Genomic DNA, 57671 nt, shown 5'->3' on the forward strand with positions numbered 1-57671 from the left:
CTTGTCGGGTGGGTGGAAGCAGCGGCTGTTCGTGGCGCTCGCGCTGGTCGGCGATCCGGAGATCGTGTTCCTCGACGAGCTGACCACGGGGCTCGATCCGGTCGCCCGGCGTACGACGTGGACGATGCTGAAGAAGCTGAGGGAACGCGGGCTGACCGTCGTACTGGTGACGCACTTCATGGACGAGGCCGAGGCGTTGTGCGACCAGGTGATCGTCGTCGGGAACGGCCGCGTGATCGCCGCCGGCAGCCCGGCCGAACTGGTCGCGGAGACCGCGACGGACTCGCTGGAGAGTGCGTACTTGGCGCTGTCCGGAACGGACCTGTCGTGAAAGGCTTGCTGCAGGTCGTCGCCGTCGAGCTCCGGCTGATCGTCCGCGACCCGTCCTCGGCGTTCTTCGCGCTCGCGTTCCCCGCGGTGCTGCTCTGGGTCAAGATGCGCAGCTCGGACTCGCTGCCCGGCGGCGTCCGCGACATCGACGCGAACGTGCCGATGCTCAGCGTCTTCGTGATCGGCCTGGCCGCGTTCGTCGTCCTGCCGAGCACGATCGCGCAGTACCGCGAACGCGGCATCCTCAAGCGGCTCCGCGCAACGCCGGCCGCGCCCGGGCTGCTGCTCGGCGCGCAGTGGATCGCCCACCTCCTGCTGGCAGCAGCCGGTACGGCGGTACTGATCGCGATCGGCGCCCTCGCCTTCGACCTCGCCGCACCGGCGAACGTCGCGAAGGTCCTGCTGGCGTGGCTGCTCGGCGCGAGCAGCCTCGGCGGGATCGGCCTGCTGATCGGCGCGCTGGTCCCGAACAACCGCAGCGCGACGCTGCTCGGCCTCGGACTGTTCTTCCCGATGGTGTTCGTGTCCGGCGCGATGATCCCGCGCGAGCTGACGTCGGGCGCGCTGCGCACGATCGGCGACTGGACCCCGATGGCGCCGGTGGTCGAGACGATCCGCGCCGCCTGGTCCGGACAACCACTGTCCGCCCTTACCCTGATCGTCATGGCGGCCATCACCGTAACCACGACCGCCCTCGCGGCCCGCGTCTTCCGCGCATGAACACCCCGGTCTGGGAGCGAGCCCTCCCGAGTCTCCCGTACCTCTTCCTGCTCCTGCCCGCGACCTTCGCGCTGCTCGACGACTGGCGACCTTCGGTCTTCCTCGTCAGTCTGCTGACCCTCGCCTGGATGGCAGTCCTCTACCGCACAAGCCACCGCCTCCTGCTCAAGGTCGTCTACCTCGTCGGCATGCTCGCGCTCCTCGCGTTCCTCGTCCACGCCGACTCGCTCTTCTCCGTCACGGGCGTCGGTCTCTTCCTCCAGGTCTTCACCCTCCTCCCCGGCAAGCTCGCGTACGCCGGTGTCGCCGCGACCTCCGCCGTACTGGTCCTCGCCCGGCCGAGGTCGGGCGAGGGCGTCGGTGACCTGATCGTCTCGTTCCTGATCGCCGTACTGATCGCCTCCGCGACCGGGCTGCTCTTCACCGCGATCGCCACCCAGTCCGAGCAACGCCGCCAACTCATCGCCGAGCTCCGCCGTACCACCACCGAACTCGCGGCCCTCGGCGAACAGAACGCGGAGCTGCAAGCGCGGCTCCTCACCAGCGCCCGCGAGGCCGGCGTACTGGGCGAACGCCAGCGGATGGCGCGCGAGATCCACGACACGATCGCCCAGGGCCTGACCGGCATCGTCACCCAGACCGAGGCCGCCGAAGACGACCCGGCAACGAGCCACGCTCGGCTGTCGACCATCGGCGGACTCGCCCGCGAAAGCCTCGCCGAAGCCAGACGGTCGATCCACGCCCTGCGCCCAGGTCCCTTGCAGGACAGCGATTTCGCTGCCGCGTTGGAGAAGCTCGTCGCCGACTGGGCGACAGCCGGGGGAGTGCCGGCCACGCTCACTGTGACGGGCGAACCCGTTGCCCTGCACACCGAAGTCGAGTCGACGCTGATCCGCGTGGCCCAGGAAGCCCTCACCAACATCACCAAGCACGCGAACGCGACGAAGGTGGTCGTCACGGTGTCGTACCTGGACGACGTGGTCGCCCTCGACCTCCACGACAACGGCAAGGGCTTCAGAACTGCAACCATGCAAGGCGGTGGGGCCGGGGAGGGGGCGGCGCCGGTGGGCGGCTTTGGCTTGGTGGTGATGCGGCAGCGGGTCGCTCGATTGGCCGGCACCTTGGTCGTCGAGTCCGGAGCTGACCGCGGTACGGCGATCTCCGCGACCGTCCCTGCCATTCGAGCGGCCACCGAATGATCCGGCTGATCATCGTCGACGACCACCCGATCGTCCGCGACGGACTGCGCGGCATCTTCGCCAGCGACCCCGCGTTCGACGTCGTTGGTGAAGCCGGCGACGGCGCCGAAGCGCTCACGATCGCTGCCCAGCACCGACCGGACGTCGTACTGCTCGATCTCCGCATGCCCGGTCTGAGCGGCGCCGACCTGATCCGCGCCCTCCGCGCCCAGCAGCCGACCGTCCGCATCCTCGTCCTCACCACCTTCGACGACGACACCGAGATCCACGCGGCGATCGACGAGGGCGCGACCGGCTACCTGCTCAAGGACACCCCGCGCGCCGAACTCCGCCGCGCCGTCGAAGCAACAGCTCGCGGAGAGAGCGTGCTCTCGCCGACGGTCGCCCACGCGTTGACCCAGCGCTCCACCACCCCCGAGCATCAGAAGCTCAGCCCCCGCGAGCTGGAAGTTCTGACCCTGGTCGCCCGCGGCACCACCAACCGCGAGATCGCCACCCGCCTGTTCATCACCGAGGCGACGGTCAAGACCCACCTCATCCACCTGTACGCCAAGCTCGAGGCCAAGGACCGGGCCGCTGCGGTGGCGATCGCCTTCCAGCGTGGTCTGCTGTCGCACTGAAGTTCCGGAACCGCGCTCAGGGAACGTTCCCTTGACAGGCAAGCGGAGCGGGGCCACTCTCTCAGAGAGCGCTCTCTCACCCGCCCTGTTCACCGTCTGATTGGTCTCGCCCATGTCCTTCAGCACGCGCTCTCCGGCGCCCTCACGCCGGTCCCCGGCGTTCCTTCGTCGCTCTCTGGCCCTCGCGTCCGCAGGCCTCCTGCTGGCCACCGCGCTCGTCGTCTCTGGTGAGGCCGACGCGGCGGTCGACCAGCAGGACGCAGCCTGCGGTACGGCGAACATCGCCCAGGGCCGCCCGGCCACCGCCTCGTCCACCGAGAACGGCGGCGTCCCGGCCGCGGCCGCCGTCGACGGCAACCCGGGTACCCGCTGGGGGAGCGCGTTCTCCGATCCCCAGTGGCTGCAGATCGACCTCGGGTCCAGCAAGCCGATCTGCCAGGTCGCGCTGACCTGGGAGACGGCGTACGGCAAGGCCTTCCGGATCGAGGCCTCCGACAACGCCGCCAACTGGACGCAGCTCTACGCGACGACGACCAGCACCGGCGGCACCCAGACCCTCGACGTCAACGGCACCGGCCGCTACCTGCGGATCACCGGCACCCAGCGCGCGACCGGGTACGGCTACTCGCTGTGGGAGGTCGCCGTCCGCACCACCGACGGAGGCACCGGTCCTGTGATCCCGCCGACCGATCCGCGCAACCCCGACTTCGGCCCGAACGTCTCGGTCTTCAGCCCCAGCACTCCGCAGGCCGAGATGCAGAACAAGCTGAACCAGATCGCGGCCGAGATGCACACCAACCAGTTCGGCACCCAGCGGTACGCCGCACTGTGGAAGCCCGGCACCTACAACGCCGACGTCAACCTCGGCTTCTACACCCAGGCCGCCGGCCTCGGCCTGTCCCCGGACGACGTCAACCTCAACGGCCACGTCCGCGTCGAGGCCGACTGGCTCCAGCAGGGCGACAACCCGAACAACAAGGGCAACGCGACCCAGAACTTCTGGCGCTCCGCCGAGAACCTGGCCGTCACCACCCCGCCGGGCCAGATCGAGCGGTGGGCGGTGTCGCAGGCGGCGCCGTACCGGCGGATGCACCTGAAGGGCGCACCGGAGATCCAGCTCTGGAACGGCGGTGACGGCTGGGCCAGCGGCGGTCTGTTCGCCGACACCAAGATCGACGGCCGCGTGGTCTCCGGATCGCAGCAGCAGTGGCTGTCGCGCAACTCCGAGTTCGGCAACGGCTGGGCCGGCTCGGTCTGGAACATGGTCTTCGTCGGCGTCAACGGCGCGCCGCCGCAGAACTTCCCGAACCCGTCGCACACGGTGGTCGGCCAGACGCCGCAGATCCGGGAGAAGCCGTTCCTGTACTTCGGTGCTGACGGCAACTACAACGTGTTCGTCCCGGCCCTGCGCAACAACGCCTCCGGCACCAGCTGGTCCAACGGTCCGGCCGCCGGTACGTCGATCAGCCTCGCCGACTTCTACGTCGCCAAGCCCGGCGTCTCCGCCGCGACGATCAACGCCGCGCTCGACCAGGGCAAGCACCTGCTGCTCACGCCCGGCATCTACCACCTCAACGACAGCATCAAGGTCAACCGCGCCAACACCGTCGTACTGGGCCTCGGTCTGGCCACGCTCATCCCGGACACCGGTCAGGCGGCGGTCAGCGTCGCGGACGTCGACGGCGTGAAGCTGGCCGGCTTCCTGGTCGACGCCGGTCCGGTCAACTCGCCGGTCCTGATCCAGGTCGGCCCGGCCGGCTCGAACGCGAACCACGCCGCCAACCCGACCTCGCTGCACGACGTCTACGCCCGGATCGGCGGCGCGCACGTCGGCAGGGCCACGGTCAGCGTGCAGGTGAACAGCAGCAACGTGATCGGCGACCACCTCTGGCTGTGGCGCGGTGACCACGGCGACGGCATCGGCTGGGACGTCAACACGGCGGCCAACGGACTCGTCGTCAACGGCAACAACGTGACGATGTACGGCCTGTTCGTCGAGCACTACCAGCAGTACGAGGTGCTCTGGAACGGCAACAACGGCCGCACGTACTTCTTCCAGAACGAGTTCCCGTACGACGTGCCGAACCAGGCCGGCTGGAGCAGCGGCGGCGGGACCCAGGGCTGGGCGGCGTACAAGGTCGCGAACGGCGTCAGCAACCACGAGGCGTGGGGCGTCGGCAGCTACTCGTTCTTCAACACCAACCCGTCGATCGTCGCCTCCCGATCCTTCGAGGTCCCCGACACTCCCGGCGTCCGGTTCCACGGCCTGGTGTCGGTCTCGCTCGGCGGTGTCGGCACGATCAGCAACGTCATCAACAACACCGGCGGTACGGCGAACGCGGCCACGCAGCAGCGCTACGTGACGAACTACCCGTAACCCCCAGCAGGTGGGCCCCCGGTAGCTGATACTGGGGGCCCACCGACCTAGGGGAGACCGCAGTGAAGACCGGATACGCGCCCGTCAACGGCCTCGAGATGTACTACGAGATCCACGGCGAGGGCGGCACGCCGCTGCTCCTGCTGCACGGTGGGCTGTTCAACATCGACCTGCAGTTCGGCGAGCTGCTCCCGAAGCTCGCCGAGACCCGGCAGGTCATTGCCGCCGACTTCCAGGCCCACGGCCGGACCAACGACATCGACCGGCTGCTGACCTGCCCGAACCTCGCCTCGGACGTGATCGGCCTGCTCGAGCACCTCGGTCTCGAGCAGGTCGACGTGTTCGGCTTCAGCGTCGGCTCCGGGGTCGCGCAGAACCTGGTGATCAACCACCCGCAGCTGATCCGCAAGGCGATCCTGTCGTCGGCGTCGTTCCAGCACGAGGGCAACCGGCCCGAGAGCGCCGCGGTCGGCGAGATGAAGGTCGAGATGATCGCCGGCACGCCGATGGAGTCCGACTACCTGGCCAAGTCGCCGCACCCGGACCTCGAGCACCTGCAGGCCCTGCTCGACAAGCTCGGCACCTTCAACCAGGGCGTGCCGGAGTGGACCGACGAGCAGATCAAGTCGATCAGCGTCCCGACCCTGCTCACCGTCGGCGACAACGACGGCCTCACGCTCCAGCACGCGGTCAAGGTCTACCAGCTGCTCGGCGGCGACGTGAACGCCGACTTCGTCGGCCTGCCGGTCAACCAGCTCGCGGTGATCCCCGGCAGCACCCACTTCCTCGGCCTGGCCCGCACCGAGCTGTTCCGCGAGCTCGTCACCGGCTTCCTCGACGCCCCGGAGCCGGCTAAGCCGTAGCCAGCGCCTTCCGGATCCGCTTGTCGGACACCGGGTACGGCGTACCGATGGTCTGTGCGAACAGGCTGATCCGGAGCTCCTCCAGCATCCAGCGCACGTCGAGGAGCTCCGGGCTCGGATACTTCCCGGCCGGTACGGCGCGCAACCGCGCCTGGTACTCCTCGGTCAGCAGCTGCACGATCGCCATCCCGGACCGGTCCCGCATCGCGTTCGCCGCGACCTTGTCGAGGCGCTGCTCGATCCCGCGCAGGTAGCGGATCAGGTCGGGCAGTCGCTGCGCGCCGGTCTCGGTGATGAACCCGCGATGCACCAGCCCCTCCAGCTGACCCCGTACGTCGGACAACGCGGCCAGTAGCGCGGGGCTCGACGACCGCGAGATCTGCTTGTCGACGGTCCGCGCATGCCCGAGCACCTGCTCGACCTGCTGCAGGATCGTCAGCACGGTGTCGGCCAGGTCGGACCGTACGGCGTCGCGCAGGATCGAGAACGCGGTCAGGTTCCAGGCCGGGCCACCGGCCGCCGTCATCAGCTGGTCGATCGCCGCGGAGATCGCGTCGTCGAGCAGATCACCGACGCTGCGGTGCGGCCCGGCCAGCAGCGTCATCTTCTGCTGGTTGGTCAGGTTCTTCTGTACGACGTCGACCACCGACGGCATCGTCAGCAGGAGCAGCTTGCGCGTCCCGGCCCACATCGCGGCTGCCTGGTCGCGCTCGGTCTCCTGCAGCCGTACGGCGACGGTCTTGCCCTCGTCGACCAGCGCCGGGTAGCCGGCGATGGTGAGTCCGGCGCGGTGCTCGGAGAAGCTGCGCGGCAAGTCACCGATCGTCCAGTCGGTCAGCCCGCCCCGCTCCAGCCCGCTCACGGCCTTCGACGCGACCTTCGAGATCGCGGCCGTCGTCTTCGGCTTCAGCCGTTCCTTCAACCGGGCCAGGTCCTTGCTCTCGGCCACGGTCTTGCCCTGGTCGTCGACCACCCGGAACGTCATCCGCAGGTGCTCGGGCACGCGCGTCCAGTCCCAGTCGGACTCGTCGATCACGACGTCGCGCAGGTTGCGCAGCTCGCGGGCGAGCGCGTCGGTGAGCGGACCGGACGCCGGGTCGAGGTGGGGGAGCACCTGCCGGGCATGGTCTGGAGCCGGCACGATGTTGCGCCTGATGGCCTTGGGCAACGACTTGATCAGTGTCGTGACCAGCTCCTCGCGGAAGCCCGGCACACTCCACTCGAACCCGTCGGCGGTCACCTGGTTGAGCACCAGCAGCGGCAGGTGCACGGTGACGCCGTCCGCGTCGGTGCCGGGCTCGAAGGCGTAGGTCAGGTCGAAGGTCATCCCGTTCTGCGACCAGGTGAGCGGGAACTCCTCTTCGCGCACCTCGGCGCCCTCACGGACCACCAGCGACCGCTCGAAGTCGAGCAGGTCGGCGTCGCGTTGCCGGGCCTTCTTCCACCACGTGTCGAAGTGCCGACCGGTGACGACCTCGGGGCCGAGACGCTCGTCGTAGAAGGCGAACAGCGTCTCGTCGTCGACCCGCAGGTCGCGGCGCCGGGTGCGTTCCTCGAGCTCCTCGACCTCTTCGAGCAGCTTGCGGTTGGCGTGGAAGAACTTGTGGTGGGTGTCCCAGTCGCCCTCGACCAGCGCGTTGCGGATGAACAGCTCGCGCGACACCTCGGGATCGACCGAGCCGTAGTTGATCTTGCGGCGGGCAACGATCGGTACGCCGTACAGGGTGACCTTCTCGTACGCCATCACGGCGCCGGCCTTGCGCTCCCAGTGCGGCTCGGAGTAGCTGCGCTTGATCAGGTGCTGGGCGATGTCCTCGGCCCACTCGGGCTCGATCTTCGCGTTGACGCGGGCCCACAGGCGCGACGTCTCGACGAGCTCGGCGGCCATCACGAACTGCGGCGGCTTCTTGAACAGGCCTGAACCCGGGAAGATCGCGAACTTGGTGCCGCGGGCCCCCAAGTACTGGTGCTGGTTGGCCGGGTCCTTCATGCCCAGGTGCGACAGCAGGCCGGACATCAGCGAGACGTGCACGCTCTGCGGGTCGGCGGGCTCGCCGGAGTTGAGCGTGACGCCGATCTGGGACGCGACCTGGCGCAGCTGGGCGAAGATGTCCTGCCACTCGCGGACGCGCAGGTAGTTGAGGTACTCGCTGCGGCACATCCGGCGGAACTGGTTGCCGGACAGTTCCTTCTGCTGCTTCTTGAGGTAGCCCCAGAGGTTGAGGTACCCGAGGAAGTCGCTGTTCGGGTCGCGGAACCGCGCGTGCGACTGGGTGGCCTGCGCCTCGGCGTCGGTCGGCCGCTCGCGCGGGTCCTGGATCGACAGCGCGGCCGCGATCACCATCACCTCGCGCACACAGGAGTGCTTGTCCGCCTCGACGATCATCCGGGCCAGCCGCGGGTCGAGCGGGATCTGCGCGAGCTGTTTGCCGATCGGGGTGAGCCGGCGATGGCGCTCGCTGGCCTTCGCGGACTCGACCGCGCCGAGCTCGGTGAGCAGTTGCAGGCCGTCGGTGATGCTGCGTTTGTCCGGCTCGTCGATGAACGGGAACGCCGCGATGTCGCCGAGGCCGATCGACGTCATCTGCAGGATCACCGAGGCGAGGTTGGTGCGCAGGATCTCGGGCTCGGTGAACTCCGGCCGGCCCTCGAAGTGCTCCTCGGAGTACAGGCGGATGGCGATACCGTCGCTGGTGCGGCCCGAGCGGCCCTTGCGCTGGTTCGCGCTGGCCTGCGAGATCGCCTCGATCGGCAGGTGCTGGACCTTGGTGCGGTGGCTGTAGCGCGAGATGCGCGCCGTACCGGGGTCGATCACGTACTTGATGCCCGGCACGGTCAGCGAGGTCTCGGCGACGTTGGTCGCGAGCACGATCCGGCGGCTGCTGCTGTGCGGCTGGAAGACGCGGTGCTGCTCGGCGTTCGAGAGTCGCGCGTACAGCGGGAGGACCTCGACCGACGAGCCAGGGCGGCCGCGGTTCTGGGCGAACTTGTCGTTCAGCGCGTCGGCGGTGTCGCGGATCTCGCGCTCGCCGCTGAGGAAGACCAGGATGTCGCCCGGCGCCTCGACCGACAGCTCGTCGACCGCGTCCAGGATCGCCTGGGTCTGGTCGCGGTCGATCGTGCTCGGGTCCTCGGGGTCGTTGACCGGGCGGTACCGGACCTCGACCGGGTAGGTGCGGCCGGAGACCTCGACGATCGGTGCGGGCTTGCCGCTGGCATCGGCGAAGTGCTCGGCGAACCGCTCGGGGTCGATGGTCGCCGAGGTGATGATCACCTTGAGGTCGGGGCGGCGGGGGAGCAGTTGGCGCAGGTAGCCGAGGATGAAGTCGATGTTGAGGCTGCGCTCGTGCGCCTCGTCGATGATGAGCGTGTCGTACCGGCTCAGGTCGCGGTCACGCTGCAGCTCGTTGAGCAAGATGCCGTCGGTCATCAGTTTGACCAGGGAGCGCTCGCTCACCTTGTCGGTGAAGCGCACGGCGTACCCGATGGTGTCGCCCAGCTCGGTCCCGAGCTCTTCTGCGATCCGCTCCGCGACGGTTCTGGCCGCAAGCCGTCGCGGCTGGGTGTGGCCGATGAGTCCCTGGACGCCGCGACCCAGCTCGAGGCAGATCTTCGGAATCTGCGTGGTCTTGCCGGACCCGGTCTCACCCGCGATCACGACGACCTGATGATCCCGGATCGCCGCGCCGATCTCGTCCTTCAGCTGACTGACCGGCAGCTCTTCGGGATACGTGATCTCCGGTACGGCGGCCCGCCGCTGCTCCACCCGCCGCTCAGCCTGCTCGAACGCCCCGAGCATTCCTTGCAGCGCCTGAGCGCGCTTGGCCGGCTCGCGCGTCGTCCGCACCCGCTCCAGCCGACGCCCCAGCTGCTCCCGGTCGTAGACCGTCAGCTGTTCAAGCCGAGGCAGCAGCTCAGCAACGCTCGGCCCACCCTCGTCAACCTCTGAAGTATCTGTGGTGGGTCGATCAGACGCCGGTTTACCCCCACGACGGCGCGGGCGCCGTCGGCGAGCGGGGTCCTGGACGGGACCGGTGGCAGGAGAAGGACTGGAGGACTCGGTCCGGGCATCAGGCATGGCGTGCACCAGTTTAGATGCCCCACTCCAATCACTCACCCCGATTACCCATCGATCAGGAATCGAGAAGCACCGGGCGGCCCCGCGAACCTAGCGTTGCCCTCATGAACCTGACAATCCACTGGACCTTCCTCCCGCACACCGACGCCGACGCCTCGCTGGCCTTCTACCGCGACGTCCTCGGCTTCGAAGTCCGCAAGGACGTCGGCGCGAACCGCATGCGCTGGATCACCGTCGGCCCCGCCAACCAGCCGCAGACCTCCGTCGTACTGAACCCGCCGGAGGCCGCCGACCTCACCGACGACGAGCGCAAGCTTCTCGACCAGCTGATCGAGAAGGGCAACTACATGCTGGTCTTCGCCACCGACGACCTCGACAAGACCTACGAGCAGCTCCGCGCCGCCGGCGCCAACGTCGTCCAGGAGCTCGAAGACCACCCGTACGGCGTCCGCGACTGCGCCTTCCGCGACCCGGCCGGCAACATCGTCCGCATCCAGCAGGCCGACTGACAGCCCAAGCCGGCTCCCGCCCACGCCGCGGCGGCCTGCTCACTCAGCGCGACTCCGAAGTCGCCGAGCTGTTGTCCAGCCCGCCCCACCTCCGCTCTACTGAGCAGCGGGGGAAGGGGCGGACATGGCCACAGACGATGCAGCCGGCAAGGACGCGGCGACCGGCAGCAGTCCAGCAGGCGGGCAGGACGGAACGAGCGCGGGGGACCGGTTCGAGCGCACGTTGGTCCGCGCCGCCGCCGTGGTGCTCGGCGTCGGCCTGCTTGCGGCGGTGCTCTACGCCGTTCCGAACAGCGCGGGCCGCGCGACCACGATCATCGGTGCCGCACTCGCAACCGCCGGTGCGGCCGCCGCGTTCGGCGGCGTTCTCGGATTTCTCTTCGGGATCCCGAAGACGCTGCAGTCCCAGCAGCTCGACGGCCAACGGGTCCGCTACCTGGCGAACACCAACCTGGAGGAGATCTCCGACTGGCTCACGAAGATCATCGTCGGTGTCGGTCTGATCCAGATCGCGACCCTGCCATCGGCGCTCCGGCGCCTCGGTGCGTGGCTGGGCCCGCTCTTCGGCGGTGAGCCTCACAGTCCCGCCTTCGCGATCGTGTACGCCGCCTACTGTGCGGTGAGCGCGTTCCTGCTGCTCTACCTGTGGACCCGCTCGCGCCTGCGCGGCGTACTGCAGGCAGCTGACGCCGACCTGACCCAGAAGATCAAGGGCGTGCTGACCCAGCGCGAGGACGCCAACGCGTACGCGCTCTCCCTGGTGGAACGCCAGCTGACCGGCCAGAACCCGCCCTCTCAGCAGGAGCTCGACGAGGCGATCGCCGGTGCGACCCCGGAGTGGCTGGTGCAGATCTTCCGCCGCGCCGAGGATCAGCGCGGCAAGAGCTGGCGCGACGACCCGGCGACGATGGAGCGCACGATCCCCGTCTTCCGCGCGCTCATCGCGCACGACAAGGACGGGCGCTTCTTCCGCCACTTCGCCGCCCTCGGCTACGCGCTGAAGGACGCGGACCCACCTCAGTACGCCGAGGCGGAGCGGGCGCTCACCCGGGCGATCGCGATCCGCGGTACGCAGCCGCTGACCGGCGGGACCGTGCTGATGGAATGGAACCGCGCGGTCTGCCGAATCATGCTCGATCCCGGGTACGTCGCCGGTCGGAAATCCGACGGGGAGTCCTTCGAGCGGATCTCCGCGGATCTCCTGCTGGCCGCCCAGCACCTGCCCCAGGACTTCTTTCCGAGTGCGCCGGCCGGCGGGCAGGACGTGGGGTCGGAGACCGTCGGCCGTTGGATTCAGCTGAACGACGTGCAGCTGACCGTCTCCCGCTAGTCGCGCGGGCTGGTGACCTTCACCGCGAGTACCGGGACTGGCGACTCCAGCAGGACTCGTTGGGCGGTGCTGCCGAGGATCAGTTTGCCGACCGGGCTGCGGCGCCTCAGGCCCAGGACGATCAGCGCGACGTCGTCCGCGGCGGCGGCCTTCAGGAGTTCGGCGGCGACGTCGCCGGTGCCGACGGCCTGCTGGATGGTGACCTCGACGCCGGCCTCGCGGAGCTTGGCCTCGGCGGCGGCGAGCTCCTCGGCGTTGGCGTAGCGGTTGTCGATGTAGGCGTCGCCGCGGCTGGTGTTCAGCAGCAGGACGCCGGCCCCGCGCAGCTCGGCTTCGGCGGCGGCCGCGGTCAGCGCGGCCTCTCCTTCGGGGGTGGGCACGTAGCCGACGAGGATCTTCACGAGGTCACTCTCCCATCACTCGGTCCCACTGGTGCCCACCCCTCAACCAGGAGTCTCGAATCAGTCGTCCTCGCCGAAGGTCAGACGGTCTCGGGTGGGTTGCGTGCCGCGGATGCGGGCGACCAGGCGCGGCAGGTACGGAACGAACAGCGCGAGCACGGTCAGGATGATGATGATCAGGCTGAGCGGCCGGGTGAAGAACACGCTGCCGTCGCCGTTGGAGATCACCAGGGCCCGCCGGAACTGCTCCTCCATCGTCGGGCCGAGGATGACACCGAGGATCACCGGCGCGATCGGGAAGTCGAGCTTGCGCATGAAGAAGCCGACCACGCCGATCAGCAGCGCCATCAGCACCTCGTAGCCCGAGCCGGACAGCGAGTAGACGCCGAGGCAGGCGAAGACCAGGATCCCGGCGTACAGCAACGGCCGGGGGACCTTCAGGACCTGGACCCAGATCTGGATCAGCGGCAGGTTCATGATCAGCAGGATCAGGTTGCCGATGTAGAGCGACGCGATCAGCGTCCAGACCAGCGTGCCCTGGTCCTCGAACAGCTGCGGCCCGGGCTGCACGTTGAAGATCTGGAACGCCGCGAGCATCACCGCGGCGGTCGCCGAGGTCGGCAGGCCGAGCGTCAGCAGCGGCACCAGTACGCCGGAGAACGACGCGTTGTTGGCCGCCTCGGGCCCGGCGACGCCCTCGATCGCGCCGTCGCCGAACTCGTCGGGGTGCTTGCGCCCGGCCTTCTTCGCCCGGCGCTTCTCGATCGTGTACGACAGGAATGTCGGCACCTCGGCGCCGCCGGAGGGGATCGCGCCGAACGGGAAGCCCAGCGCCGTACCGCGCAACCACGGCGCCCACGAGCGCTTCCAGTCGGACTTGTTCAGGTAGCCGGTCCGCAGCCGGCCCTTCTCGAGCACCGCCGGGCGGTCCGGCGTACTGCGCAACTTCGACGCGACGTGCAGCGTCTCGCCGATCGCGAACAGTCCGACGATCACGATCACCACGTCGACGCCGTCGAGCAGCCGGAGCGTGCCGAACGTGTACCGCTGCGCGCCGGACAGACTGTCGAGCCCGATCAGCCCGATGAACAACCCGACCGTCAGCGACAGCAGCCCGCGGACGAGCGAGTGCCCGACCAGCGCGGTCACCGCGACCATCGCCAGCAGCGTGATCGCGAAGTAGTCGGTCGCCTGGAACTGGCTGGCCAGGTTGCCGATCGGTTTGGCCACGAACGTCAGCAGCACGGTCGAGATCGTGCCGGCCACGAACGACCCGATCGCGGCGGTCGCCAGCGCGGCTCGCGCGCGCCCCTTGAGCGCCATCTTGTGGCCCTCGATCGCGGTCGCGACCGACGCGGACTCGCCGGGAGTGTTGATCAGGATCGACGTGGTCGAGCCGCCGTACATCGCGCCGTAGTAGATCCCGGCGAACATGATGAACGCGCCGATCGGGTCGGAGAAGTTGAACGTGATCGGCAGCAGCAGCGCGATGGTCAGCGCCGGGCCGATGCCGGGCAGGATGCCGACGAGCATGCCGAGCGTCACGCCGAGCACGGCCCAGAGCAGGTTCATCGGGTCGAGCACGGTGCCGAAGCCGTGCATCAGGTCGCCGAAGACGGCAAGTGAGATCACAGGCCGAGCACCCCTTCCGGCAGCGAGATGTCGAGGAACTGCGTGAACGCGATGTAGACGAGCACGGCCAGTACGACGGCCACGACGATGTCGCGCACGAGCTGGCGACTGCCGAGCACGCGGGCCGCGCCCCAGAACAGCAGCGCGGTCGAGAGCATGTAGCCCAGCGGTACGACGAGGAACGCGTACAGCACGAGCAACGCCGACAACGCGACCGGCTCGAACCAGCTCCGATCAGCGATACCGCCACCGGCTTCGGTGTCGGCCGGGGCTTTCGTCGTACGGGGAGAGCGCAGACCTTCGATCAGGTAGCCGATGCTCAGCAGCAGCCAGGCCGCGGTGACGAGCAACGGGAAGAACCGCGGACCCTGCGGATCAAGGCCTTTCGGGCTGCGAATGTCGAAGACGCCCACCAGGAACGTCGCGCTCAGCACCACCAGGACAACAGCGGCGATGATCCGGACCAACCGGGAGGCCTCGACCTCGACATCAGAAGCCCGCACCTCTTCCACTTGCTCACTCACGAGGGATCCCTTCCTTCGACGACGAAAACTGTCGGTTCCGACTGGTTGGGTGTTCGATGTGTCTCGGTTTCGGATGGACCCAGCCCCCGCGCAGGAGGCTGCATTGCTGGAGCAGTGCGGTCAGGCCCGGTATGTGTGGAATCTGGCGCTCGAGCAGTGGTCGATGTGGACCCGCGACCGGGGTGCGACGCCTGGCTACGTCGAGCAGGCACGGCAGTTGACCGAGGCGCGGGCGGATGTCGGTTGGCTGCGGGCCGGGTCGCAGACGGTGCAGCAGCAGGCCCTCCGAGACTTCGACCAGGCCGTCCGAAACTTTTACGCAGCCACCCACCGGCGGCCGACTTGGCGCAAAGCCGGGGTGCACGAGGGGTTCCGAATCGTCGGCGGCCAAGCATCCCGGGTGGTGCAGATCAATCGGAAGTGGGCCAAGGTCAATGTGCCCAAGGTCGGCTGGGTGCGGTTCCGGCTGTCCCGTGTGGTGCCGAGTGCGAAGTCCTACCGGATCACTCGCGACAGGGCAGGTCGCTGGCACCTCGCGTTCGCCGTCGTCCCCGACCCGATCCCCGCACCTGGTACGGACGAAGCCGTCGGGGTCGACCTCGGGGTCACCGTGTCGGCAGCCTTGTCGACTGGAGAACTGTTGTCCTGTCCCGGTCTGTCGGCCACCGAACTGGCACGGCTCAAGCAACTGCAGCGCGGCCTTGCCCGCTGCCGACGTGGATCGAAGCGGCGCCTGCGGAAGAAGACTGCGATCGCGAAGGTGCATGCGCGGGCCCGTGACCGACGCAAGGACTGGGTGGAGAAGACCAGCACCGATCTCTCCCGCCGCTTCGATGTCATTCGGGTGGAGGACCTGCGCATCGCTCAGTTGACCAGACGCCCGACGCCGATTGCTGACCCTCTTCAACCAGGCGCCTACCTCCCGAACGGTCGCCGCGCGAAGGCCGGACTGAACCGAGGAGTTCTGTCCAACGCCTGGGGACTGCTCGTGCGACGCCTGGAGCAGAAGGCTGCGGGCAGGTTCGAGAAGATCAACCCGGCGTACACGTCCCAGACCTGCAGCGTTTGTGGGCACCGCGCACCTGAAAGCCGCGAGAGTCAAGCGGTGTTCCGGTGCGTCGCCTGTGGACATCGGGCGCATGCGGATGTGAACGCGGCCATCAACATCGCGGCCGGACGGGCCGTCAGCGCACGCCGAGAGATGCCCGGAAGGGCCTCGCCGAAGCGTGAACCTCAACTCGCTACCTCCACGTAGTTGTTGAAATCCCCGTCCACTGGACAGGGAGGACGTCAAACGATGCCCAGCTCCTTCAGCAGTCCCTCGACCCGGGTGGTTTCGTCGGCGATGAACTTCTTCGCCTCGTCGCCGGTCTGGAAGAAGTCGGTCCAGCCCTGCTTCTTGCGGATCTCGTCCCACTCGGGCGAGCTGTTGACCTTGGTGACGAACTCGATCAGCCGTTGGCGGTCGGCCTCCGGGATGTCCGGCGGGGCGACGATCGCGCGCCAGTTCAGGACCTCGGTGTCGTAGCCCTCGGACTTCAGCGTCGGCAGCTGCTTGCCGTCGACCGTCATCGGCTCGGTGCCGGTGGTCGCGAGCACACGCATCTTGCCGGCGGTGATCTGTTCCTCGAACTCGCTCAGCCCGGAGATGCCGACCGTGACGTCGCCGGACAGGATCGCGGCGGTCGCCTCGCCGCCGCCGGAGTAGCTGATGTACTTCACCTTCGACGGGTCCGCGCCGGCGGTCTTCACCAGGACCCCCGCGGCGATGTGGTCGGTGCCGCCGATCGTGCCGCCGCCCCAGCTGACCGACGCCGGGTCGGCCTGGTACTTCTCGACCAGGTCCTTCAGCGACTTCAGCGGCGAGTCGGCCTTCACCACGAACACCTCCTGCTCGGCGGTGATCGTGGCGATCGGCGTCGTGTCGGAGATGGTGATCTTCGACTGGTTCAGGGTCAGCGCGCCGACCATCACCAGCCCGGTGATCATCAGCGTGTGCGGGTCCTTGCGGTTCTTGGTGACCAGCTTGGAGATGCCGACGGCACCGCCGGCGCCGGTCACGTTCACCACCGAGGTGGACCGGCCGGGCAGGAAGTCGTCTTCCTGTACGACGTGCTGGAACTGGCGGGCGGTCAGGTCCCAGCCGCCGCCAGGGGCGGCCGGCACCATGATCTCGACGTTGCGGGACGGGAAGTCACCCGCCACGCTGCCGCCTTCCAGGGCTGCGCAGCCGGTCGTCGCGAGGAAACTCAGCGACAACCCACCGGCGACGAAGGCCCTGCGGGTTACGGGGCGCGACATGGGGGTACCTCCTCAGGCACGCGGGGGGAGGGTGGCCTGGATCACTGGCGACCGTAGCAGCATTCCACCAGGAGGTACAGAGATTCCGTTCTGCGGACCAGCGGGTTATCTTCGACAGCAGAAGTAACCAGCGAAAGGGACGGCATGACGGCGTACGGCGAACCGAACCCGCAAGCACCAGCCGGCGAGCGCGGCCGCGTGGCCGACGCCGGGGTCGGCGGGGAGCGGGAGCTGGCCGGCGTACGGAGTGTGCACCGGGCCCTGGACCTGCTGGAACGGTTCGACGACGAGCACCCGACCTGGACGCTGGCCGAGCTGACGACGGCGAGCAAGTTGCCCAAGACAACGGTGTTGCGGCTGGTGACGACGCTGGAGCAGCGCGGCCTGGTGGCCGCGATCGGCCCGGGGCGGTACGCGATCGGGCCGGGCTTCCTGCGCTGGTCGCGGTTGAGCAGTGCGTCGATGGAGATCCCGCCGGCCGTCCGGTCCGCGATGGGCAAGCTGGCCGCCGACACAGGGGAGACGGCCAACCTGTACATCCGGGTCGGGCGGACCCGCGTCTGCCTCGCGCAGGCGCAGGGGACATTGAGCGTTCGGCACTCGATCGCAGTCGGTTCGGCGCTGCCGCTGTGGGGCGGCGCCGCGTCGAAGGTGCTGTTGAGTGATCCGCCGGTCCTCGCGGCTGATCCGTCGGTGATCGACGACGTCGCCGGTGAGTCGCCGTACGGGAGTGACTTCCCGAAGAAGCTCCGCGCGGTCGCCGCGGCAACCGGCGAACGCGGGTTCGCGATCACCCACGGAGAGCGCGAGCTCGGCGCCTCCGGGGTCTCTGCTCCCGTTGTCCGCTCCGACGGCCGAGTGGTCGCGGCGGTTGGCATCGGCGGCCCGACGACCCGGTTCAACGAGGAACGCCTTCCGGCGTACGTTCAGGCCGTACGGCGGTGTGCAAGAACCATCAGCTCCACCGGCTGGAGCGGTTTCAGTGCTTCCTGACAGCTCGGCTGCCGACCTGTTGGACGGCGTACGGGTGCTGGATCTGACGAACGTGTTGGCCGGGCCGTTCGCCGGGTACCAGCTGGGCCTGATGGGCGCCGACGTGGTGAAGATCGAGGTCCCGGGCAGCGGCGATCTCGCGCGCAACCTCGGCGGCGATCCCGAGCTGAGCGCCCGTGGCCTCGGGATCTCGTTCCTCGCGCAGAACAGCGGGAAGCGCTCTCTCACGCTGGATCTCAAGGCGCCCGCCGGACGCGAGGTCTTCGAGCGGCTGGTCCGCGAGGCCGACGTACTGCTGGAGAACTTCCGCCCCGGCGTCCTCGAACGGCTCGGCTTCGGCTGGGACGTGCTGCACGGGCTGAACGACGGGCTCGTCTACTGCGCGGTCTCCGGCTTCGGGCAGACCGGGCCGATGCGCGGGCGTCCGGCGTACGACCAGATCATCCAGGGGCTGTCAGGGATGATGAGCGTCACCGGTACGCCGGAGAGTGCGCCGACGCGGACCGGGTTCCCGATCGCGGACACGCTCGGCGGGTACGCGGCGGCGTTCGCGATCTCGGCCGCGCTGGTGAAGCGCTCCCGCACTGGGACCGGCAGCTTCCTCGACGTGTCGATGCTGGAGACCGCCGTCGCCGCGATGGGCTGGGTCGTCTCCGACTACCTCGTCGCCGGCCGCGAACCACGGGCCATGGGCAACGAAAACGCGACCTCCGCGCCCTCCGGGACCTTCGCGACCGCCGATGGTGCGCTCAACATCGCCGCCAACAAGCAGGAGCAGTACGTCGAACTGTGCACGGTCCTCGGGCGGCCGGAGCTGATCACCGACTCCCGTTTCGCAACCCGCGAGGCGCGCAAGCAGCACCGCACCGAGCTGACTGATGAGCTCGAGATCACCCTCAGAGAGCGCTCCGCCGCCGAGTGGGACTCGCTGCTGGAAACCACCGGCGTACCGGTCGCGCGCGTCTTGACCGTTCCGCAAGCGCTCGCCCTGGACCAGGTCGCCCAACGTGATCTGCTCCATGAGGTCTCCATGCCGAACGACGGAGAGCGCTCACTGCGCGTTCTCGGGAGCAGCGTGCATGTCGACGGACAGCCGGTCGGCCCGACCGGGCGGCCGCCGCAGTTGGGTGAGCACGTGGACGACGTACTGACCGAGATCGGCTACACCGCGGAGGAGATCGCGGACCTGCGAGCACAAGGAGTCGTATGAGTGAGTCGGTAGGGGACTGGTGGTCGACCGCGATCACCGACATCCAGCCGGGTGTCATCCGCTTGCGCGGGTACGCCGTCGAGGAGCTGATCGGCGCGGTCAGCTACCCGCAGATGGTCTGGCTAATGACCCGCGGCGAACTCCCGACGGACGCCGAGGCCAAGCTCCTCGAACTCACCCTCGTCGCCGCCGTCGACCACGGTCCGCAGGCCCCGTCGATCGCCGCGACCCGGATGGCAACGTCCTGTGGCCTCGAACTCAACAACGCGATGGCCACCGGCGTGAACCTGCTCGGCGACATCCACGGCGGCGCCGGCCAGCAATGCCTCGAAGTCCTCCTCCAACTCCGCAACTCCGGCAAGCCCCCCGAGGACGCCGCTCGCGAGTTGGTTGCCGACTACAAGGACCGCAAGACCTTCATTCCCGGCTTCGGCCACCGCTGGCACCCGCGCGACCCCCGCCGCGACCCACTCATCACCGCGCTCCAGCAGGCTGTGGACGCCGGCACAGTCACCGGCGAGTACCTGACCCTCGTCCTGGCCCTGGAGCAAGTCCTTGCCGAAGGCACCAAACCCGTCCCGATGAACGTCGACGGCGCCACCGCCGCCATCTACGCCGAACTAGGCTTCGCCCCCGAGCTCGCCCGCGGCCTGTTCGTCCTCTCCCGATCAGTCGGCCTCCTGGCTCACGCGTGGGAACAACAGCAAGAACCCACCCGCATCAAAGGCCCACTCCCCAAGGGCATCAACCCGACGTACACGGGGCCGGCCCCTCGCCCGATCCCCACTGATCGACAGAGCTGACCGCCCACCCGCTCCACGCTCGCCTGCTGCTGCGCTGACCCGGCCGGCTACCGCTAGCCCAGGTCGCGCTTGAGGACCTTGCCGGTGGCCGTGCGGGGGAGCTCGTCGACCACGACGATCTCGCGGGGTGCCTTGTAGCGCGCGAGACTCGCTCGCACGTGGTCGATGAGTTCGTCGGGCGTCACCTCACCTGCGAGTACGACGTACGCGACCAGCCGTTGACCGAAGTCCTCGTCCGGTACGCCGATCACCGCGGCGTCGCGGACCGACGGGTGGGTGAGCAGGCAGTCCTCGACCTCGCCCGGGTACACGTTCTCGCCGCCGGAGACGATCATGTCGTCCTCGCGGCCGTCGACGAACAGCCGGCCGCGGTCGTCGAGGTGCCCGAGGTCGCCGGTGCTCATCCGGCCGTCGACGACGGTCTTGCTGCTGCCGTCGGAGTACCCGCCGAACACCAGCCCGCCGCCGGCGAAGATCCGGCCGGTCTCGCCGGTGCGCACCGGACGGTCGTCGGGCCCGAGGATCCGGACCGAGCTGCCCAGGCACGGGCGCCCGACCGTGCCTGGCGCGGCGAGCAGATCGGCGGACGACGCGATCGTCGCGATGCCGATCTCGCTCGACCCGTACGCATCGCACAGCACCGGCCCGAACTGCGCGATGAAGCGCTCGGCCAGCGAGGGTGGGAGTGCGGACGCACCGGAGATCACCGCGCGCAGCGACGTCACGTCGTACTGGGCCAGCTCGTCGGGAGGGAGTTCGAGCAGGCGTTGCAGCATCACCGGTACGGCGACGATCGAGCCTGCGCGCGTCGACTCGATCGAGGCGAGCGTCGCGGCGGCGTCGTACCGGCGGGTGAGGACGAGCGGTGAGCCGAGGAAGAGCGCGAGCATCGAGTTCAGCAGGCCGAGTCCGTGGAACAGCGGCGGGCAGATCAGCATCGGCTCGCCGGCGCGCAGTCCGAAGCGCTGCAGGGCCGACGCGGTCAAGCCCGCCAGGCCGAGTGCCGTCGGTGCGCGGGGTGCGGCCTTCGGCGTACCGGTTGTTCCTGAGGTGAGGATCGTGATGTGCCCAGGGCGATCAGGCGCCGGCGGATCCGGCGCGCCGGCCGAGGCCAGGTCGTCGAGGCCGCTGCCTTCCTCCCGCCAGCCGAGCACAGCCGGTACGTCGGTGTCGACAACGAACTCCTCGTCGTGCACGAGCAGGTCCGGCCGATGCTTCTCCAGTACGCCGGCGACCTGCGGCGCGGCGAACTCGGTGTTCACGAACAACACGTCAGCACCCAGCCGCGATGCTGCCAAGGTCGCCGCCAGAAAGTACCGATGGTTCCGGCAAAGCACCGCAACCTTGCCCCCAGCAACAATCCCGTACTCGGCATGCATCCCGGCCGCGATCGCCGCGACCCACCCGTCCAGCTCGCGATAACTCAACCGCCCCCGTTCGTCGATCACCCCCGCCCGCTCCGGAAACCGAATCGCCGCAACAGCCCCGAGCGCAGCCATCGACTGCCCCCACCGCCGCAACGCCCGCTCAATCCCCGGCAGATGCAAAGGCCCCGCCGCCCGCCAAACCCCCGACCGAGCCAGTGCAACCGATACCCCACCCACTTCAACCGCTCCCCGAACAAGCCAATCCGGAGCCCGCAACGGCCCAACCGGCCGCACCGGCGGCCTCACAGCGCACACCCCCGCGCCGCCTCCAGGCGGATCGCACCCGCAAGCAACCCGGTACGGGAAGGGGGAGGGAGGAGGAGCCAGGCCGCCCCGGCCGCAGCGCTTCGCGCGCGGGAGCCCGCCCCGGCCGCAGCGCTTCGCGCGCGGGAGCCTGCCTCCGCGGCTCGCCGGGCCGGCATCACAGCTGCGTGCGCGCCGATCTCGTGCATCGCCGCCATCCAAGCCGGCCCTCCGACTGGGTTGCGGGGGAGGCGGTACCCGGCCGCCCCGGCCGCAGCGCTTCGCGCGCGGGAGCCTGTCCCGGCCGCGGCGCTTCGCGCGCGGGAGCCTGCCTCCGCGGCTCGCCGGGCCGGCATCACAGCTGCGTGCGCGCCGAGCTCGTGCATCGCCGCCATCCAAGCCGGCCCTCCGACTGGGTTGCGGGGGAGGCGGTACCCGGCCGCCCCGGCCGCGGCGCTTCGCGCGCGGGGGCCCACCTCCGCGGCTCGCCGCGCCGGCATCACAGCTGCCTGCGCGCCGAGCTCGTGCATCGCCGCTATCCAAGCCGGCCCTCCGGCCGGGTCGAGGGGGAGGCGGTGCCGGGCCGCCCCGGCCGTGGTGCTTCGCGTGCGGGGGCCTGCCTCCGTGGCTCGCCGGGCCGGCATCGCAGCTGTCTGCGCGCCGATCTCGTGCATCGCCGCCATCCAAGCCGGCCCTCCGACCGGGTCGAGGGGGAGGCGGTGCGGGGCCGCCCCGGCCGCGGCGCTTCGCGCGCGGTGGCCGGCGTCCGCGGCCCGGCGGATCGCCATCAGCTCCGCCTCGGTACTGGGTCTGCGCATCGCCAGCGCCGGATCTGCTCCTGTGCCGACACCGCACATCGTCGTCAGTGGCACCAGCCCCTCAGTCGGTGGTCGGGAGGGCGGGGGAGCGAGGAGCCGCCCCGCACCGGCCGCGGCGCTTTGCGCGCGGGAGCCCGGTGTCGCGCCGCGAGTCGGAGTGGTGGGGGAAGGGAGTGAGGGGAGGGGCCGGGGCGCCCCGGCCGCGGCGCTTCGCGCGCGGGGAGCTGGTGGCGCGGTCGGCCGGATCGCCGTCGAGCCCGCCTGTAGGTGTCGCCCGCACGTCGCCCTCGTCGGCGCGGCCGCCGCGGCTCGCCTGATCAGCGTCGGGCCCGCTCCCGTGTCGTGCCGGATCGCCTTCACGGCGTGGGCTTTCTCGCGTTGGTTCGGCGGAAGTACTGCTCGAAGAGGCGGTCGGTCGGTACGCGGAGGAGGTTGCCGAGGGCATCGGCTGGGCGTACGAAAGGTGGCGTGATGTTGTGGGGGCGGTCGGCGACTGCTCGGCAGACCTGGTCGGCGGCCTGCTCAGGGCTGAGCCCGGGGAGGCTGTTCAGGAGGGGTGTGGGCTCGCTCATTCTGGTGTGGACCAGGCCCATGTAGACCGTGGACGTCGTGACCCCGTCGTGGCGGAGTTCCTGGGAGATGCAGCGGAGCCAGACGTCGAAGGCGCTCTTGGAGGCCAGGTACGCCGACCAACGCGCCATGGGGGGAGTTCGTACGCCGGCGGTCGACACGTTGACGATGTGGCCGGCGCCTCGTTCTCGCATGGACGGGAGGAGCTCGAGGACCAGCTTGGCGGGGCCTAGGTAGTTGACCGAGTTGGTGCGCTCGATGTCGTGAAAGCGTTGGTACGAGTCCGCGATCGAGCGCCGGATGGACTTGCCTGCATTGCTGACCAGGACGTCGACGTGTCCGTGGTCGCGCAGTACGTCGGCCACCAGTTGCTCGATCGCCGCGGGGTCGGCCAGGTTGGTCGGGTAGGAGAACGCCTGGCCGCCCGAAGCCCGGATGTCGGAGGCGACCACGTCGAGCTGCTCGGCTGTGCGCGCGACCAGCAGCACGACAGCGCCCGCCGAGGCCAGCCGGCGAGCGGTCGCCTCGCCGATGCCGTACGACGAACCGGTGACCAGCACGACCTTGCCCCGGACCGCCGAAACCAGCCGGGCGTCCGGGATCCCGCTCCGGCCGTTGATCAACGCGACGAGCAGCGGCCATCCGGGCGGGCGTTTGTCCATGCGATCGATATTACTGTCAGGTAGCTTCCAGTGACACCCTCCGCAACCACTCGCGCACGTGCGCGGCGAACAGCACAGGCTGCTCGAACTGCAGGTTGTGCCCCGCCGCATCCAGTACGACGTAGGAAGCGCGCGGGTAGTGCGGCAGCAGCGCCCACTGGTCCACGTACCCGGTCGACGAGTCCTGCCGTCCGCACAGGATCAGCGTCGGCCGCTCGTACGCCGGTCCGCTCTCCGGAGAAGCAGTCAGCGTCCAGTTCTTGCGAATCCGCGCCATCGCGTCGACGTCCGCGGCGTCGAGGCCCGGCACCACGTCGGTCAGGAAGGCCTGCAGCGTCTCCGGTGTCTGGACAACGGTCATCTCCAGATAGTCCTCCGGCGGGTCGACCAGACCAGGCGTCGACTCCAGCACGACATGCGGAGGCACAGTCCGCTCAGCGTGCTCGACCGCCACCCCGATCGGACAGATCAGCCCAAGCCCCAGCACCTGCTCCGGCCGCCGCGCGGCCACAGCGCGCGCGAGATACCCGCCGTACGACTCACCAACCAGCAGGAACGGCTCGCCGTCCAGCACCGAGTCGACAAACGCAAGCAGCGCATCCAACACCCCGTCCGTGCTGTCGATCGCCCCGCCAGGACTGCGACCCATCCCCGGCAGGTCCGGATAGATCCGCCGATAGCCCGGCAGGTCGGCGAAGACCGGCTCGAGGCAGCCGGTCATCAAGCGGTGGTCAGGAGTCCAGCCGTGGACCGCCAGGACAGGGATGCCCTCGCCGTGGCTGACGTGGTGGAGAGTCATATCGGTAGTTCTAACAGGGCCCGCCGACATAGTGTCGGGGCATGAGTCGTCGACAGTTGCATCAGTCAGCTCCGGATGCGGGAGTGCTCAGGAAGCGGTTGGAGCGGGCGCAGCAAGTTGCCGCGGGGACCGGCCTGGTGATCGCGCCGGGCTCCGACCTGCGGTACCTGATCGGCCAGGGCGGCGGCTCGTTCGAGCGCCTGACCGCACTGGTCGTACCGGCTGAAGGCCAGCCGGCGCTCGTCGTACCGAAGCTGGAAGCACCTGGGTACGCCGACGTGCCGCTGGCCGAGCTGGGTGTGGACGTGCTGACCTGGGTGGACGGCGACGACCCGTACGCGCTGGTCGGTGACCGGCTGGGTAAGCCGGACCAGGTAGCGGTCAGCGACTTCGCGATCGCCCTGCAGGTACTCGCGCTGCGGCACGCGATGCCGGCGGCTGAGCAGGTGCTCGCCGGGCCGATCGTGCGCGAGCTGCGGATGCGTAAGGACGCTGCTGAGATCGCCGAGCTGCGGGCGGCCGGTGCTGCGATCGACCGGGTCCACGCGCGGGTCCCGGACTTCCTCCGGGCCGGGCGGACCGAGGCCGACGTCGGCGCGGACATCACCAAGGCGATCGTCGAGGAGGGCCACGCCCACGCCGACTTCGTGATCGTCGGCAGCGGCCCGAACGGCGCGAGTCCGCACCACGACGTGTCGGACCGTGTGATCGAGGCCGGCGACGTGGTGGTCGTCGACATCGGCGGACCGCTGCCGTCGGGCTTCAACTCCGACTCCACGCGCACCTACGCGGTCGGTGAGCCGCGCGATGCGGACGTGCGCGCGACGTACGCCGTACTGCAGGAAGCGCAGCAGGCGGCCGTCGACGCTGTCCGGCCTGGTGTGACTGCCGAGTCGATCGATGCTGCAGCTCGTGAGGTCATCGCGGCGGCCGGCTTCGGCGACTACTTCATTCACCGGACCGGGCACGGGATCGGTCTGGATGTGCACGAGGAGCCGTACATCGTCGCGGGCAACCAGCTGGTGCTGGAGCCGGGCATGGCCTTCAGCGTCGAGCCCGGCATCTACCAGGCGGGCCGCTGGGGCGCACGGACCGAGGACATCGTCATCGTCACCGACGACGGCGTGGAGTCGGTCAACCAGCGCCCGCACAACCTCCTGGTCGTCTAAGCCGCCCGGAACGTCTTCCGGTACGCCAGCGGCGACACCCCGAGCGAGTTCCGCAGGTGATGCCGCAGCGAAGCCGACGTACCGAGCCCTGCCTCCTCAGCGATCCGGTCCACCGACAGGTCCGTCGTCTCCAGCAGGTGACAGGTATGCCGGATGCGCTGCTGCAGCAGCCAGGTGCCGGGGGACTGGCCGGTCTCGGCCTTGAAGCGCCGGCTGAACGTCCGCACACTCATTCGCGCGTACGACGCCATGGCGGCCAGGCTGATCTCCTGGTCGAGCCGCTCCAGCGCCCACGCCCTGGTTGGCCCGGTCCCGTCGCTGCCCTCGTCCGGGACCGCGCGCTCGATGTACTGCGACTGACCACCATCACGCCATGGCGGTACGACGCAGTGCCGGGCCGCGCGGTTGGCCACCTCGCTGCCGAAGTCGCTGCGGACCAGGTGCAGGCACAGGTCGACCCCGGCACCCAGCCCGGCCGACGTGAGCACGTCGCCGTCGTCGATGAACAGCAGGTCCTCGTCGAGTTTCACCTGGGGGTAGAGCGCCCTGAACATCTCGGCGCGGATCCAGTGCGTCGTCGCGGGCCGGCCGTCGAGCAGTCCGGCTGCGGCCAGCACGAACGCGCCGGTGCAGATCGAGGCGATCCGGGTCCCGGGACGGATCAGCGCGAGCGCCTCGGTGACGTCGTCCGGCAGTGTGCCCAGATGGCGCGGCTCGGGCAGGTAGGTACCCGGGATGATCACGGTGTCGGCCTCGGCCAGCGCCTCGGCGCCGTAGTCGGGCACGATCGTGAACCCGGCCGACGCCCGGACAGGCTCGGCGCGGACGCCGCAGACCCGGACGTCGTACAGCGGTGTGCCGTCGGCGCGCGTGGCGTTGCCGAAGATGGTCGGCGGGATGGTCAGGTCGAAGCCGACCACCGGGTCCAGGGCGAGTACGACGATCCGATGAGGCGTGGCCATGGCCACATCTTGACACATGGTGGCGGTCAGGCCACTGGTTTGGCGGGATCGAGGTGCTCATACTCGGCTGAGTGACCGAGATCCTGGAGAAGAAGACGTTCCGGCTGCACCGCGCCTGGCCGGTCGCCGCTGTCGGTTTTGTCACGCTGATCGGGGCCGCCGGCTTCCGGTCGGTGCCGAGCGTGCTGATCGACCCGCTGCACGAGGAGTTCGGCTGGTCGCACGCGACGATCTCGGCCGCGGTCTCGGTCAACCTGCTGCTCTACGGCCTGATCTCACCGTTCGCGGCCGCGCTGATGGACCGGCTCGGGCTGCGCAAGGTGGTCAGCGGCGCTCTGGTGCTGATCGCGCTCGGCAGCGGGCTGACCATCTTCATGGACAAGTCCTGGCAGCTGCTGCTGTGCTGGGGGCTGCTGGTCGGCGTCGGGACCGGGTCGATGTCGATGACGTTCGTCGCGACGATCACCGGGCGCTGGTTCGTGGAGCGGCGTGGGCTGGTCACCGGCATCCTGACTGCTGCCGGTGCGACTGGGCAGCTAGTGTTCCTGCCGCTCATTGCAATGCTGGCGACGTCGTACGGGTGGCGGATCCCTGCACTGGTCGCGGCCGGCGCGGCGCTGGCCGTCGTACCGCTGGTGCTGCTGTTCCTGCGGGACTACCCGAGTGATGTGGGGCTACGCGCGTACGGCGCTCCGGAGGGCAGCCTGGCTGGGCAGCGGGTGACGACGACCGGCAGCAGTGCGTTGCGGGCGCTGACTGCGCTGCGGGATGCGTCGAAGCGACCGGCGTTCTGGATGCTGGCGGGTGGGTTCGCGATCTGTGGCGCGTCGACGAACGGGCTGATCGGTACGCACTTCGTGACTGCCGCGCACGACCACGGGATGCCGGTGACGACCGCCGCGTCGCTGCTGGCGTTGGTCGGGGTTTTCGACGTCGGCGGGACGATCATCTCGGGCTGGCTGACGGACCGGTGGGACCCGCGGTACCTGCTGATCGCGTACTACTCGCTGCGTGGGCTGTCGCTGCTGGTGCTGCCGTCGCTGCTCGGGCCGACCGCGCAGCCGAGTGTGTGGGTGTTCATCATCTTCTACGGGCTTGACTGGGTGGCGACCGTGCCACCGACCGTCGCGCTGTGCCGGGAGTGGTTCGGTGTGGACGGGCCGATCGTGTTCGGCTGGGTGTTCGCGTCGCACCAGGTGGGCGCCGCGTTGGCGGCGACCGGTGCGGGAGCGATCCGGGATGTACAGGGGAGCTACAACCTGGCCTGGTACCTGGCCGGCGGGTTGTGTGCTGCTGCCGCGCTGATGTCCGCGAGCATTGGGCGGCGCCTGGTGGTCCCGACCTGATCGGTTAGCCTCGACTTTAGTTGAGGTTGGACCGGAGGGAGCGGGTTGTGGACATCGAGCCGGGCGAGCTGACCGTAGGACAGCTGTCGGACCGCAGCGGCGTCGCTGTGTCCGCGCTGCACTTCTACGAACGCCAGAACCTCATCCTCAGCCGCCGTACGTCGGGCAACCAGCGCCGCTACAAGCGCGACACCCTGCGGCGGGTCGCGCTGATCCGGATCGCCCAGCGCGTCGGCATCCCGCTCGCGGAGGTCGCGGCGATCCTCGCGCTCCTGCCCGACAACCGCACCCCGACCCGCCAGGACTGGGAACACATCTCCGAGTGCTGGCAGGCCGAGCTGGATCGCCGGATCCTGCAGCTGGAACAACTCCGCGACGACTTCAAGGACTGCGTGGGGTGCGGGTGTCTCTCGCTGGACCGGTGTGGTTTGGCCAACCCGTACGACGTACTGGCGTCCAACGGGCCGGGGCCGCAACGCTTGGTCGACCCCCAGGGCAACCCGCGCCACCCCGAGGCGTCCTGCGCCAACAACACGTGTGAAGCAACTGCCTAGCAGGCGACCCCGACACCTCCAGGCAACCGCCTAACCGGACTCGACCCCGCCAAGTCCAACAAGTACCGACCACCCGTCGGGGGTTGGTACTTGTTGGGGTTGGTGGGTTGAGGTAGTGGAGGCAGCCAGGCGGGGTGGTCAGCCGGCCTTGGCGAGCAGGGCTTGCTGGGTTTCGGCTACTTCGGCGGCGACTGCTGATTCGTCGATCGTGACCACGGTGTTGCGTTCTACTACTGGCTTGCCGTTCACCAGCAGGAGTTCGAGCGGCGGAGGTGCGCCCAGCACCAGCGCCGCCACCGGATCGGCGATGCCGGCGTGGGGGAGTGTGTCCAGCCGCCAGAGCGCCAGATCGGCGAGCTTGCCGGTTTCGATGGAGCCGATCTCGTTCTCTCGGCCCAACAGACGGGCTCCTCCCAACGTCGCCATCTCCAGTGCCGCTCGGACACTGAGCGCCTCCGGCCCGCCACGGGCTCGGGCGAAGAGGACGGCATGGCGTACCTCCTCCAGCAGACTCCCCGCTTCGTTGCTCGCGGCACCATCTACACCCAGGCCAACCGGCGCCCCCGCAGCACGGAGGTCGGCGACCCGGGCGATGCCTACGCCGAGGCGAGCGTTGGAGCTGGGGCAGTGGGCCACGCCCGTACCGGTCTGGCCCAGCTGCTTGATCTCCGTGTCGGTGAAGTGGATGCCGTGGGCGAACCAGACATCCGGCCCGATCCAGCCCACCTGCTCGGCGTACTCGGACGGCGAACACCCAAAATGCTCGGCGCACCAGTCGGACTCGTCGGTGGTTTCGGCGAGGTGCGTGTGCAGCCGGACCCCACGTCGACGAGCCAGCTCGGCCGCCTCCCTCAGGAGGTCAGTTGTGACGCTGAACGGCGAGCACGGTGCAACAGCGATCTGCAGCATCGACCCCGGCGACGGGTCGTGCCACCGATCGATCGCAGCCTCGGTCGCCGCGAGGATCTCATCCCGATCCTGTACGACGGAGTCAGGCGGCAATCCGCCGTCCTTCTCGCTCAGATCCATCGACCCCCGCGCCGGGTGGAACCGCAGTCCCACCTCGGCAGCGGCCCGGATCTCGGCGGCCAGCAGATCACCACCGTCCCGCGGGAACACGTAGTGGTGATCAGCCGCCGTCGTGCACCCGGTCAACGCGAGCTGCGCCAACGCACCCTGCGCGGCAACGTGCACCGACTGCTCGTCGATCCCCGCCCACGCCGGATACAGCGTCGTCAGCCAACGGAACAGCCCGGCGTCCGGCACGAGCCCGCGCGTCACCCACTGGTACAGGTGCTGATGCGTGTTGACGAACCCGGGCGTGAGCAGGCAACCCCGCCCGTCCACCACCCGAGCGTCGTCGTACGCCGGCGCAGGACCAGAGCCGACGGCAACTATTTGATTGCCGTCAACAACAACATGTCCGATGAACTCGCGTCGGGCAGCGTCGAGAGTGACCACTGTCGCTCCATCGACAACTGTTCTCATCCGCAATCCTCAGCAGAAGCCGGGCACGGCGTGCCAGGCACTGCCCGCGTCGCTGGCGTCGTCCCGGACGACCGTCGCCTCGATCAACCCGTACGGGCGGTCCGCCGCGATGAACACCTCACCCGGGTTCTCCACCTCGAACGGCGACAGGTCGACCAGGAAGTGGTGCTTGTTCGGCGCCGAGAACTTGATCTCCGCGACCTCCGGGTGCCGCTCCAGCACGACGGAGCCCATCCCGTACAGCGTCTGCTGCAACGCGAAGCTGTGGATCCGCGCGAACTGCTCGAGCAGCAGCCCCTTGATCTCGTCGTACGACTTGTCCCAATCGACCTCGGTGTGGTCGTAGCGCCACCGGGCGACCAGCGACGTCGCGAGGATCCGGTCGTCGGTCTCCGGCAGCGTCGTGTACTTGTCCTTCCGGAACCCGTGGAACTCCGACCCGGTCGACTTCAGCACGGTCAGGTCGTGGATCCCGGAGACCACGTGAGCGCGCCGCTCGGCGCCGCGGCCCTCGACGTTGACGATCGTCGACCGAATGCCGCTGCCGGCCCGGACGAACGAGTGGTCGTGCTCCTGGCCGTCGACCAGGATCCGTTCCCACGGGTACTCCTCGATCGCGACCCGCGCGCCGTCCGCGGCCGGAGTGGCCTCGAGGAAGTGGTCGCCGAGCGTCAGCGCGAAGTCCTCGATCGCGCCGACGCCCTTCTCCTTGGCGAACGCGAACGCGGTGTTCTTCTGCGTGTCGGTCGGCAGCACCTCGGCCTGGTTGCCGGTGATGTGCGCGTCCTCGAACCGGCCGCGCAGCGCGGACGAGACGTTGAGGTCGCGGATCTGGTGGCGCGGGGTGTCACGGTAGATGCGTACGACGCGGCTCTCGGCCTTGCCGTACTGGTTGGCTCCCAGGTGGATCGCCATCGGGTCAGCTCCCTCGATAGGTGGAAAAGGCGAACGGGCTGAGCAGCAGGGGGACGTGGTGGTGCCGCTCGTCGGTGATCGTGAAGGTCACGGTGACCTCGGGAAAGAAGATCTCCTGGCCGGACGCGGCCGCGTAGGCGGCGACGTCGAACCAGAGCTGGTACGTGCCGGGCGCGAGCCCGTGCGGGGTCAGGTCGTTGACGCGGCCGTCGTCGTTCGTCCGGCCGGAGCCGAGCTCGACGACCAGGTCGGCGGCTCGGTCGCCCGGCCGCTCGGTGCCGATCCGTGACAACCGGACCGGTACGCCGCTGGCAGGTTTGCCGAGGGCTGTGTCGAGAACGTGAGTGCTGACAGTGCTCATACCGGCACCTCCTGGTCGACGACCTTCGTCAGCCGCAGTACGGCGATCTTGCGCAGCTCGTCCCGTACGACGGTCCGCTCGGTCACGTCGTCGTTGCCCAGCCGCTCCCGTAGCGAGGCCAGCATCTCCGCGGCCGACAGCCCGGTCGCGCAGATCAGGAACACCCGGCCGAACCGCTCCTCGTACGAACGGTTGCCCTCAGCAAGCGCATCCCGAGCGTCGTCGCCGACCCCGGACTGCTCGTCGCGCGACCACGACGCCTCGGTGCCGCTGCCGGAGGCCCGGTCGCCGATCCGCGGGTGCGCGGCCAGCGCCTTCTCGACCTCGGTGTCGTCGAACGTGCTCGCGGTCCGGTCCGCGACCTCGGTCAGCGCCGCGAGGTCGTCGTACGGACGGCCGGCGAGCACGCTGTCGACCCAGCGGTCGACGTCGCAGCAGGCCGAGAGCATCGGTCTCAGTCGTTCGGCCGGTACGGCGTTGAAGGCGCGCAGGTCCATCAGTTCTCCCCAGTGGTGAGCAGCTCGCCGTCGATCCAGACAGCGCGGACGTCGGCCGGTGTGCCGAGCGTGAAGATCCGGGCCAGCACTTCCTCGGCGTCGGCCGCGTGGGTGATGCCGACCGCCAGCGGCGAGCTGTCGGCGGGCCGCAGCAGCTGCGCGTCGAAACGCTTGCCGACGCTCAGGTCGCCGACCTCGTCCAGTCCCAGCGCCTCGGCTCCGGCGGCCGTCGACAGGTGCAGCAGGTGCGCCGAGGTCAGCGGGTGACCGTTGTCGCCGAGGAGCTGCTGGCAGAAGTACGCCTGCAGGCCTTCCTTCAGGAGCGAGAACCCGGTGCCCGCGCCGACGTCCGATCCGAGTGCGACGCGGACGCCGTGGTCGAGGTGCCGGCCGATCGGGAACAGCCCGCTGCCGAGCGCCGCGTTGCTCGTCGGGCAGTGCGCGACTGTGGCGCCGCTCGTTCCGAGCAGCTTCAGCTCGACGTCGGTCGGGTGGACGTTATGAGCGAAGACGCTGCGCCGTCCGACCAGGCCGTGCTTGTCGTACGTGCTCAGATAATCGCTGCCGCCGAACAGCTCCGCGACGGTGGCGATCTCGGCGTCGTTCTCGTTCAGGTGCGAGGTGAACCACGCGTCCGGTACATCGTTCATGACGTCGTTACAGGCTGCGAGCAGCTCGTCGGTGCAGGACAGCGAGAAGCGCGGCGTCACGGCATAACGGTTGCGGCCGACGCCGTGCCAGCGGTTGGCCAGGGCAACGGACTCGGTGTGCGCGCGGTCCGGCGTCGTGAGCAGGTCGGGGCGCAGGAGCCGGTCGCTGACGACCAGGCCGCTCGTGACGCGCAGACCGACGCGGGAAGCGGCGGAGAAGAGCGTGTCCATCGCGTCGACGTAATGGGCGCCGAAGACCAGCGCGCTCGTCGTACCGGCGGCCGCGAGACCGCGGACGAACTCGTCGGCGACGCTGCCGGCGTACGCCGGGTCGGCCATGCGGGCTTCCTCGGGCAGCGCGTACTTGTCGAGCCACTCCATCAGCGGCATGCCCATCCCGCCGACGGCGCGGATCTGCGGGAAGTGCACGTGCGTGTCGACGAACCCCGGCAGTACCAGCCCGCCGGTCAGGTCGACGACCTGCTCGGCCGGGTGTGCGCGGCGCAGCTCCTGGTAGGGGCCGCGGGCACGGATCACGCCGTTCTCCACGAGCAGTGCGGCGTCCGTGGCGACCCGCAGGGTGCCGCCGGTGAAGGGGTTCTCAGGGGTGTCGAGGAACGTGCCTCGGAAGAGCGTCATGCTGTTGCCTCACGATGGGCCGGCGCGGGGTTGCGCTCGGCAATGAACTGTTGGAGCAGCCAGGCCGCCACGCTGACGGCGATGGTGGCCGGCTCCTTGCCGGGCAGGTCCGGCAGACCGATCGGGGTGGTGATCTTGGCGATCGCCTCGGGCGGGTTGCCGTCCTCGGCGAGCTTGCGCTGGAACCGCGACCACTTGGCGCTGGAGCCGATCAGGCCGATCGTCGCCAGCTGTCCGTTGCGCAGCGCCGCGTCGCAGAGCGCGGCGTCCTCCGCGTGGTCGTGGGTCATGACTAACGCGTGGGTGCCGGGCGGCAGCTCGCCGACGACGAGCTCGGGGAGTACGGGAACCTGGTGGATGTGGACGCCCGCGACGGCGTCGTCGAGGACGGCGAGCCGCTCTGGGGTCAGTTGGTCGGGCCGGGAGTCGATCAGGTGCAGCTCGAGATCGTGCCGCGCGAGGATCCGCGCGAGCTCGAGCCCGACGTGACCGAGCCCGAAGATCGCCACGGACGGCACTACGGCGAGTGGCTCCAGCAGGAGCTTCATCTCCCCGCCGCAGCACTGCACGGCCTGCTGGTACGGCGCTTTGTCGGAGAGCTTGAACTCCAGCACCTCGGGCGCGGTCACTTGCTCGGCGATCATCGCGCGAGCCCGGTCGACCGCAACCATCTCCAGATTGCCGCCACCAACCGTCGCCCACACGTGGTCGGAGCTGACAACCATCTTGGCACCGGCCTCACGGGGCGAGTGCCCCCGCACAGACACCACCGTCACCAAGACACCGGGAAGCCTTTGTTCCCGCAACCTTTGGATTGCCCGTACCCACTCCATGTCAGACACCACTCAAACTCAAGGCAGGCTGTAGTGAACGAGCCTTCTCTAATGCCCAGAAGACGGCTTCCGGAGTTGCGGGCGAGGGCAGATCGACGCTTGTGCCCACCGGCCCGAAAGCTGCGGCGGCTTGGCGGAGGGCCTCTCGGACTGAGAAGGCCAGCATCAGTGGCGGTTCGCCGACTGCTTTGGAGCCGTAGACGGCGCCGTCTTCGTGGGCCTTCTCCAGCAGATGCACGTTGAAGACCTGTGGCATCTCCGAGAAGCTCGGGAGCTTGTACGTGCTCGCGGCCTGCGTCGCGAGGCGCCCGCGGTTCGGGCCGTCGCTCTCGTCCCAGCGGAGGTCCTCCAGCGTGAGCCAGCCGGCGCCCTGGACGAACCCGCCCTCGATCTGGCCGATGTCGATCAGCGGGCTGAGGCTGTCGCCGACGTCGTGGACGATGTCGACCTGGCGGAGCGTGTAGCTGCCGGTGAACCCGTCGACCTCGACCTCAGAGGCGGCGACGCCGTACGCGAAGTACTTGAACGGCTCGCCGTGCATCGCGTTGGCGTCCCAGTGCAGCCCTTCGGTCCGGTAGAAGCCGGCCGCCCAGAGCTGCACGCGCTGGAAGTACGCCGCGTTGACGATCTCGTTCCACGGCACCCCCTCGCCGTACAGCCCACGCACGACACCGTCGACGAACCGTACGTCGTGCGCCCCGATCCCGAGGCGTCCACCGGCGACCTGCGCCAGCCGCTCGCGGATCTGCTCGCACGCGTTCTTGATCGCCGCACCGTTGAGATCAGCGCCCGAGCTGGCGGCAGTCGCCGACGTGTTCGGCACCTTGTCGGTCCGCGTCGGCGCGAGCCGCACCCGCTCCAGCGGTACGCCGAGCGTCGTGGCCGCGACCTGCAGCATCTTCGTGTGCAGGCCCTGGCCCATCTCGGTGCCGCCGTGGTTGATCAGCACCGAGCCGTCCTTGTAGACGTGCACCAGCGCGCCGGCCTGGTTGAACGCGGTCAGGTTGAACGAGATCCCGAACTTCACCGGCGTCGCCGCGACCGCGCGCTTGCGATTCGGGTGCGTCGCGTTGAACCGCGCGATCTCCTCCTGCCGGCGCGCGATCTCACCGTTGCGCAGCACCTCGCTCCAGCAGGCCTCGAGCCGCTCCGCGTGCCGAACCGGTTGCCCGTACGGCGTGGTGTGGCCCGGCTGGTACAGGTTGCGCCGCCGCAGCTCCATCGCGTCGTACCCGAGCAACGGCGCGCAGCGCCCGAGCAGGTCCTCGATGACGAGCATCCCCTGCGGACCGCCGAACCCGCGGAACGCGGTCTGCGAGGTCTTGTTCGTCTTGGCGATCTGTCCGTCCACGCGCACGTTCGGGATCCAGTACGAGTTGTCGATGTGGCACATCGCGCGGGCGAGCACGGGCTCGGACAGGTCGAGACTCCAGCCACCATCAGCGGTGAGCGTCGCGTCGAGCGCGACGATCCGACCCTCGTCGTCGAACCCGGCGCGCCACTGGCTGTGGAAGCCGTGCCGCTTGCCGGACATCGTCACGTCCTGCGTGCGGTTGAGCCGCAACCGAACGGGGCGTCCCGTCAGCGTCGCACCGAGTGCGGCGATCGCGGCGAACCCGTGCGGCTGCATCTCCTTGCCGCCGAAGCCGCCGCCCATCCGCAAGCACTGCACGGTCACCGCGTGGCTGGCGACGCCGAGCACGTGCGCGACGATCTCCTGCGTCTCCGACGGGTGCTGCGTGCTGCTCTGGACGAAGATCTGACCGCCTTCGTCGACCAGCGCGAGCGCGCAGTGGGTCTCCAGGTAGAAGTGCTCCTGCCCGGCGAACTCGAACTCGCCCTGGAACACGTGCGCCGCGCTGTCCAAGGCCGCCTCGACGTCACCGTGCTCGAGGTGCCGGCCGGTGCCCTGGAAGTTGCCCGCGGCAATGGCTTCCTGGACGGTGATCAGCGACGGCAGTTCGTCGTACTCGACCTCGACGGCGGCTGCGCCGAGGCGCGCGGCCTCCAGCGTCTCGCCGAGCACCCAGCAGATCGCGTGGCCGTGGAACATCACCTCGGTGTCGGGGAAGAGCGGCTCGTCGTGCTTCACGCCGGCGTCGTTGACGCCGGGGACGTCCTCCGAGGTCAGGACGCGCACGACACCTGGTACGTCGTACGCCGGCTTGACCCGCAGGTCGACGATCCGGGCGTGCGCGTGGGGCGACTGGACCGGGTACGCGTGCAGGATGTCGCGCGTCCGGACGACGAGGTCGTCGGTGTAGAGGGCCTCGCCGGTGACGTGCAACGCGGCGCTCTCGTGCGGCAGCGGTACGCCGACCACTGCCTGGGCAGGGCGCTCGGACAACTGGCTCATGCGCTGACCCCCTCGACGTCGAGCTGTTGGGCGTGGAAGCGGAGGAGCGACTGGCCGAGCATCGCCGACCGGTACGACGCGCTCGCGCGGTGGTCGTCCATCGGGGTGCCTTCGGTCGCCATCACCGCGGCCGCTTCGCGGACCGTGCGTTCGGTCCACGGGCGGCCGATGAGTGCTTGCTCGGTTGCTGTCGCGCGCAGCGGGGTGGCGGCGACGCCGCCGAGTCCGATGCGGGCCTCGCGCACGATCCCGTCGATCACGTCGAGGGCGTAACCGACGGCCACGCTGGAGATGTCGTCGAAGCGGCGCTTCGCGATCTTGTGGAACGCGGTCAGCGGAGCGAGCGGGCGCGGGACGAGGATCGCGCGGATCAGCTCGTCCGGGGCCTTGAGTGTCTGCCGGTAGCCCGTGAAGTAGTCGGCCAGGGCAACGACCCGCTCGCCGCGACGGGACGCCAGGACGAGCTGGGCGTCGAGCGCGAGCAGCGCCGGCGGGGTGTCGCCGATCGGCGAACCGGTCCCGAGGTTGCCGCCGATGGTCGCGCCGTTGCGGATCAGCCGCGACGCGAACTGCGGGAACATCTGCTCGAGCAGCGGTACCCGTCCGGCGAGCATCCGCTCGATCTCGGTCAGCGTGAGCGCGGCGCCGATCCGGACCTGGTCCTCGTCGACGGAGAACTCCCGCAGCTCACTCAGCCGATCCACAGCAACCACCAGGGGCGACCGCACACCGCGCAGGTTCACCTCGACCCCCGCATCGGTCGACCCGGCAACGAGCTTGGCTTCGGGGCTCTCGGCAAGGATGTCCAGTACATCGCTCAACCGCGCGGGCCGAACGAACTCGGAATCCCCCGAGACCAGCCGAGTCACCGCCGCCGGGGGAGGGGCGGTCGCCTGGCGAGCAGCCAGCGTGTCGTCGCTCGCAGGATCCCCGAGCGCGTACGCCGCGTCGCGGATGGGCCGGTAGCCAGTGCAGCGACACAGGTTCCCGCTCAAGGCATGCAGATCGAATCCATTGGCGCCGTGCTCACCATCGCCTGCACACGCCGTACGAGTGGGTCGGTAGTACTCCGCGGCCATGCTGCAGACGAAGCCTGGGGTGCAGAAGCCGCACTGGGAGCCGCCTCGGACTGCCATTTCCTGCTGGACCGGGTGGAGCTCCGAGCTCGTGCCGAGGCCCTCCGACGTGATGACCTCCTGGCCGTCGAGTGCGGCGACCGGGACGAGGCAGGCGTTGATCGCGGTCCACTCGGTCGGGCTGTCGATGCCCGGCCGGGCGACGAGGACCGAGCACGCGCCGCACTCGCCCTCGGCGCAGCCTTCCTTCGCGCCGGTCAGCCCGCGGTCGCGGAGCCAGTCCAGGGTGGTGGTGTGGACCCCGGCGCCGTCCAGCGAGACGTCGGCGCCGTTGACCTTGATGTTCGTGCTCATCGGTTGCTGCTCCAGCGGGTCCTTGCACTGTGGATGGGGTTGGCGTCGCTCAGGAAGTCGTCGAAGCGGTAGCCGGCGATCTTCGCGATCTCCAGCAGCGCGGCGGCGTGCTCCTGGTTCTCGCAGTTGCCGAGCCGGTCGCGACCCTGCTCGACGATCCGGGCGAACGAGTCGGCGTCGCGCACCGAGATCACCAGCGGGAAGCCGAAGCGCTCGCGGTACTGCTCGGTGATCGCCGCCAGCTCGTCCCGCTCGGGCTCGGCCAGGAAGGTCAGCCCACGCGTCGCCTGGTCCCGCAGCGACGCCTCGCCGCTCAGTCCGTCGGCGACGAACTGCGACCCGAGCTGCGGGTAGGACTCGATCAGCTCACGCTGCTCCTCGACCGACCCGGAGAACAGCGCCTCCTGGAACGACCGCCGCAGCGCGTGGGTGTCGGTGAACGGCCGCATCTCCCAGGCGCGCTCGACCATCCACCGCGGTCCCTGGAACAGACCGGCGAAGGTCTCGACGAACTCCTCCTGCGTCATCTTGTTCACCTGGTCCAGCCGTACGGCGCTGGCGCCCGGCTGACCGGCGACGGCCGGACCGAAGTCCTTGCCGACGTGGTGGAACAGCAGGTTCAGCAGGATCGCGGTCAGGCTGCCGAGCGTGATGCCGCTGCCGAAGATGATCTCGGCCCAGTCCGGCACGGCCTGGGCGACCTGCGGCTGCGCGGTCACGTACATGGCCAGTCCGACGCTGGTCGCGACGATCACCACGTTGCGGTGGTCGTGGAAGTCGACCTTGGTCAGGGTCTGGAAGCCGACGACGGCCACGGTGGCGAACATCGCCAGGGCGGCACCGCCGAGCACCGGGTGCGGGATGCCGGCCACGATCGCGCCGGCCTTCGGCAGCAGGCCGAGGACGATCATGATGGCGCCGGCCGCGGCGACCACCCAGCGGCTCTTCACCCGGGTCAGCCGAACCAGCCCGACGTTCTCAGCGAAGCAGGTGTAGGGGAACGAGTTGAAGATGCCGCCGATCGTGGTGGCCAGGCCGTCGGCCCGCAGCGCCCGGGCGATGTCCTCGCGGCCGATCCGCTTCTCGACGATCTCGCCGGTGGCGAAGACGTCACCGGTCGTCTCGACCGCGGTGATCAGCATGACGACGACCATCGAGATGATCGCGGCGACCGAGAACTGCGGCCAGCCGAAGTAGAAGGGTGTGGTCACTCCGACCCAGCCGGAGTCCGCGACGGCGCCGAAGTGGGCGTCCCCGAACGCCCAGGCGACCAGCGTGCCGACGACCAGACCGACCAGTACGGCGACCGTCGCCATGAAGCCCTTGAACACCCGCTGGATCAGCACGATCAGTCCGAGCGTGCCCAGCGCGTACGCGAGGTTCTTGCCGCTGGTCGGGTCCGAGGTCGGCCCGGCGCCGCCGGTGGCGTCCCCCGCCGCGACCGGCAGCAGCGCGAGGCCGATGATCGTGATCACCGAGCCGGTGACGACCGGCGGGAAGAAGCGGATCAGCCGGCTGAAGAACGGTGCGATGAAGAACGTCGCCAGGCCGGCGACCAGGACGGCGCCGTAGATGACGAGCAGTCCGTCGGTGCCGCCCCCAGCGGCCATGCCGATCGCGATCATCGGCGACACGGCGGTGAACGTCACGCCCTGCAGCAGCGGCAGCCGGACGCCGACCTTCCAGAAGCCGACCGACTGGATGATCGAGGCGATGCCGCAGGTGAACAGGTCGGCGTTGATCAGGTGCACCAGCTGCTCGGTGCTCAGGCCGATCGAGTTCGCCAGCAGGATCGGGACGATCACCGCGCCGGCGTAGAAGGCCAGGACGTGCTGGGTGCCGTAGATCGCGAGTCGTCCGGGCGACATGACCTCGTCGACGGGATGACGGGCGGTGTGGCGTCGGGGGCGCAGGGCTGCCTTCATCGAACACCCTCCAAGGGGTCGGCGGCGGGGATTGTGACCTGCACGACAGCTTGCGTTCACCGCGTGGTCCCCGGCTAGCGAGGAACCTCCGAAGTTCGCCCGTCGCGACGTCCCGGTTCTGTGCGATCACCCAAAGGGCGCGCGTCAGAGCGACTTGAGCGCCAGGAACACGTCGATCTTGTCCTCGAGCTGGGACAGATCGCGATCGGTCAGTTGCTCTACGCGTTCGATCCGGTACCGGACCGTGTTGACGTGCAGGTGCATCGCCTCGGCCGTCCGGGCCCACGAGCCCGAGCAGGCGAGGAACTCGCGTAACGTGGCGAGCAGGTCGCCGCCGGTCTTGCGGTCGTTCTCGAGCACCGGGCCGAGCACACGATGCGTGTACGTACGCCGTACGTCGTCAGGCACTGTGGCGAGCAGGAGCACGTGGGACGCGACCTGGTCCGAGGTCACCACCGACACCGGCGTGATGCCGGCGCGGGCGACGCGGTGGGCGAACCGCGCTTCCTCCAGGGCGCCGGCCAGCGCGTCGACCGACGTTTCTCCACTGATGCCGACGGCAATCCTCGACCGGGCAAGTCCAGGCGCGAGCCGGCCGAACGCGCGGCGCAGGAGCAGTGGCAAATCAGGGGCCCAAGGCAACAAGCCGATCAGCAGGCCGTCCCTGCCGGGTGCGACGGTGGCCGGTCCGATCGTGCCGGCCACATCCTCGAACACCGTGACCGCCACCTCGGCGGCTCCAGCGTCCCGCGGGGCCTGGTCGGCGGGTTGGGGAGTGTGCAGCTCGGCGACGACGACCACCATCGGCCGGTCGGGTTGGGCGCCTGCTTGCCGGAGTCGGGTGGTGACCTCGGGCAACGGGCCGCCGGACTCGACCAGGCTCAACGCGTCGGCCATCAACGGTCGCAGGGCGAGGCGGCCTTCGTCTCGTCGTACGCGGTCGAGGGCGGCGATCGCGCACAGCTCGTGCACGGTCTCGACCTGGTCGCGCGGCCACTGCGAGTGGTCGCCCTCGATCACGAGCAGCCAGGCGGTCAACCGGTTGCCGAGGCCCGACCCAACCGGGAACACGCTGTACGCCGCGTCGCCGGCGTCCGCGACGGCCGGTGTCCGGTCGGCCGTGAGGAAGCGGCGAGTGACCGCGTCGAGCGTCAGGTCGTCGAGCGGCTCAGGACCCGGTACGACGTGCCGCCCGGTCGGCGTGATCACCCGGCAGGTGTGGCCGATGTCGGCGGAGATCTGGGCGGCGAGCTCGTCGAGGCTGCGGCCGGACGCGATCGCCGACAGCAGTTGGCGCTGGCGGACCAGGCTCGCGGACAGCCGGGCGCCGCTGTCGGTCGCGGCCGCGACGTACTCGGTGACGTCCGCGAACGCGACCTCGGTCGGCACCTCGACCAGCGTGACCTGGTGGCGGCGGCAGGCCTCGACCAGGTCCTCGGGGATCGTGCCGAACAGGGCCTTGCCGGCCAGGATCGTGGTCGCGCCTCGATCGGACACCGAGGCGACGAAGGTCTCGCTGTCGGTCGGACCGCGGCGCCAGACCAGACCGGTCAGGACCAGTTCGCCGCCGCTGAGGTAGTTGCCGGGTTCAAGCAAGTCGGTGGTGACGAGCCGGCCGATCGGGCGGTCGGCAGCGTCCTGCGCCTGGTGCAGCAGACGTAGGCCGAGCTCCGGCGCGTCGAACAGTTCGGACAGCAGCACGTGGTCACCTCCCGCCCCTTTGGAGAAACCTACAGCGCCCGGGGCGCTTGACGCTGCCGGTGCGGGCAACTTATCTTCATTTCGCAGAACAGAAACAATATTCCACAATGCGGAAAACGAGGGCTGATGATGCTGCGTTACACGGTGAACTGCTCGATCCTGTTCACCGAGCTCCCGCTGCTCGAACGGCCGGCCGCCGCGCGGACGGCCGGGTTCGACGCGGTCGAGTTCTGGTGGCCGTTCGCCGAGGCCGTGCCGGCCGACGCCGAGATCGACGCCTTCGTCCGGGCGATCGACAACGCCGGGGTCCAGCTGACCGGGCTCAACTTCTTCGCCGGCGACATGCCCGGCGGCGACCGCGGCCTGGTGTCCTGGCCGAAGCGGTCGGGGGAGTTCCGGGACAACATCGACGTCACCGTGGGCATCGGTGAACGACTCGGCTGCGGCGCGTTCAACGCGCTGTACGGCAACCGGGTCGAGAGCGCTCAGCCTGCCGAGCAGGACGAGATCGCGGTCGAGAACCTCGGGCTCGCGGCTCAGGCGGCCGGGCGCATCGGCGCCGTCGTACTGGTCGAACCGGTGAGTGGTGCCGAGCGGTATCCGCTGCTGACCGCCGCGGACGCGCTGGCCGTGATCGACCGCGTGCAAGCGGCGTACGACGTACCGAACCTCGGGCTGCTCGCGGATCTGTACCACCTCGCGGTCAACGGCGACGACGTCGACCAGGTGATTGCCCGGCACATCGACCGGATCGCGCACGTGCAGATCGCCGACTCGCCCGGGCGCAACGAACCCGGGACCGGCACGCTCCCGCTGCAGGCGCAGCTGAGCGCCCTCGAAGCCGGTGGCTACACCGGCCTGGTCGGGCTGGAGTACAAGCCCTCGACCACCACTCTCAAGAGCTTCGACTGGAGAATCTGATGACGAACATCGCCTTCATCGGCCTCGGCATTATGGGCAGCCCGATGGCCGTGCACCTCGCGAACGCCGGGCACAGGGTCGCCGGTTACAACCTCGACATGGACCGCGCCAAGCCGCTGGTCGAGGCCGGTGGACTCGCTGCAAGTTCGATCGCGGACGCCGTCAAGGACGCGGACGTAGTCTGCGTGATGGTCCCGGACTCGCCGGACGTCGAGCTGGTGCTCGCCGGACCGGACGGGGTCTTCCAGAACGCGCCGACCGGTGCCCTGGTCATCGACTTCTCCAGCATCCGGCCGGATGTCACCATCGACCTCGCGGCCCAGGCTCGCGCGAACGGATTTCGGTTGCTCGACGCACCGGTTTCCGGTGGTCAGGCCGGCGCGGAGAACGCCGCGCTGTCGATCATGGTCGGCGGTGAGGCGGAGGACTTCCAGACCGCGAAGCCGCTGTTCGACCGGGTCGGCAAGACGATCGTGCACGTCGGCGGGAACGGCGCCGGCCAGACCGTGAAGGCCGCGAACCAGCTGATCGTTGCCGCCAACATCCAGGCGTTGTCGGAGGCGGTGATCTTCCTCGAGGCGTACGGCGTCGACACGAAGGCGGCGCTCGAGGTGCTGGGTGGAGGGCTGGCCGGTTCGGCGGTGCTGAACCAGAAGAAGGAGAACATGCTCTCGCGGTCGTTCGAGCCGGGCTTCCGGATCGACCTGCACCACAAGGACATGGGCATCGTCACCGCGGCTGCCCGCGAGGCCGGCGTCGTCGTACCGCTGGGTGCTCTGGTCGCTCAGCTCGTCGCCTCGGCTCGCGCCAACGGTGACGGTGGCCTCGACCACTCGGCGCTGCTGCGTGGCGTGGAGCGGCTGTCCGGCAAGGAGCTCAGCTGATGGCCAGGATGCGCGCGGTCGACGCCGCGGTCCTGATCCTGGAGAAGGAGGGATCGACGCAGGCGTTCGGGCTGCCGGGTGCCGCGATCAATCCGTTCTACAGCGCGATGCGCAAGCACGGCGGCATCAAGCACGTGCTGGCCCGCCACGTCGAAGCTGCCTCGCACATGGCCGAGGGTTATACCCGCGCGACCGCCGGCAACATCGGTGTCTGCATCGGTACGTCGGGGCCGGCCGGGACCGACATGATCACCGGGCTGTACTCCGCGTCCGCCGACTCGATCCCGATCCTGTGCATCACCGGTCAGGCGCCGGTGGCGAAGCTGCACAAGGAGGACTTCCAGGCCGTCGACATCGCGTCGATCGCCAAGCCGGTGTCCAAGTGGGCCGTGACGGTGATGGAAGCCGCGCAGGTTCCGGGGACGTTCCAGAAGGCGTTCTGGTTGATGCGCGAGGGCCGGCCTGGGCCGGTGCTGGTCGATCTGCCGGTCGACGTCCAGCTGGCCGAGATCGACTTCGACATCGACACGTACGAGCCGCTGCCGGTGACTCGTCCCGCCGCGTCGCGGGCGCAGGCGGAGAAGGCGCTGGAGATGCTCAACGCTTCCGAGCGGCCGCTGATCGTGTCGGGTGGTGGCGTGATCAACGCGGATGCGTCCTCGTTGCTCGTCGAGTTTGCCGAGCTGGTCGGCGTTCCCGTCGTACCGACGTTGATGGGGTGGGGGACGATTCCGGACGACCACCCGCTGGCCGCTGGGATGGTCGGGCTGCAGACGTCGCACCGGTACGGGAACGCGACGATGCTGGCCTCGGACTTCGTGCTGGGGATCGGGAACCGGTGGGCGAACCGGCACACCGGCTCGATCTCGACATACACCGCGGGCCGGAAGTTCGTGCACGTGGACATCGAGCCGACGCAGATCGGTCGGGTGCTGGCGCCGGACTACTCGATCGTGTCGGATGCTCGGGCTGCTCTCGCCGTGTTCGTGGAGGTCGCTCGGGAGTGGGCGGCCGCTGGTCGGTTGGTTGATCGGTCTTCTTGGGTCGCCGAGTGTGCGGATCGTCGTACGTCGTTGCAGCGGAAGACGCACTTCGACAACGTGCCGATCAAGCCGCAGCGCGTGTACGAGGAGATGAACCGGGCGTTCGGGCCGGACACTCGTTATGTTTCGACGATCGGTCTGTCGCAGATCCAGGCGGCGCAGATGCTGCACGTTTACAAGCCTCGGCACTGGATCAATGCTGGTCAGGCCGGGCCGTTGGGGTGGACCGTGCCGGCGACGTTGGGGGTCGCGGTCGCGGATCCCGAGTCGACGGTGGTCGCGCTGTCGGGGGACTACGACTTCCAGTTCCTGATCGAGGAGCTGGCCGTCGGGGCGCAGTTCCAGATTCCTTACATCCACGTGGTGGTGAACAACTCGTACCTCGGGTTGATCCGGCAGGCGCAGCGTGGGCTGGAGATGGACTACTGCGTGCAGCTGTCGTTCGACAACATCAACAGTCCTGAGGTCGGTGGGTACGGCGTCGACCATCTGAAGGTTGCCGAGGGCCTGGGCTGCAAGGCGCTGCGAGTGACCGCGCCGGACGAGATCCTGCCGGCGCTGGAACAGGCCAAGAAGCTGATGGTCGAGTTCCGGGTCCCGGTGGTCGTCGAGGTCATCCTCGAGCGCGTCACGAACGTTGCGATGGGCACCGAGATCGACGGGGTCGTCGAGTTCGAAGAGCTTGCCGAGCGGCCCGAGGACGCGCCGACCGCGATCGCCGCGCTCAGCTGATGCGCGTGCTGGTTGCCTCGGACAAGTTCAAGGGGACGCTGACCAGCGCCGAGGTCGCCGCCGCAGTTGCCGAAGGCGTACGCCGAGTTCGCCCGGACACCGTCGTCGACACAGTCCTGATCGCCGACGGCGGCGACGGCACGCTGGCCGCCGCCGTCGCGGCGGGGTTCGAGCTGATCCCGGTCACGGCGTGTGGGCCTACGGGCGAGCCGGTCCCGTCCGGCTACGCCCGCCGCGGCGCGACGGCGGTCGTCGAGCTGGCGGATGTCTCCGGCCTCATCCGCCTCCCCGGCGGCACCCTCGCCCCGATGACCGCCACCACCCGAGGCACCGGCGAGCTGATCGCCGCGGCGGTAGCTGCCGGCTGCACTCGAGTAATCCTAGGAATAGGCGGCAGCGCCAGCACCGACGGCGGAGCAGGCCTCCTCCGGGCGCTAGGTGCCCGGTTGCTCGACGCGACGGGAGCCGAGGTACCCGAGGGCGGAGAGGCGTTGGCTGAGGTAGTGACGGTGGAGTTGGAGTCGCTCCGCAAGCAGCTGGACGGTGTTGAAGTGGTTGTTGCCTGCGACGTGGACAACCCGCTGACGGGTCCGACAGGCGCCGCTGCGACGTACGGCCCACAGAAGGGCACAGGGCCTGAGCAGATCGACGTACTGGACAGAGCTCTTGGGCACTGGGCTGAGCTTGTTGCTCCAGATCTTCGGGACACGCCCGGCGCCGGGGCAGCTGGTGGGGTCGGGTTTGCGGCGCTCGCTGTGCTGGGGGCTGAGCTTGTGCCTGGGATTGAGTTGGTGCTTGAGCTGGTCGGCTTCCGGGAGCGGCTGGTTGGGGTTGAGCTGGTGGTGACGGGGGAGGGCGCCCTGGACGAGCAGACCCTCCACGGGAAGGCTGTTGCTGGAGTTGCTTCGGCAGCAAAGGCGGCGGGGGTTCCGGTGGTGGTTGTTTGTGGGAGTAGTCGTCTGGACGATGGGCAGTTGCGGGCGGCGGGGATCGACGCGGCGTACGCGTTGACGGATCTGGAGCCTGACGTTCGGCGGTGCATCGTCAATCCGGTGCCGCTGTTGCGAGAGCTTGGGGAACGGATCGGCCTACGATGAGATCGACCGAGAGGGGCGTCGCATGACCTCGCTGGACCTTGTCATCCGGGCTCGCAGGGTCGTCACGCCTGCGGGGGAGCAGTCGCTGGCTGTCGGCGTCGCGGGTGGGCGGATCGCGGTTGTTGCGCCGTACGAGACCGAGCTGAGTGCCGCCCAAGAAGTTGAGCTGGACGACGACGAAGTGCTGATGCCAGGCGTTGTCGACACCCACGTGCACGTCAACGACCCCGGCCGGACCGAGTGGGAAGGTTTCACCAGCGCGACCAAGGCGGCCGCCGCGGGAGGTGTGACGACGATCGTCGACATGCCGCTCAACAGCATTCCGCCGACCTGTGACGTTGCGGCGCTGGAGCTGAAGCGGAAGACGGCCGAGCGGCAGGCGTACGTCGACGTCGGGTTCTGGGGCGGCGCGATTCCCGGCAACCTCGCCGACCTGCGCCCACTCCACGAGGCCGGCGTGTTCGGGTTCAAATGCTTCCTACTGCACTCGGGTGTCGACGAGTTCCCGCCGCTCGATCCCGCCGAGCTCGAGGCCGCGATGCGCGAGCTCGCGACCTTCGACGGTCTGCTGATCGTCCACGCCGAGGACGCGCACCTGATCCAGGCAGCGCCGAGCGGCGCGCAGTACGACGACTTCTTGCACTCGCGTCCCCGCTCAGCCGAGAACGCGGCGGTCGCCGGAGTGATCGCGCTGGCTCGCCGTACGGGCTGCCGGGTGCACATCCTCCACGTCTCCAGCGCCGAAGTCCTCCCGCTGCTGGCCGAAGCCAGAGGCGACGGCGTCAGGATCACCGCGGAGACCTGCCCGCACTACCTGACCTTCTCCTCCGAGGAGATCCCGCCCGGCGCCACGCCGTACAAGTGCTGCCCGCCGATCCGCGAAGCCGCCAACCGCGAGCTGCTCTGGCAGGGCCTGCGCGACGGCCTGATCGACCTGGTCGTCTCGGACCACTCGCCGTCGACGATCGACCTCAAGCACCTCGATACCGGCGACTTCGGTACGGCGTGGGGCGGCATCGCCTCGCTCCAGGTCGCGCTCCCGGCGGTCTGGACGCAGGCGCGCCGCCGCGGCTTCGCGCTCACCGACATCGCCCGCTGGATGAGCCAAGCGCCTGCCGCGCAGGCGGGTCTCACTGAGAAGGGCCGGATCGAGCCCGGCTACGACGCGGACTTCTGCGTCTTCGCCCCCGACGACGCCTTCGTCGTCAACGCGAACACCCTGCAGCACAAGAACGCCGTCACCCCGTACGCCGGATGGCCGCTCGCCGGCGTCGTCCGCCGTACTTGGTTGCGCGGCGCACCTGTCGACATCGACGCCGACCCCACGGGCCGGTTGCTGAATAGAGGAGACCACCGATGAACCAGCCGCGCTACTACTCGCCGGCCGGCGGACACCCCGCGCAGACCGAGCTGACCACCGACCGCGCGGTGTTCACCGAGGCGTACGCCGTGCTGCCGCGCGGCACGATGCGCGACATCGTCACCAGCCAGCTGCCGTTCTGGGACCACACCCGGCTGTGGGTGCTGGCGCGACCGCTGTCGGGGTTCGCCGAGACGTTCTCGCAGTACATCGTGGAGGTCTCGCCTGGTGGGGGCAGTGATCGCCCGGAGACCGATCCTGGCGCGGAGGCCGTGATCTTCGTTGTCGAGGGCAACGTGATCCTCACCGCCGAGGGGGAGAAGCACGAGCTGGCACCCGGCGGGTACGCGTTCCTCCCGCCCGGCACGGACTGGACGCTGCGCAACACCAGCGACCAGGTCGCCCGCTTTCACCTGCTGCGCAAGGCGTACGAACGGATCGACGGCATCGACGTACCGCCGGTGTTCGTCACGAACGAGGTCGAGGTCGAGGGCATCGAAATGCCCGGCACCGAGGGCCGCTGGAAGACCCAGCGCTTCGTCGACCCGACGGACGTCCGGCACGACATGCACGTCAACATCGTCACCTTCGAACCCGGTGGCGTGATCCCGTTCCCCGAGACGCACGTGATGGAACACGGCATCTACGTCCTCGAAGGCAAGGCCGTCTACCTGCTCAACAAGGACTGGGTCGAGGTGCAAGAAGGCGACTTCCTCTGGCTCCGAGCCTTCTGCCCGCAGGCCTGTTACGCCGGCGGCCCAACCCGCTTCCGCTACCTGATCTACAAGGACGTCAACCGCCACCCCCAACTCCCACGCCACTTCGCCTGACAACGAGCGGAGGGTTGGGAGCCGCCGGAGGCTCGCGGAGCGCGCGCCCTCCAGCACCCGCGCCTAGCGCGGGCTGTCCGGCCAGCGCTCCGGCCGATCCTCACCCCACGCGTCGGGCGGCGTCCCCGCCCGGCGCAGGGCCAGGTCGTCAGCCACCGCCTGCAAGCCGATCTCACGGCGCTCCACGTCGATGCTTGCGGCATCCAGTCCAGGCCGGAGTACAAGCTCGCCGTTCGCCTCCACGAACGCCGTGGCGAACGCGGCGTAGACCGGCGGCTCACCGGCCCGCTGCCGGAGGTTGTCCACCACGTGCGCCAGGTGCCGCGGATGAGCTTCTCCGGCCTCGACCCCTGCCCGAAGGAACGGAACGCAGCTCGCCTGGAACCGCAGGTTGTCCGGCGTACCGATGGCCGGCACTCCGGAGCCCGCGTGCTGCAGCAGCAACCACGCGGCGTCGACGCCGTCCTCGCCGACGGCGGATTTCCCGGGCCAGCCGTGCTCGTCCACGACGGCTTGCAACCACCGGACGTTGTCGTGGACAACAGCGAGCACCCGGCGTACAGGCGCTGGCGCAGTCTCGACAGGCGTCCACTCCAGCAGGGCGTACGGCCAAGGGGAGTCCGACGAGCCCTCGAAAGTCGCCTGCCAGGTGTCTGCTTCCGCGAGGAACGCGCCGACGGCGGCTGAGTCGGCGTCGGCACGCGACAGCAGCTCCGCGCGCAGCTTCTCGTCCATCGCGGCAGCCTAAGGCAACGCGCTCTCGACGAACTGTCGGAAGGCCTTCGGTGCGGAGAACATCGGCATGTGGTCGGCGGCGGGAAGCACCACCAGCTGGGCGTACGGCGCCTGAGCTGCCAGGCGCCGGGCCCAGAGTTGGCTGCCCTGGAAGTCGCGTTCGCCGACCAGGATCGATACGGGGACTGTGACCTCGGCGAAGCGGGTCTTGATCGGTGGGTCGAGCTCGGTGCCGCGGTAGGTGTCCATCGTCATCACCCGCGAGTTCGCGATTTGGAGGCCGACCAACAGGCGGCGGTCGGCGACGTCTACCGCGGGGCACCACGCGGCGACGTCGAGGGCGGCGGCGGCCGGGATGCCGTCGGCGGCGAGGACCTTCGCGTGCTGCTCGAAGTGGGCGCGCATCGTCGCCCGGGCGGCTGACTCCTCCGGGCTGGGGTCCGGGAAGTCGGCGAACGATCCCGCTACGACGCACGCGCGGGTGACGCGCTCAGGGTGACGGTGCGCGTAGCCGAGGGCGCGGCGGCCGCCCTCCGACGAGCCGATCAGGACGGCAGCAGAGACGCCAGCGGCGTCCAGTACGGCGGTGAGGTCGTCCAACTCGCCGTACGGCCCGTACGCCGGAGCCGACAACCCGGTGTCGCGGTAGTCCCACGTCGTCACGCGCGCCCGCTCGGCCAGCCACTCGACCGTCGAGTCCCACATCCGCAGGTCGGCGAGGCCGCCGTTGAGCAGGACGACGTCCGGCCCCTCGCCGTGCTGCTCGTAGTACAGGTATCCACCGGGGACGTCGACGAAGTCCTTGATCTGCTCAGTCATGGCCCAAGCCTCGGGCCCGGCCGGGGGAGCGTGCATCGGGAATTCTCCCTATCTGCTGCGCGAGCACCTCGGCGCCGGTGCGGGCCATGACGCCGCGGCGCCCGTGACGGCCCGTCGGCTCATGGGCGTTTAAGGTGATGCTTGTGCCTGATCACTCTCGGAGACCGCGTGTGCTCGACGTCCTCGGCGTTGAGGGGGCCTGGGAGGTGCCGGACGCCTGGATCGACGGCGTGCGGGCGCGGCTTCGCGGGTGGAGCGACGAGGCTGACGCGCTCAGGCCGGGAGTGTTTCCGGAGTTCGTGGACGGTACGCCGGCCGCCGTCTGGTTCGCGCACCAGGTCGCGCCGTTGCTGGCGGGCTGGGTTCCGGTCCTGCGTGGCGAGTACGCCGACTTCGGCGCCGTACTGACGCGGGAGTTCTACCGGCCGCAGGCGCGGATCAGTGGCGACGGGTACGTCGTACGCGTCGGCGCGACCGACTGGCCGCTGCAGGTCGTGTCGGGGACGCGCGGGTTCCCCGAGGAGACGCGGGTGCAGGCGCTGCGGCTGTCGCGGGACGTGGTGAGCCTGTTCGTCGACGCGCCTCCGATGGCGGCGCGGGCGCGGGCGTTGACGACCGCGTTCGACCGGGTGCTCGGGGATCGCGAGGCGACCCGGATGCACGCGGCGGCGGACTACGAGACGATCGCGCAGTTCTGGCGGACCACCGTACTGAGTGACGCGGAGCGGGCGGTGCTGCCCGAGCTGGGAGGGCCGGCGGCGGCGTTGCAGTACTCGCTCGACGCGCTGCGGGACGCCCACGGGAAGTTGTCGGCAGTGATCGCGGACGACGACACGCGGGAGTTCGCGCAGCTGTTGGCGCGGATGATCCGGGCGATCGGGCTGCGCGGCCAGCCGGCGGCGGTCGGGCAGGTTCTCGGCGTCGCCGGATGGGACGTCGAGTACGCGATCGCGGACCTGGAGAAGAAGGGCTTCGACCCACAGCGCTGGCTGAAGCGGAACACGGCGTGGCTCGGGCGCGCGGTCGCCGACGGCCAGGAGGGCCTGGCGCGGACCTGGGCGGCCGCTGCGACGCGGGTGTCGGTGCACCTGGCCGGCGTACTGGAGCGTGGGGCGTGGCCGGAGCCGGAGGTGCCGGACCTGGGCGCGTTCTTCCGGCTGCTGGAGCGTCCGGCGGCGGTGGACGAGTCGATCAAGCTGGTCTGGGGCGAGAAGAAGGCCGAGGCCGCCGTACCAACGCCCGAGCCGAAGCCTGCAGAGCCGAAGTCTGCAGAGCCGAAAGCCGCTGAGCCCAAGCCCGTCCAGCCCAAGCCCGTCGAGCCCAAGCCCGTCGAGCCGAAAGCGGAAGAGCTGAAGCCCGTCGAGCCCAAGGCCGAGAATCTGATCCTCCCCGAGCCGATTCCCGCCAACGCCGGCGCGATGGCCGAGCTCGACGCGCTCGTCGGGCTGGAGTCGGTCAAGGACTCGGTCCGCCGGATGGTCGCCGAGATCAAGACCAACCTGCGCCGCCAGGAGTTCGGCCTGCCCGCGCAGGAGCGCGCCCGGCACATGGTGTTCGTCGGCAAGCCCGGTACGGCGAAGACGACGATCGCTCGGTTGCTGGCCCGGATCTACAAGGAGCTCGGCGTCCTCGAGAGCGGCCATGTCGTCGAGGTCGACCGCTCCGACCTGGTCGGGCCGACGGTCGGTACGACGGCGCCGATGACCGCGGCCAAGTTCCGCGAGGCGCTCGGCGGGGTGCTGTTCGTCGACGAGGCGTACACGCTCGTCCCTGAGGGGCAGCCGGGCGACTTCGGCCTCGAGGCCGTCGCCACGATCCTGAAGATGATGGAGGACCACCGCGACAAGTGCGTGGTGATCGTCGCCGGGTACCACCGCGAGATGCAGCGCTTCATGGAGTCCAACACGGGTCTGCAGTCGCGGTTCCCGAAGCTGCTGTCGTTCGCCGAGTACGACACCAACCAGCTGGTCGCGATCTTCGAGCTGCAGGCCCGCCAGCAGGGCATGGCCTACACGCAGGAGGTCCTGGACCGGGTCCGCAAGGTGATCCCGCCCGCGCCGCGAGGCCACAACTTCGGCAACGGCCGCTTCATCCGCAACCTGCTCGAGGAAGCGATCTCCAACCAGGCGACCCGCCTGGCCCGCCGCGACCCCGACACCCTGACCGAGCGCGACCTGCGCGAACTCCTGCCGGAGGACGTCAAACCGGCCGCGTCGATGCGCGCCGAGGACTACCTCCTGCAGAAGCCCGGAACCTGACCGGTCGGCCGGCGTACTGCGGTCAGATCCCCGGGACTCGCTCGCCCTCGCGCACCGGGCCCGGGGGAGTGCCCTTGCCGAACGGCTCGCCGCCGAGTGCCTCGCGACCGTGCGGCATCTGCCAGTTCACGAGCTCGGGACCCTTCGGGACGATCTGGTTCGGGTTGATCGAGGTGTGCACGAGGTAGTAGTGCTGCTTGATCTGCTCGAAGTCGATCGTGTCGCCGAAGCCCGGCGTCTGGAAGAGATCGCGCGCGTACGCCCACAGCACCGGCAGTTCGCTGAGCTTGTTGCGGTTGCACTTGAAGTGCCCGTGGTACACCGGATCGAAGCGGACCAGCGTCGTGAACAGCCGGATGTCGGCCTCGGTGATCGAGTCGCCGACCAGGTACCGACGGTCGATCAGCCGGTCCGACAGCCAGTCCAGCGCCGCGAAGAGCTTGTCGTACGCCGTCTCGTACGCCTGCTGCGAGCCGGCGAACCCGCACTCGTACACCGCGTTGTTGACGTCGGTGTAGATGCGCTCGGCAACTTCGTCGATCTCGTCCCGTAACGTCTCCGGGTACAGGTCGGGCGCGCCGTCGCGGTGGTACGCCGTCCACTCCGTCGACAGGTCGAGCGTCATCGGCGCGAAGTCGTTGGTGACCACGGCACCGGTCGTCTCGTCGACGATCGCGGGCACGGTGATGCCCTTCGGGTAGTGCGGGTCGCGCTTGAGGTAGGCGTCCTGCAGCCGCGGGATCTTCAGGACCGGGTCGACCCCGCCCGGATCGAGGTCGAACGTCCAGCTCCGCTCGTCGTGCGTCGGGCCGCAGAAGCCGATCGACAGCACGTCCTCGAGCCCGAGCAGCCGCCGGACGATGATCGCGCGGTTCGCCCACGGGCAGGCCCGCGCGACCACGAGCCGGTAGCGGCCCGGCTCCACTGCGAAGCCGTCGCGGCCGTCCGCGGTGATGCGCGTGGCGATGTAGTCGGTGTCACGGTCGAACTCGTCGTTGGAGGGCACCCTCTCAGAGTTACCCACCAACGACGAGTTCACTCGGTCAGGCGGTGAGGCGCAGGTAATCCACGTTGAAACCGCCGGTCTCGCAGAACACCGTCAGGTCCTGCTCACCCGCCGGCAGCGTGATCTGAGCGGTCACCGACTGGTACGTCGCCCAGCCGCCGGTGTCCGGGATCGACACCTTGGCGAGCACGGCCCCGGTCGAGTCCCGCAGGGAAACGGCGTCAGGGGCAACAGCCCCGGTCCCGTTCGCCGCCCGGAACTCGACCTGGTACGTCGCCGCCTGCGGCACGTCGAGCCGGTACTGCAGCCAGTTCCCCGCCGCCGTCCAGCCGACGTTCTTGCCGCCGCTGGCCGACGGGTTGGTCTCGACGAAGTTCGCGCCGCCGTCGGTCCAGCCGTGTTGCGCGACGTACGCCTCGGCCTCGACCTTCTCGCCGATCGGCGTGCCCTTGGCGTTGACCGTGATGTGCAGCGTCACTTCGTCGTACGCCGCACCGTCGGTGACGCGGATCTTGACGTCCTGCTTCCCGGCCGTTGTCGGACGCAACGTCACCAGGCCGCTGCGCGCGTCGAGGCTGACGCCGGCGGGCAGGTCCTTGGCGTAGTACGCGAGCCGGTCGCGGTCCCGATCGGTCGCGGACAGCTGGACCTCGGTGGTCGCGTACTGGTCGGCGACGACCTCCGGCACGTCCTTCAGCACGGGCGCGCGGTTGTGATGCGCTGAGGGCACGTCGCCCTTCCAGCGGTACGTCGCGAACGAGTTCGCGGGCACGGTCGCCGTGAAGGACTTCCCCGCGAGCAGGACCTTGACCGTCGTCGGGGTCGCGTTGGAGTTGCCCAGGATCGCGACGAAGCCGTCGCCGCGGTCCTTGTAGACGACGTTGCTGACACCGTTGCTCGTGGCACTGGACTCGACCCGCGTGTGCTCCGGCCCGAGGTACTTGGCGAACTGGCCCATCGCGTAGAGCTCGTCCCGCACCGTGAACGTGCGAGCGGTGGTGTCGACCTTGACCAGGCGGTTCGGCCACTTGGTTGTCCGGCCGACCTCCTCCCAGTCGATGTTGTTGTCGCGGGCCGGCGTCCAGTGCAGCGTGCCGCCGTCCTGGTCGGTGGTCTGCGCCCACATCACGTACGACGACGCGTCCAGCCGGAAGTAGTTCAGGATCGTGGCCGGGTTGAGGTCGCTGGTCTCGGTCATGTGCACCGGCTTGCCGGTCTGCTCGTACGCGTCCCGCATCACCGTGGGATCACCCCAGTACGGGTGGAACGCGATCGCGTCGCTGGCCTGCTTGGTCTTCGGGTCGTCGAAGATCCGGTAGTAGTTCTTGGTCTCGGTGCTGTTCGGGTCGCGCCAGTCGAAGAAGTTGAAGTCGTGCACGTAGAGCTCGGTGCCGAGCCCCGCGCGACGGACCTCGCGCTTGATCGCGACCGCGAGCTTCTGCTGCTGCTCGACGCTGATGTCCATCGCGGGGTAGACCACGTCGATGCCCGGCTCGTTCAGCAGGGTCAGCGCGTCGACCTTCACGCCGTACTTCGCGTAGGCCTGGATGTACTTGACGTAGTACTTGGCGAACACGTCGATGCAGTCGTCGCGCAGCTTGCCGACCTGGTAGTACGACGTGGTGCTGCCGGGCTTGAGCGCGACCTCGCCGGTGAACCGGTTGTTGGTCTTCATCCAGGCCGGCGCGCTCCACGCCGAGGCGAAGAACGTCGCCCGCGGGTTGTAGCGCTGGATCAGCTTGATCGTGTCGATGATGTGCGCGTCGACGTCGCGCTTGATCGAGAAGTGCTTGAGGCCGAAGTCCTCGCTGACACCGGCGGGCAGTTCGTCGTACGACCAGAACGGGAGGTGCTCGATCAGGTCCGGGCTGCCGATGGTCAGCCGGAAGCGGTCGAAGCCGGCGCCCTTCTTCGGGTCGACCAGCAGGCGGATCGCACGGTCGCGCTCGGCAGGGGTCAGCTTCCACAGGTTCGAGACGCTGGTCTCGTCGAGCGAGAAGCCGATGCCGGTGTACTTCTGCCGCAGGGTGCTCGGGTCGACGACGACGGTCGCGTCGGCGGCCCCGCCCTCGTCGCGCGTCACGTGCGTGGTCGGCAGCGGCTGCCAGGCGTGCTCGGGGCCGCTGGAGTAGGTGCCGGTGACGGCGGCGCCACGGTCGGGCCGGCCGGCGGTCGCCGGCAGCCCAGCGGCGGCCAGCACACTGCCGGTCGCCAGCGCGACGACAACCGCCGCGGAGATGGAACGCCTCACGAAACCTCCTGAAACTGGGGCGGAAAGCGCTTGCATCCCGGACGCTACCGGCGGCAGGCGCATTCCACACCCCCTCTGCGGTTCCGGAACTTAGCGGCAGCACCCGACAAGCCGACCTTGTGCACCGCCCAGCCACGTTTCGCCGTGAGCTCTGGCGGAGCGGTGCTCAAAGTCGAGATCTCGCCGCCGCCCCTGGGGTCGACCTTGTGCACCGCTCAGCCACGGTTCGCCGTGAATGGCGGCGGAGCGGTGCTCAAGGTCGTGTGATTCAGGGGCGGCCGTAGGACTCGAGGAGGCGGAGCCAAATTTCACTGATCGTCGGGAAGGCCGGTACGGCGTGCCAGAGGCGGTCCAGGGGGACCTCGGCGACGATCGCGATGGTTGCTGCGTGCAACAGTTCGCCGACGTCGGGGCCGGCCAGGGTGAGACCGAGGAGGACCTTGCGCTGCTCGTCGACGACCATGCGGGCGCGGCCGGCGTACTGGTCGGCGTGGAGCTTGGAGCCGGAGACCTGACCGAGGTCGTAGTCGACGGTCCGGATCTCGTAGCCCTGCTCGATGGCGGCGGCCGCGGTGAGGCCGACCGACGCGATCTCGGGGTCGGCGAAGACGACCTGCGGTACGGCGCGGTGGTCGGCCGTCGCCACATGCGTTCCCCACGCTCCGTCGGAGACCGCCCTACCCTGGGCGCGCGCCGCGATGACGTCACCGGCTGCGCGGGCCTGGTACTTGCCCTGGTGGGTGACGAGCGCCCGCCGCGTCACGTCGCCGACGGCGTACAGCCAGTCGAAACCACGGACCAGCATCGTGTCGTCGACGTCGATCCAGCTGCCCGGTTCGAGCCCGACGACATCGAGGCCGATGTCGCCGGTCCGCGGGCGGCGCCCGGTCGCGGCCAGCACCTCGTCGGCCTCGATCACGGTCCCGTCCGCGGTCTCGATCGTCACCCCGACCGCCGTATCTCCGCCGTCCGCGGTGCGATCCCCGCCGTCCACCGCGTGACCTCCGCCATCCGCGGAGCGATCTCCGCCACTCGCCGCCTGGCTTCCGCCGTTCGCTGTACGGCGAACGCGCGTGACCGCGGCGCCGAGCAGCACTCGGACGCCCTGCGATGTGAGCGACTCGGCCAGCAGCTCACCCACGAACGGCTCCGAGCTCGTGAGCAGACCGCGCTCGGCGATCAGCGTGACCTCTGCGCCGAACCCGGCGTACGCCGTCGCCATCTCGACGCCGACGACCCCGCCGCCGATGATCGCGAGCCGGCCCGGGACCTCCTTGGCGCTGGTCGCCTCGCGGCTCGTCCACGGCTCCGCCGCGCGCAGCCCCTCGATGTCCGGCACGAACGCGTCGGACCCCGTCGAGATCGCGACCGCGTGCCGAGCCGTCAGGACCCGCTCGGTCCCGTCGGCCGCGGTGACCGTGACCTCGCGGACCGCGCTGATTCTGCCGTGGCCGCGGACGAGCGCGATCCCGGCCTGGTCGACCCAGACGCTCTGGCCGGCGTCCGACCAGTGGTCGACGAAGTCGCTGCGCCGTTCGAGGATCTCCGGTACGTCGAGCCTCCCGGCCTCAACGCCACGCACGGCCGCGGCGGCGCGCTGCGCCAGGACCGGTCGCAGCAGCGCCTTCGACGGTTCGCAGGCCCAGTACGAGCACTCACCGCCGACGAGCTCCACCTCGACGAGTGCGACGGTCAGGCCGCCCTGGACCGCCCGGTCGGCGACGTTCTCACCGACCGGGCCACTGCCGACGACGATGACGTCGTACTCGTTGGTCACCGGATCAGCGCCCCGGCGCCCGGTTCACGATCTCCTGCAGGAACCAGCCGTTGCCGTCCGGGTCCTCGAACGACAGCCACGACCCGTAGTCGCGGCGGTCGGCGTCCGGGCCGTCCACGCGGTTCGCCGTACCGGCGTGGTGGAAGACGCCGTCGGCGTCGTGCCACACCTCGGAGACGTCGATGCCGAGCCCGAGCAGGTGCTCGCGGGCCGCGACGACGTCCTTGACCGTGAGCTGCAGGCCCTGCAGCGAGCCGGGCTCACCGTTCGTGACGCCGGTGCCGAAGATGATCGAGCACTCCGAACCCGGCGGCGTGAACTGCACGACCCGGAAGCCGTCGCCGACCGAGAAGTCGGCGTCCTCGCGCCACTGCAGCTGCTGGTAGAACGCCTTGGCCTTGTCGACGTCCGCGACCGGTACCACCACGACCTCGAGCTTGAAGTCCACCGCTTGATCTCCTGTCGATGCTGGACCCGCACGCGCGCGCCCAGGGTCGACGGTGGCACGGCGGTGTTGACGTCTTGTGCTCGTCCTGTGCACGCCGTCTTTCAAGGAAGCAGACCGTCCGGGAAGGCCGTTACGGTCGTGATCATGGAGATGATGACGGGCGAGCAGATCGCCGCCGCGCAGCTGACCGACTGGCGCAAACTGGGACAGGGCATCCACGCCCGCTACGTGATCGACGACTTCGGCGCCGGCGCTCGGTTCGTGGCCGCCATTGC

Annotated in this window: 48 protein-coding genes (2 of these 48 cut by a window edge); 23 read left to right on the forward strand and 25 right to left on the reverse strand. The window is 69.4% G+C overall.

Going from position 1 to position 57671, the window contains the following annotated elements; translation table 11 throughout:
- The 6 genes from ACYVIO_RS25160 to ACYVIO_RS25185 form a co-directional block, all read left to right on the forward strand.
- Positions 1-331: the 3' end of an ABC transporter ATP-binding protein gene (locus ACYVIO_RS25160; RefSeq protein WP_460653326.1), read on the forward strand. 383 nt of this gene lie to the left of the window's left edge; 331 of the gene's 714 nt are visible here — the last part of the coding sequence; its start codon lies beyond the left edge, outside the window; its stop codon occupies positions 329-331.
- Complete coding sequence (locus ACYVIO_RS25165; RefSeq protein ID WP_460653327.1) at positions 328-1050, forward strand: ABC transporter permease; 723 nt, start codon at positions 328-330, stop codon at positions 1048-1050. Before ACYVIO_RS25160 ends, ACYVIO_RS25165 begins: the two co-directional genes overlap by 4 nt.
- A complete protein-coding gene (locus tag ACYVIO_RS25170) occupies positions 1047-2249 on the forward strand; it encodes a sensor histidine kinase (protein ID WP_460653328.1) in 1203 nt (400 codons plus the stop codon). Before ACYVIO_RS25165 ends, ACYVIO_RS25170 begins: the two co-directional genes overlap by 4 nt.
- Complete coding sequence (locus ACYVIO_RS25175) at positions 2246-2869, forward strand: response regulator (RefSeq protein ID WP_460653329.1); 624 nt, start codon at positions 2246-2248, stop codon at positions 2867-2869. Before ACYVIO_RS25170 ends, ACYVIO_RS25175 begins: the two co-directional genes overlap by 4 nt.
- A gap of 112 nt (positions 2870-2981) precedes the next feature.
- Positions 2982-5246, forward strand: coding sequence for a discoidin domain-containing protein (locus tag ACYVIO_RS25180; RefSeq protein WP_460653330.1), 2265 nt, complete (start codon positions 2982-2984; stop codon positions 5244-5246).
- Positions 5247-5308: 62 nt separating this feature from the next.
- Entirely contained in the window at positions 5309-6109 is an 801-nt protein-coding gene (locus ACYVIO_RS25185) for an alpha/beta fold hydrolase (protein WP_460653331.1), read from the forward strand.
- Here ACYVIO_RS25185 and hrpA read toward each other — a convergent pair.
- Complete coding sequence (hrpA, locus tag ACYVIO_RS25190; protein ID WP_460653568.1) at positions 6099-10022, reverse strand: ATP-dependent RNA helicase HrpA; 3924 nt, start codon at positions 10020-10022, stop codon at positions 6099-6101. The two genes, ACYVIO_RS25185 and hrpA, sit on opposite strands and share 11 nt — an antisense overlap.
- Before the next feature lie 269 nt (positions 10023-10291).
- Between hrpA and ACYVIO_RS25195 the strand changes: the two genes are divergently transcribed.
- Positions 10292-10696 (forward strand): VOC family protein, encoded by a 405-nt coding sequence (locus ACYVIO_RS25195; protein ID WP_460653332.1) that lies wholly within the window; start codon positions 10292-10294, stop codon positions 10694-10696.
- 124 nt (positions 10697-10820) lie between these two features.
- A complete protein-coding gene (locus tag ACYVIO_RS25200) occupies positions 10821-12026 on the forward strand; it encodes a hypothetical protein (protein WP_460653333.1) in 1206 nt (401 codons plus the stop codon).
- Here ACYVIO_RS25200 and ACYVIO_RS25205 read toward each other — a convergent pair.
- The 3 genes from ACYVIO_RS25205 to ACYVIO_RS25215 are packed head-to-tail and all read right to left on the reverse strand — an operon-like array spanning position 12023 to position 14583.
- On the reverse strand, positions 12023-12427 hold the full coding sequence (locus ACYVIO_RS25205; protein ID WP_460653334.1) for a universal stress protein: 405 nt from the start codon (positions 12425-12427) through the stop codon (positions 12023-12025). The genes ACYVIO_RS25200 and ACYVIO_RS25205 overlap by 4 nt on opposite strands.
- Positions 12428-12487: 60 nt before the next feature.
- Complete coding sequence (locus ACYVIO_RS25210) at positions 12488-14059, reverse strand: tripartite tricarboxylate transporter permease (RefSeq protein ID WP_460653335.1); 1572 nt, start codon at positions 14057-14059, stop codon at positions 12488-12490.
- Positions 14056-14583: a tripartite tricarboxylate transporter TctB family protein gene (locus ACYVIO_RS25215; protein ID WP_460653336.1), complete on the reverse strand. Its 528-nt coding sequence runs from the start codon at positions 14581-14583 to the stop codon at positions 14056-14058. The genes ACYVIO_RS25210 and ACYVIO_RS25215 overlap by 4 nt, the downstream gene beginning before the upstream one ends.
- A gap of 73 nt (positions 14584-14656) precedes the next feature.
- On the opposite strand from ACYVIO_RS25215, the gene ACYVIO_RS25220 reads away from it, so the two are divergent.
- Entirely contained in the window at positions 14657-15838 is a 1182-nt protein-coding gene (locus tag ACYVIO_RS25220) for an RNA-guided endonuclease InsQ/TnpB family protein (RefSeq protein WP_460653337.1), read from the forward strand.
- 35 nt (positions 15839-15873) lie between these two features.
- Here ACYVIO_RS25220 and ACYVIO_RS25225 read toward each other — a convergent pair whose 3' ends face one another.
- Positions 15874-16884: a Bug family tripartite tricarboxylate transporter substrate binding protein gene (locus tag ACYVIO_RS25225; protein WP_460653338.1), complete on the reverse strand. Its 1011-nt coding sequence runs from the start codon at positions 16882-16884 to the stop codon at positions 15874-15876.
- A gap of 144 nt (positions 16885-17028) precedes the next feature.
- Here ACYVIO_RS25225 and ACYVIO_RS25230 point away from each other — a divergent pair, with 144 nt between their 5' ends.
- From ACYVIO_RS25230 to ACYVIO_RS25240, 3 genes are read left to right on the forward strand one after another with little or no spacing between them, the layout of a single operon-like run.
- Positions 17029-17877 carry an IclR family transcriptional regulator gene (locus tag ACYVIO_RS25230; protein ID WP_460653339.1) on the forward strand — a complete coding sequence of 283 codons (849 nt, stop codon included), beginning with the start codon at positions 17029-17031 and terminating at the stop codon, positions 17875-17877.
- Positions 17867-19087, forward strand: coding sequence for a CaiB/BaiF CoA transferase family protein (locus tag ACYVIO_RS25235; RefSeq protein WP_460653340.1), 1221 nt, complete (start codon positions 17867-17869; stop codon positions 19085-19087). The genes ACYVIO_RS25230 and ACYVIO_RS25235 overlap by 11 nt, the downstream gene beginning before the upstream one ends.
- The gene (locus ACYVIO_RS25240; RefSeq protein WP_460653341.1) at positions 19084-19890 is read left to right on the forward strand and encodes a citryl-CoA lyase; all 807 of its coding nucleotides are present in this window, start codon (positions 19084-19086) and stop codon (positions 19888-19890) included. The genes ACYVIO_RS25235 and ACYVIO_RS25240 overlap by 4 nt, the downstream gene beginning before the upstream one ends.
- Before the next feature lie 53 nt (positions 19891-19943).
- Here ACYVIO_RS25240 and ACYVIO_RS25245 read toward each other — a convergent pair whose 3' ends face one another.
- From ACYVIO_RS25245 to ACYVIO_RS25255, 3 genes are all read right to left on the reverse strand, one after another.
- Positions 19944-21389 (reverse strand): AMP-binding protein, encoded by a 1446-nt coding sequence (locus ACYVIO_RS25245; RefSeq protein ID WP_460653342.1) that lies wholly within the window; start codon positions 21387-21389, stop codon positions 19944-19946.
- Between the two features lie 1345 nt (positions 21390-22734).
- Positions 22735-23610: an SDR family NAD(P)-dependent oxidoreductase gene (locus tag ACYVIO_RS25250; RefSeq protein WP_460653343.1), complete on the reverse strand. Its 876-nt coding sequence runs from the start codon at positions 23608-23610 to the stop codon at positions 22735-22737.
- Between the two features lie 16 nt (positions 23611-23626).
- The gene (locus tag ACYVIO_RS25255; RefSeq protein ID WP_460653344.1) at positions 23627-24409 is read right to left on the reverse strand and encodes an alpha/beta fold hydrolase; all 783 of its coding nucleotides are present in this window, start codon (positions 24407-24409) and stop codon (positions 23627-23629) included.
- 41 nt (positions 24410-24450) lie between these two features.
- Between ACYVIO_RS25255 and ACYVIO_RS25260 the strand changes: the two genes are divergently transcribed.
- Positions 24451-25578, forward strand: a complete 1128-nt coding sequence (locus ACYVIO_RS25260) for a M24 family metallopeptidase (protein ID WP_460653345.1) — start codon at positions 24451-24453, stop codon at positions 25576-25578.
- On the opposite strand, the gene ACYVIO_RS25265 is transcribed toward ACYVIO_RS25260, so the two are convergent.
- Entirely contained in the window at positions 25575-26540 is a 966-nt protein-coding gene (locus ACYVIO_RS25265; RefSeq protein WP_460653346.1) for a GlxA family transcriptional regulator, read from the reverse strand. The two genes, ACYVIO_RS25260 and ACYVIO_RS25265, sit on opposite strands and share 4 nt — an antisense overlap.
- Before the next feature lie 71 nt (positions 26541-26611).
- On the opposite strand from ACYVIO_RS25265, the gene ACYVIO_RS25270 reads away from it, so the two are divergent.
- Positions 26612-27886 (forward strand): MFS transporter, encoded by a 1275-nt coding sequence (locus ACYVIO_RS25270; RefSeq protein ID WP_460653347.1) that lies wholly within the window; start codon positions 26612-26614, stop codon positions 27884-27886.
- Between the two features lie 47 nt (positions 27887-27933).
- A complete protein-coding gene (soxR, locus tag ACYVIO_RS25275; protein WP_460653348.1) occupies positions 27934-28440 on the forward strand; it encodes a redox-sensitive transcriptional activator SoxR in 507 nt (168 codons plus the stop codon).
- A gap of 138 nt (positions 28441-28578) precedes the next feature.
- Here soxR and ACYVIO_RS25280 read toward each other — a convergent pair whose 3' ends face one another.
- From ACYVIO_RS25280 to ACYVIO_RS25325, 10 genes are all read right to left on the reverse strand, one after another.
- On the reverse strand, positions 28579-29928 hold the full coding sequence (locus ACYVIO_RS25280) for an 8-oxoguanine deaminase (RefSeq protein WP_460653349.1): 1350 nt from the start codon (positions 29926-29928) through the stop codon (positions 28579-28581).
- A 9-nt stretch (positions 29929-29937) separates the two neighbouring features.
- Positions 29938-30843, reverse strand: a complete 906-nt coding sequence (pucL, locus tag ACYVIO_RS25285; protein ID WP_460653350.1) for a factor-independent urate hydroxylase — start codon at positions 30841-30843, stop codon at positions 29938-29940.
- Between the two features lie 4 nt (positions 30844-30847).
- On the reverse strand, positions 30848-31204 hold the full coding sequence (uraH, locus tag ACYVIO_RS25290) for a hydroxyisourate hydrolase (RefSeq protein WP_460653351.1): 357 nt from the start codon (positions 31202-31204) through the stop codon (positions 30848-30850).
- On the reverse strand, positions 31201-31701 hold the full coding sequence (gene uraD / locus ACYVIO_RS25295; RefSeq protein WP_460653352.1) for a 2-oxo-4-hydroxy-4-carboxy-5-ureidoimidazoline decarboxylase: 501 nt from the start codon (positions 31699-31701) through the stop codon (positions 31201-31203). Before uraD (ACYVIO_RS25295) ends, uraH begins: the two co-directional genes overlap by 4 nt.
- The gene (gene guaD / locus ACYVIO_RS25300) at positions 31701-32990 is read right to left on the reverse strand and encodes a guanine deaminase (protein WP_460653353.1); all 1290 of its coding nucleotides are present in this window, start codon (positions 32988-32990) and stop codon (positions 31701-31703) included. Before guaD ends, uraD (ACYVIO_RS25295) begins: the two co-directional genes overlap by 1 nt.
- Positions 32987-33823: a xanthine dehydrogenase accessory protein XdhC gene (gene xdhC, locus ACYVIO_RS25305; protein WP_460653354.1), complete on the reverse strand. Its 837-nt coding sequence runs from the start codon at positions 33821-33823 to the stop codon at positions 32987-32989. Before xdhC ends, guaD begins: the two co-directional genes overlap by 4 nt.
- Before the next feature lies 1 nt (position 33824).
- Positions 33825-36179, reverse strand: coding sequence for a xanthine dehydrogenase molybdopterin binding subunit (gene xdhB / locus ACYVIO_RS25310; RefSeq protein ID WP_460653355.1), 2355 nt, complete (start codon positions 36177-36179; stop codon positions 33825-33827).
- Positions 36176-37609, reverse strand: a complete 1434-nt coding sequence (locus tag ACYVIO_RS25315; RefSeq protein ID WP_460653356.1) for a xanthine dehydrogenase small subunit — start codon at positions 37607-37609, stop codon at positions 36176-36178. Before ACYVIO_RS25315 ends, xdhB begins: the two co-directional genes overlap by 4 nt.
- Positions 37606-39534: a 2-oxo-4-hydroxy-4-carboxy-5-ureidoimidazoline decarboxylase gene (gene uraD, locus ACYVIO_RS25320; protein ID WP_460653357.1), complete on the reverse strand. Its 1929-nt coding sequence runs from the start codon at positions 39532-39534 to the stop codon at positions 37606-37608. The genes ACYVIO_RS25315 and uraD (ACYVIO_RS25320) overlap by 4 nt, the downstream gene beginning before the upstream one ends.
- 144 nt (positions 39535-39678) lie before the next feature.
- The gene (locus ACYVIO_RS25325) at positions 39679-41235 is read right to left on the reverse strand and encodes a PucR family transcriptional regulator (protein ID WP_460653358.1); all 1557 of its coding nucleotides are present in this window, start codon (positions 41233-41235) and stop codon (positions 39679-39681) included.
- Positions 41236-41361: 126 nt separating this feature from the next.
- Between ACYVIO_RS25325 and ACYVIO_RS25330 the strand changes: the two genes are divergently transcribed.
- Genes ACYVIO_RS25330 through ACYVIO_RS25355 form a run of 6 tightly spaced genes read left to right on the forward strand, consistent with a single transcriptional unit; the run spans position 41362 to position 48102 of the window.
- Positions 41362-42156: a hydroxypyruvate isomerase family protein gene (locus ACYVIO_RS25330; RefSeq protein WP_460653359.1), complete on the forward strand. Its 795-nt coding sequence runs from the start codon at positions 41362-41364 to the stop codon at positions 42154-42156.
- The gene (locus ACYVIO_RS25335; protein WP_460653360.1) at positions 42156-43040 is read left to right on the forward strand and encodes a 2-hydroxy-3-oxopropionate reductase; all 885 of its coding nucleotides are present in this window, start codon (positions 42156-42158) and stop codon (positions 43038-43040) included. Before ACYVIO_RS25330 ends, ACYVIO_RS25335 begins: the two co-directional genes overlap by 1 nt.
- A complete protein-coding gene (gcl, locus tag ACYVIO_RS25340) occupies positions 43040-44815 on the forward strand; it encodes a glyoxylate carboligase (RefSeq protein ID WP_460653361.1) in 1776 nt (591 codons plus the stop codon). Before ACYVIO_RS25335 ends, gcl begins: the two co-directional genes overlap by 1 nt.
- Positions 44815-45912 carry a glycerate kinase gene (locus tag ACYVIO_RS25345; RefSeq protein ID WP_460653362.1) on the forward strand — a complete coding sequence of 366 codons (1098 nt, stop codon included), beginning with the start codon at positions 44815-44817 and terminating at the stop codon, positions 45910-45912. Before gcl ends, ACYVIO_RS25345 begins: the two co-directional genes overlap by 1 nt.
- Before the next feature lie 22 nt (positions 45913-45934).
- Positions 45935-47272 carry an allantoinase AllB gene (gene allB, locus ACYVIO_RS25350; protein ID WP_460653363.1) on the forward strand — a complete coding sequence of 446 codons (1338 nt, stop codon included), beginning with the start codon at positions 45935-45937 and terminating at the stop codon, positions 47270-47272.
- The gene (locus ACYVIO_RS25355) at positions 47269-48102 is read left to right on the forward strand and encodes a bifunctional allantoicase/(S)-ureidoglycine aminohydrolase (RefSeq protein WP_460653364.1); all 834 of its coding nucleotides are present in this window, start codon (positions 47269-47271) and stop codon (positions 48100-48102) included. Before allB ends, ACYVIO_RS25355 begins: the two co-directional genes overlap by 4 nt.
- 63 nt (positions 48103-48165) lie before the next feature.
- Here ACYVIO_RS25355 and ACYVIO_RS25360 read toward each other — a convergent pair whose 3' ends face one another.
- Both ACYVIO_RS25360 and ACYVIO_RS25365 read right to left on the reverse strand, forming a co-directional pair.
- Complete coding sequence (locus tag ACYVIO_RS25360; RefSeq protein WP_460653365.1) at positions 48166-48837, reverse strand: DUF6624 domain-containing protein; 672 nt, start codon at positions 48835-48837, stop codon at positions 48166-48168.
- 9 nt (positions 48838-48846) lie between these two features.
- Positions 48847-49656 carry an alpha/beta fold hydrolase gene (locus ACYVIO_RS25365; protein ID WP_460653366.1) on the reverse strand — a complete coding sequence of 270 codons (810 nt, stop codon included), beginning with the start codon at positions 49654-49656 and terminating at the stop codon, positions 48847-48849.
- A 170-nt stretch (positions 49657-49826) separates the two neighbouring features.
- Between ACYVIO_RS25365 and ACYVIO_RS25370 the strand changes: the two genes are divergently transcribed.
- Positions 49827-51914: an AAA family ATPase gene (locus ACYVIO_RS25370; RefSeq protein WP_460653367.1), complete on the forward strand. Its 2088-nt coding sequence runs from the start codon at positions 49827-49829 to the stop codon at positions 51912-51914.
- 22 nt (positions 51915-51936) lie between these two features.
- Here the strand turns inward: ACYVIO_RS25370 and ACYVIO_RS25375 are convergent, their stop codons facing one another.
- The 4 genes from ACYVIO_RS25375 to ACYVIO_RS25390 all read right to left on the reverse strand — a co-directional run bounded on the left by ACYVIO_RS25375 (position 51937) and on the right by ACYVIO_RS25390 (position 57396).
- The gene (locus ACYVIO_RS25375) at positions 51937-52920 is read right to left on the reverse strand and encodes a glutathione S-transferase family protein (RefSeq protein ID WP_460653368.1); all 984 of its coding nucleotides are present in this window, start codon (positions 52918-52920) and stop codon (positions 51937-51939) included.
- Positions 52921-52957: 37 nt separating this feature from the next.
- Positions 52958-55171, reverse strand: a complete 2214-nt coding sequence (locus tag ACYVIO_RS25380) for a carbohydrate-binding protein (RefSeq protein ID WP_460653369.1) — start codon at positions 55169-55171, stop codon at positions 52958-52960.
- A gap of 268 nt (positions 55172-55439) precedes the next feature.
- Entirely contained in the window at positions 55440-56948 is a 1509-nt protein-coding gene (locus tag ACYVIO_RS25385; RefSeq protein WP_460653370.1) for a dihydrolipoyl dehydrogenase family protein, read from the reverse strand.
- 4 nt (positions 56949-56952) lie between these two features.
- On the reverse strand, positions 56953-57396 hold the full coding sequence (locus ACYVIO_RS25390) for a VOC family protein (RefSeq protein ID WP_460653371.1): 444 nt from the start codon (positions 57394-57396) through the stop codon (positions 56953-56955).
- 144 nt (positions 57397-57540) lie between these two features.
- Between ACYVIO_RS25390 and ACYVIO_RS25395 the strand changes: the two genes are divergently transcribed.
- Positions 57541-57671: the start of a VOC family protein gene (locus ACYVIO_RS25395; RefSeq protein WP_460653372.1), read on the forward strand. The gene runs 571 nt beyond the window's last position; 131 of the gene's 702 nt are visible here — the first part of the coding sequence; it begins with the start codon at positions 57541-57543; its stop codon lies off the right edge, out of view.

Source organism: Kribbella endophytica, assembly GCF_054781295.1.

Excerpts from the sequence above, each read along its gene's own strand:
- ACYVIO_RS25360 (WP_460653365.1), bottom strand. The coding sequence starts at position 48,837 with ATGGACGAGAAGCTGCGCGCGGAGCTGCTGTCGCGTGCCGACGCCGAC.
- ACYVIO_RS25225 (WP_460653338.1), bottom strand. The coding sequence starts at position 16,884 with ATGTCGCGCCCCGTAACCCGCAGGGCCTTCGTCGCCGGTGGGTTGTCG.
- ACYVIO_RS25330 (WP_460653359.1), top strand. The coding sequence starts at position 41,362 with ATGATGCTGCGTTACACGGTGAACTGCTCGATCCTGTTCACCGAGCTC.
- gcl (WP_460653361.1), top strand. The coding sequence starts at position 43,040 with ATGGCCAGGATGCGCGCGGTCGACGCCGCGGTCCTGATCCTGGAGAAG.
- ACYVIO_RS25260 (WP_460653345.1), top strand. The coding sequence starts at position 24,451 with ATGAGTCGTCGACAGTTGCATCAGTCAGCTCCGGATGCGGGAGTGCTC.
- pucL (WP_460653350.1), bottom strand. The coding sequence starts at position 30,843 with ATGGCGATCCACCTGGGAGCCAACCAGTACGGCAAGGCCGAGAGCCGC.
- guaD (WP_460653353.1), bottom strand. The coding sequence starts at position 32,990 with ATGACGCTCTTCCGAGGCACGTTCCTCGACACCCCTGAGAACCCCTTC.
- allB (WP_460653363.1), top strand. The coding sequence starts at position 45,935 with ATGACCTCGCTGGACCTTGTCATCCGGGCTCGCAGGGTCGTCACGCCT.
- ACYVIO_RS25345 (WP_460653362.1), top strand. The coding sequence starts at position 44,815 with ATGCGCGTGCTGGTTGCCTCGGACAAGTTCAAGGGGACGCTGACCAGC.
- ACYVIO_RS25195 (WP_460653332.1), top strand. The coding sequence starts at position 10,292 with ATGAACCTGACAATCCACTGGACCTTCCTCCCGCACACCGACGCCGAC.
- ACYVIO_RS25245 (WP_460653342.1), bottom strand. The coding sequence starts at position 21,389 with ATGGCTGCGCTCGGGGCTGTTGCGGCGATTCGGTTTCCGGAGCGGGCG.
- ACYVIO_RS25170 (WP_460653328.1), top strand. The coding sequence starts at position 1,047 with ATGAACACCCCGGTCTGGGAGCGAGCCCTCCCGAGTCTCCCGTACCTC.
- ACYVIO_RS25265 (WP_460653346.1), bottom strand. The coding sequence starts at position 26,540 with ATGGCCACGCCTCATCGGATCGTCGTACTCGCCCTGGACCCGGTGGTC.
- ACYVIO_RS25230 (WP_460653339.1), top strand. The coding sequence starts at position 17,029 with ATGACGGCGTACGGCGAACCGAACCCGCAAGCACCAGCCGGCGAGCGC.
- uraD (WP_460653352.1), bottom strand. The coding sequence starts at position 31,701 with ATGGACCTGCGCGCCTTCAACGCCGTACCGGCCGAACGACTGAGACCG.
- ACYVIO_RS25315 (WP_460653356.1), bottom strand. The coding sequence starts at position 37,609 with ATGAGCACGAACATCAAGGTCAACGGCGCCGACGTCTCGCTGGACGGC.
- ACYVIO_RS25255 (WP_460653344.1), bottom strand. The coding sequence starts at position 24,409 with ATGACTCTCCACCACGTCAGCCACGGCGAGGGCATCCCTGTCCTGGCG.
- ACYVIO_RS25180 (WP_460653330.1), top strand. The coding sequence starts at position 2,982 with ATGTCCTTCAGCACGCGCTCTCCGGCGCCCTCACGCCGGTCCCCGGCG.
- uraH (WP_460653351.1), bottom strand. The coding sequence starts at position 31,204 with ATGAGCACTGTCAGCACTCACGTTCTCGACACAGCCCTCGGCAAACCT.
- xdhC (WP_460653354.1), bottom strand. The coding sequence starts at position 33,823 with ATGGAGTGGGTACGGGCAATCCAAAGGTTGCGGGAACAAAGGCTTCCC.
- ACYVIO_RS25280 (WP_460653349.1), bottom strand. The coding sequence starts at position 29,928 with ATGAGAACAGTTGTCGATGGAGCGACAGTGGTCACTCTCGACGCTGCC.
- uraD (WP_460653357.1), bottom strand. The coding sequence starts at position 39,534 with ATGAAGGCAGCCCTGCGCCCCCGACGCCACACCGCCCGTCATCCCGTC.
- ACYVIO_RS25175 (WP_460653329.1), top strand. The coding sequence starts at position 2,246 with ATGATCCGGCTGATCATCGTCGACGACCACCCGATCGTCCGCGACGGA.
- ACYVIO_RS25365 (WP_460653366.1), bottom strand. The coding sequence starts at position 49,656 with ATGACTGAGCAGATCAAGGACTTCGTCGACGTCCCCGGTGGATACCTG.
- ACYVIO_RS25200 (WP_460653333.1), top strand. The coding sequence starts at position 10,821 with ATGGCCACAGACGATGCAGCCGGCAAGGACGCGGCGACCGGCAGCAGT.
- ACYVIO_RS25250 (WP_460653343.1), bottom strand. The coding sequence starts at position 23,610 with ATGGACAAACGCCCGCCCGGATGGCCGCTGCTCGTCGCGTTGATCAAC.
- ACYVIO_RS25220 (WP_460653337.1), top strand. The coding sequence starts at position 14,657 with ATGGACCCAGCCCCCGCGCAGGAGGCTGCATTGCTGGAGCAGTGCGGT.
- ACYVIO_RS25240 (WP_460653341.1), top strand. The coding sequence starts at position 19,084 with ATGAGTGAGTCGGTAGGGGACTGGTGGTCGACCGCGATCACCGACATC.
- ACYVIO_RS25355 (WP_460653364.1), top strand. The coding sequence starts at position 47,269 with ATGAACCAGCCGCGCTACTACTCGCCGGCCGGCGGACACCCCGCGCAG.
- ACYVIO_RS25335 (WP_460653360.1), top strand. The coding sequence starts at position 42,156 with ATGACGAACATCGCCTTCATCGGCCTCGGCATTATGGGCAGCCCGATG.
- xdhB (WP_460653355.1), bottom strand. The coding sequence starts at position 36,179 with ATGAGCCAGTTGTCCGAGCGCCCTGCCCAGGCAGTGGTCGGCGTACCG.